Origin of the sequence: Paraburkholderia sp. MM5482-R2 (assembly GCF_050436125.1) — a bacterium.
GTDB lineage: Bacteria > Pseudomonadota > Gammaproteobacteria > Burkholderiales > Burkholderiaceae > Paraburkholderia > Paraburkholderia tuberum.
Window position 1 is genome coordinate 1376340 of sequence record NZ_JBNDLP010000003.1, and the last position, 57671, is coordinate 1434010.

At 65.1% G+C, this 57671-nt stretch carries 41 protein-coding genes and 2 pseudogenes; 30 read left to right on the forward strand and 13 right to left on the reverse strand.

The window, feature by feature from the left end; genetic code table 11:
• Nucleotides 1–721 precede the first annotated feature (721 nt).
• A pseudogene (locus tag OKW37_RS28445) lies at nt 722–1156 on the forward strand (type VI secretion system baseplate subunit TssG); the annotation flags it as partial.
• A gap of 199 nt (nt 1157–1355) precedes the next feature.
• Here the strand turns inward: OKW37_RS28445 and OKW37_RS28450 are convergent.
• The 3 genes from OKW37_RS28450 to OKW37_RS28460 form a co-directional block, all read right to left on the reverse strand.
• Nucleotides 1356–1949: a ParB-like protein gene (locus OKW37_RS28450; protein WP_429402912.1), complete on the reverse strand. Its 594-nt coding sequence runs from the start codon at nt 1947–1949 to the stop codon at nt 1356–1358.
• Between the two features lie 86 nt (nt 1950–2035).
• A complete protein-coding gene (mltA, locus tag OKW37_RS28455; RefSeq protein WP_429402913.1) occupies nt 2036–3688 on the reverse strand; it encodes a murein transglycosylase A in 1653 nt (550 codons plus the stop codon).
• Nucleotides 3689–3725: 37 nt separating this feature from the next.
• Complete coding sequence (locus OKW37_RS28460) at nt 3726–5696, reverse strand: protein kinase domain-containing protein (RefSeq protein WP_429402914.1); 1971 nt, start codon at nt 5694–5696, stop codon at nt 3726–3728.
• A 277-nt stretch (nt 5697–5973) separates the two neighbouring features.
• Between OKW37_RS28460 and OKW37_RS28465 the strand changes: the two genes are divergently transcribed.
• The 3 genes from OKW37_RS28465 to OKW37_RS28475 all read left to right on the forward strand — a co-directional run bounded on the left by OKW37_RS28465 (nt 5974) and on the right by OKW37_RS28475 (nt 14570).
• Nucleotides 5974–8238: a CHAT domain-containing protein gene (locus tag OKW37_RS28465; protein ID WP_429402916.1), complete on the forward strand. Its 2265-nt coding sequence runs from the start codon at nt 5974–5976 to the stop codon at nt 8236–8238.
• A gap of 20 nt (nt 8239–8258) precedes the next feature.
• Entirely contained in the window at nt 8259–9932 is a 1674-nt protein-coding gene (locus OKW37_RS28470) for a ShlB/FhaC/HecB family hemolysin secretion/activation protein (RefSeq protein ID WP_429402918.1), read from the forward strand.
• A gap of 81 nt (nt 9933–10013) precedes the next feature.
• A complete protein-coding gene (locus tag OKW37_RS28475; protein WP_429402919.1) occupies nt 10014–14570 on the forward strand; it encodes a beta strand repeat-containing protein in 4557 nt (1518 codons plus the stop codon).
• On the opposite strand, the gene OKW37_RS28480 is transcribed toward OKW37_RS28475, so the two are convergent.
• From OKW37_RS28480 to OKW37_RS28490, 3 genes are read right to left on the reverse strand one after another with little or no spacing between them, the layout of a single operon-like run.
• The gene (locus tag OKW37_RS28480) at nt 14567–15367 is read right to left on the reverse strand and encodes a glycosyltransferase family 2 protein (protein WP_429402920.1); all 801 of its coding nucleotides are present in this window, start codon (nt 15365–15367) and stop codon (nt 14567–14569) included. The two genes, OKW37_RS28475 and OKW37_RS28480, sit on opposite strands and share 4 nt — an antisense overlap.
• Nucleotides 15368–15401: 34 nt before the next feature.
• The gene (locus OKW37_RS28485; RefSeq protein WP_429402921.1) at nt 15402–16196 is read right to left on the reverse strand and encodes a PP2C family protein-serine/threonine phosphatase; all 795 of its coding nucleotides are present in this window, start codon (nt 16194–16196) and stop codon (nt 15402–15404) included.
• Nucleotides 16197–16230: 34 nt separating this feature from the next.
• A complete protein-coding gene (locus tag OKW37_RS28490) occupies nt 16231–17007 on the reverse strand; it encodes a hypothetical protein (RefSeq protein ID WP_429402922.1) in 777 nt (258 codons plus the stop codon).
• 783 nt (nt 17008–17790) lie between these two features.
• Here OKW37_RS28490 and tssA point away from each other — a divergent pair.
• The 22 genes from tssA (at nt 17791) to OKW37_RS28600 (ending at nt 45758) form a co-directional block, all read left to right on the forward strand.
• The gene (gene tssA / locus OKW37_RS28495) at nt 17791–18822 is read left to right on the forward strand and encodes a type VI secretion system protein TssA (RefSeq protein WP_429402923.1); all 1032 of its coding nucleotides are present in this window, start codon (nt 17791–17793) and stop codon (nt 18820–18822) included.
• Nucleotides 18823–18909: 87 nt separating this feature from the next.
• On the forward strand, nt 18910–19416 hold the full coding sequence (tssB, locus tag OKW37_RS28500; protein ID WP_018422997.1) for a type VI secretion system contractile sheath small subunit: 507 nt from the start codon (nt 18910–18912) through the stop codon (nt 19414–19416).
• A 25-nt stretch (nt 19417–19441) separates the two neighbouring features.
• Nucleotides 19442–20938, forward strand: coding sequence for a type VI secretion system contractile sheath large subunit (tssC, locus tag OKW37_RS28505; protein WP_184062841.1), 1497 nt, complete (start codon nt 19442–19444; stop codon nt 20936–20938).
• Nucleotides 20939–20983: 45 nt separating this feature from the next.
• A complete protein-coding gene (locus OKW37_RS28510; RefSeq protein WP_184066354.1) occupies nt 20984–21472 on the forward strand; it encodes an Hcp family type VI secretion system effector in 489 nt (162 codons plus the stop codon).
• 95 nt (nt 21473–21567) lie between these two features.
• Entirely contained in the window at nt 21568–22404 is an 837-nt protein-coding gene (locus OKW37_RS28515) for a type VI secretion system accessory protein TagJ (RefSeq protein WP_429402924.1), read from the forward strand.
• On the forward strand, nt 22397–22909 hold the full coding sequence (tssE, locus tag OKW37_RS28520) for a type VI secretion system baseplate subunit TssE (RefSeq protein ID WP_018422993.1): 513 nt from the start codon (nt 22397–22399) through the stop codon (nt 22907–22909). The genes OKW37_RS28515 and tssE overlap by 8 nt, the downstream gene beginning before the upstream one ends.
• A 4-nt stretch (nt 22910–22913) precedes the next feature.
• Complete coding sequence (tssF, locus tag OKW37_RS28525) at nt 22914–24809, forward strand: type VI secretion system baseplate subunit TssF (protein WP_429402925.1); 1896 nt, start codon at nt 22914–22916, stop codon at nt 24807–24809.
• Nucleotides 24794–25873: a type VI secretion system baseplate subunit TssG gene (tssG, locus tag OKW37_RS28530; protein WP_184066344.1), complete on the forward strand. Its 1080-nt coding sequence runs from the start codon at nt 24794–24796 to the stop codon at nt 25871–25873. Before tssF ends, tssG begins: the two co-directional genes overlap by 16 nt.
• A gap of 4 nt (nt 25874–25877) precedes the next feature.
• Nucleotides 25878–28664 (forward strand): type VI secretion system ATPase TssH, encoded by a 2787-nt coding sequence (gene tssH / locus OKW37_RS28535; RefSeq protein WP_429402926.1) that lies wholly within the window; start codon nt 25878–25880, stop codon nt 28662–28664.
• 23 nt (nt 28665–28687) lie between these two features.
• Nucleotides 28688–29077, forward strand: coding sequence for a DUF4280 domain-containing protein (locus OKW37_RS28540; protein ID WP_429353336.1), 390 nt, complete (start codon nt 28688–28690; stop codon nt 29075–29077).
• Between the two features lies 1 nt (nt 29078).
• Nucleotides 29079–31070: a type VI secretion system Vgr family protein gene (locus OKW37_RS28545; protein ID WP_429402927.1), complete on the forward strand. Its 1992-nt coding sequence runs from the start codon at nt 29079–29081 to the stop codon at nt 31068–31070.
• Between the two features lie 31 nt (nt 31071–31101).
• The gene (tagH, locus tag OKW37_RS28550) at nt 31102–32847 is read left to right on the forward strand and encodes a type VI secretion system-associated FHA domain protein TagH (protein WP_429402928.1); all 1746 of its coding nucleotides are present in this window, start codon (nt 31102–31104) and stop codon (nt 32845–32847) included.
• Nucleotides 32848–32867: 20 nt separating this feature from the next.
• Nucleotides 32868–34202, forward strand: coding sequence for a type VI secretion system baseplate subunit TssK (tssK, locus tag OKW37_RS28555; protein ID WP_429402929.1), 1335 nt, complete (start codon nt 32868–32870; stop codon nt 34200–34202).
• A gap of 23 nt (nt 34203–34225) precedes the next feature.
• On the forward strand, nt 34226–35515 hold the full coding sequence (locus OKW37_RS28560) for a DotU family type VI secretion system protein (RefSeq protein ID WP_429402930.1): 1290 nt from the start codon (nt 34226–34228) through the stop codon (nt 35513–35515).
• Nucleotides 35516–35561: 46 nt separating this feature from the next.
• On the forward strand, nt 35562–39107 hold the full coding sequence (gene tssM, locus OKW37_RS28565) for a type VI secretion system membrane subunit TssM (RefSeq protein ID WP_429402931.1): 3546 nt from the start codon (nt 35562–35564) through the stop codon (nt 39105–39107).
• Complete coding sequence (tagF, locus tag OKW37_RS28570; protein WP_184066297.1) at nt 39104–39820, forward strand: type VI secretion system-associated protein TagF; 717 nt, start codon at nt 39104–39106, stop codon at nt 39818–39820. The genes tssM and tagF overlap by 4 nt, the downstream gene beginning before the upstream one ends.
• A 160-nt stretch (nt 39821–39980) precedes the next feature.
• Nucleotides 39981–40586: an OmpA family protein gene (locus tag OKW37_RS28575; protein ID WP_184066294.1), complete on the forward strand. Its 606-nt coding sequence runs from the start codon at nt 39981–39983 to the stop codon at nt 40584–40586.
• Between the two features lie 21 nt (nt 40587–40607).
• Nucleotides 40608–41534: a hypothetical protein gene (locus OKW37_RS28580; RefSeq protein WP_429402932.1), complete on the forward strand. Its 927-nt coding sequence runs from the start codon at nt 40608–40610 to the stop codon at nt 41532–41534.
• A gap of 53 nt (nt 41535–41587) precedes the next feature.
• Nucleotides 41588–42139, forward strand: a complete 552-nt coding sequence (locus OKW37_RS28585) for a hypothetical protein (RefSeq protein ID WP_429402933.1) — start codon at nt 41588–41590, stop codon at nt 42137–42139.
• Nucleotides 42140–42308: 169 nt separating this feature from the next.
• The gene (locus OKW37_RS28590; protein ID WP_429509987.1) at nt 42309–43295 is read left to right on the forward strand and encodes a hypothetical protein; all 987 of its coding nucleotides are present in this window, start codon (nt 42309–42311) and stop codon (nt 43293–43295) included.
• 86 nt (nt 43296–43381) lie between these two features.
• Nucleotides 43382–44260 (forward strand): c-type heme family protein, encoded by an 879-nt coding sequence (locus OKW37_RS28595; protein WP_429402936.1) that lies wholly within the window; start codon nt 43382–43384, stop codon nt 44258–44260.
• Nucleotides 44261–44300: 40 nt separating this feature from the next.
• Nucleotides 44301–45758, forward strand: coding sequence for a serine/threonine-protein kinase (locus tag OKW37_RS28600; protein ID WP_429402937.1), 1458 nt, complete (start codon nt 44301–44303; stop codon nt 45756–45758).
• A gap of 33 nt (nt 45759–45791) precedes the next feature.
• On the opposite strand, the gene OKW37_RS28605 is transcribed toward OKW37_RS28600, so the two are convergent.
• Both OKW37_RS28605 and OKW37_RS28610 read right to left on the reverse strand, forming a co-directional pair.
• Nucleotides 45792–47552 (reverse strand): tannase/feruloyl esterase family alpha/beta hydrolase, encoded by a 1761-nt coding sequence (locus tag OKW37_RS28605; RefSeq protein ID WP_429402938.1) that lies wholly within the window; start codon nt 47550–47552, stop codon nt 45792–45794.
• Nucleotides 47553–47611: 59 nt separating this feature from the next.
• Complete coding sequence (locus OKW37_RS28610) at nt 47612–47845, reverse strand: hypothetical protein (protein WP_429402939.1); 234 nt, start codon at nt 47843–47845, stop codon at nt 47612–47614.
• A gap of 50 nt (nt 47846–47895) precedes the next feature.
• On the opposite strand from OKW37_RS28610, the gene OKW37_RS28615 reads away from it, so the two are divergent.
• Nucleotides 47896–48150, forward strand: a complete 255-nt coding sequence (locus OKW37_RS28615) for a DUF4148 domain-containing protein (protein WP_429402940.1) — start codon at nt 47896–47898, stop codon at nt 48148–48150.
• Nucleotides 48151–48252: 102 nt separating this feature from the next.
• Here the strand turns inward: OKW37_RS28615 and OKW37_RS28620 are convergent, their stop codons facing one another.
• From OKW37_RS28620 to OKW37_RS28635, 4 genes are all read right to left on the reverse strand, one after another.
• Entirely contained in the window at nt 48253–50499 is a 2247-nt protein-coding gene (locus OKW37_RS28620) for a sensor domain-containing protein (RefSeq protein ID WP_429402941.1), read from the reverse strand.
• Nucleotides 50500–50799: 300 nt separating this feature from the next.
• A complete protein-coding gene (locus OKW37_RS28625; RefSeq protein ID WP_429402942.1) occupies nt 50800–52161 on the reverse strand; it encodes a metallophosphoesterase family protein in 1362 nt (453 codons plus the stop codon).
• Between the two features lie 212 nt (nt 52162–52373).
• On the reverse strand, nt 52374–53666 hold the full coding sequence (locus OKW37_RS28630; protein ID WP_429402943.1) for an NRAMP family divalent metal transporter: 1293 nt from the start codon (nt 53664–53666) through the stop codon (nt 52374–52376).
• Nucleotides 53667–53975: 309 nt separating this feature from the next.
• Nucleotides 53976–54809 carry a class II glutamine amidotransferase gene (locus OKW37_RS28635; protein ID WP_018422973.1) on the reverse strand — a complete coding sequence of 278 codons (834 nt, stop codon included), beginning with the start codon at nt 54807–54809 and terminating at the stop codon, nt 53976–53978.
• 181 nt (nt 54810–54990) lie between these two features.
• On the opposite strand from OKW37_RS28635, the pseudogene OKW37_RS28640 reads away from it, so the two are divergent.
• The 3 genes and pseudogenes from OKW37_RS28640 to OKW37_RS28650 form a co-directional block, all read left to right on the forward strand.
• Nucleotides 54991–55135, forward strand: a pseudogene (locus OKW37_RS28640) (nitrate reductase); the annotation flags it as partial.
• A 250-nt stretch (nt 55136–55385) separates the two neighbouring features.
• On the forward strand, nt 55386–56057 hold the full coding sequence (locus tag OKW37_RS28645; RefSeq protein WP_429402944.1) for a SagB/ThcOx family dehydrogenase: 672 nt from the start codon (nt 55386–55388) through the stop codon (nt 56055–56057).
• 273 nt (nt 56058–56330) lie between these two features.
• The gene (locus tag OKW37_RS28650; RefSeq protein WP_429402945.1) at nt 56331–57224 is read left to right on the forward strand and encodes a class I SAM-dependent methyltransferase; all 894 of its coding nucleotides are present in this window, start codon (nt 56331–56333) and stop codon (nt 57222–57224) included.
• Nucleotides 57225–57230: 6 nt separating this feature from the next.
• Here OKW37_RS28650 and OKW37_RS28655 read toward each other — a convergent pair whose 3' ends face one another.
• Nucleotides 57231–57542, reverse strand: coding sequence for a hypothetical protein (locus OKW37_RS28655; RefSeq protein ID WP_429353354.1), 312 nt, complete (start codon nt 57540–57542; stop codon nt 57231–57233).
• Nucleotides 57543–57671: the final 129 nt, after the last annotated feature.

Below are 57671 nucleotides of genomic sequence, written 5' to 3' on the forward strand. Positions count from 1 at the left end.
GTTCCACACGGGGCGCTCGGCGCCGTGGTGCCACGCGGCAGCGTGATCGCGCACAGGGGTGCCCAAGCGGTCCCGGCATTTCAAAGCGCTCGCGATCGTTGACCGTCGACTACGGTTGTCGGTCGTGGCGAGCGTCGAAATAACCACGTGTATCCCCGCGGTGCGTGTGGGTCTCAGGCAGGGCGTGCTCGTCTCCTCAGCGTCCTGTTGTTTTAATCCCGCCCCCCTGTGCGGGATTTTTTTTGTCAGTCGACATTGCGGGCGCTCGGTAATGCACTGCCACATCCGCACGAAAAGAGCATGTTTAGCTCGCGATTTATGTCGGCTGTGTCAAATGCGGGTGAAAAAGCAAGCGGAACAAATGATGCTTATTCTAAAATTCTTTCTGTTTGCCGTTATTGTCTCCGTGGCGGGGACGACTCAGACCGATAGTCCCGATCCTCACGAACGGCCCGCGCGCATGAATGCGGCGGACGGCACACTGGCCACGTGATCGCTTGCTAACGGGGCAGCAAGGAAAAAAGCCTCGAACACGAGGCGTGATCGAGGCTGCCGAAGGACAGACTCAATGCCTGTCTGGGAAGGTCGATCGGACCCGTGATCGACCTTGCCTACTATAGCCAGTTATCCGCCGAGCAACTGTGAACAAATGTCGCGGTCGAATCGACCGGCGAATTCGCGAATAAATCTGAATCGTAGCGTCGGATTCGACTAGCATGCGCGCACAGGCTTTCCGGCGGGCGAGATCGCCGGAGTCGAATTCGATGCTGATCTGGATTCTCTGGTCAATGCCGCGGCGCCGACCGTGCGCACGACGTTCATGGGTCTTTACGGCGTCGACGCGGCGATGCCGTCGCACATGATCGACGAGATCGTGATGCGCGAGGAAGGGCACGAAGCGGTCGAGGCCTTTCTCGATCGGTTCAATCATCGTTTCGTCACGCTGCTGTATCGGGCGTGGAAGAAGTACCGCTATCCGGAAAGCTTTCGCGCGGGCGGCAGCGATGCGCATTCGCGCAATCTGCTGTGCCTCGCCGCCTTTGGCTGGGGCGACAAGCCGCAACGCGCCGGCTTGTCCGATTCGCGGATGCTCGCGCTGCTCGGTCTGCTGATCCAGCGAACGCGCACACCTGAAGGGCTCGCGGGTGCGTCGGCAAGCCTGTCGCAGCCGATGCGGGCCGACACGAACTATGTGGCGGTCGTCGCGTTCTATCGCAATCCGGGTAGCGGGGATGGTTGGAAGTATGTGATAGGGAAGAAGAAGCTCGATGCGGACAAGCCGTTGAAGATCTCGTTGATGGATCAGTTTCTAGTGCCGGCGGGCAGTGCGGCCCACGATTAAGTGGGCCGCCGACTCAATCCGTGCGACCGAGATAGCCCGGTAGCCCCAATGCAGAGTCGCTCCTGGCCAGCTTCAAGGCTTCCTTGAGCAAGGCTGTGAACTTCTCGTCGCTATCGGGCCGCGGCAACGTCGCGCGAAAGAAGTCGGCCCAGCGAAATTCTTCCAGCGGGACACTGGTTTTTTCATAGCCGCCGGCATCGCGGACCGCTGCCGCGAGGCTTCGGTATTCATCGTCCTTCATTTCCCACACGTGCTCCGCCAATTCGGCAAACGGCCGGCGCATGCCTTGCGCGTCATACGGAAAGGTCCATCGTTGGTTTTCCATGCTGAGCCAGAACGATGCCCACGTGTACGACGAAAGATCCCGCACCAGCACGACCGGAACCGAGCGCACGCCCACCTGCCACAGCGCCGCCGCCACATGGTGATGATCGATCGCGAACGGTATGCCGTTGGGTCCGCAGACGACCGGTATCGGCTTTTCGGCGATCGCCATCTCCAGGTCATGGTTGCTCAGGGACCGGTATTGGCGGGCTTTTTCGCGGACCTCCCGCGCGCCGTGGGTCATTTGTGTGGGACGGAGCTCTTCGATTTGCCGCGTGTCCATGTCGGTCTCCTTGTCTGGATGCGATGACGCGGCTCCCGCAAATTTCATGCCCCCGGGCGAGCCGTCGCCCACTTTCCGCCAGACGTCTACGGCGCATCGTCCACACACAGCACCGGATCGCTGACCAGACAATCCGCATCAGACGCGGCAGGCCTGCCGCCGCGCGTTTTCAACGACGTCTGCTGCGCGGCGATGCGCAATCCCTTGGGCAGCAGCACCCACATGCGCAGCCGCTCTTTGGTGTGGCTCGCCTGGGTCTGCGCGGTTTGACCGGAGCCGTAGAAGTAGTCGGCTCTGACGGCGCCCTGAATCGCACCGCCCGAATCCTGCGCGAGCATCAGGCGGTTGATCGCGCCGGGTGCCTGAGGGTCGTCACGCGTGGACACGAATACCGGCGCGCCGAGCGGCGTGGTGCGCGGATCGACGGCCACCGAGCGGCCCGCCGACAGCGGCACGCCCAACGCGCCCAGCGGACCGTTCGGTGAATCGGGGATCACACGAAAGAACACATAGCTCGGATCCGAAACCGCATACACGGGATGAGGTTTCGGCGTGGTCGTCGCCAGGGTGAAACCGCGCAGCAACGGCGACGTGGGTTCGCCATCGTCACCGTCGGCGGGCGCCGCCTTGCCTTCGTTGCTCGTAGCGGGCGCGCCGTCGCCGCTGATGTCGACCTCCATCTCCATGCCGCGCACGACGAGCTTGCGCGCGCCGGCCGTCGCGTTGCCGCTGTGCGCGAGCGGCGGCAGGAACGGCCGGCCGTTCTGTTCCGTATAGGCGAAGCGGCGAATCGAGCCGTCGCTCATGCGGACCTTGCCCGCGCCTTGCAACTGCATCGAGTACAACATCACGGGGTCGTCGACATAGGCGAGGATCGGCGCCTTCAGTGCGCCGCGCTCGATCTCGGCGCGGGTGTAGTACGGCACGATGCGCCCGCCATCGAGCCGCAGTCGAATCTTCTTGTCGCGGATATCCGGCACGCTATCGCGCAGATCCAGCGCGTAGACGCCTTTGAGGTCGCCACTCGTCGTATCGCTGAGCGGGATCACGTTACGTCCATCGATGCGAGCCGCGCTCACGTCACCTCGCGCGCGGTCCGGCAGGCGCCGCGCGTCGAGGTAGAGCATGTCGGCCGGCGTGCCATAGACCGGATAAAGATAGGCGCCGCCGTACTGCTGGCTGCCATTGAGCAGCGGCTCGTAGTAGCCGGTCATCGTACCGTCGAGCGAGCGGTCGGGATTGCGGATCTGGTACGCGTGGAAATACGTTTCGAAGAATCGCCGGATCGCCGCGACGTCGCCAACGTCCACCGCTCGCGCGGCATTGCACGGTTCCGACCAGCCGCTGCGCGCGCCGAGCACGGTGCAGCTGCGGCGAAACGCTTCCCATGACGCGGTGACGTCGTCCGTGTCCCACCCGGGCAGGTCGGCGAAAGCGATCGGCTCGTAGTAAGCGTGGCGCGTGGCGAAGCCGCCGCTCAACGCAGCCTTGGGACGCGGGTTATTGGAGCCGGTGGACGTGCCCGAGACCGTCGCGTGTGTCGTTAGGGGAGCCGGCGTCGGCCCAGGCATCCTCGGCGGCGCGGGTGGCGATGCTTGCGCCGTCGGCGCCGCCTGCTCGACCGGCGATGTCGCGGTATGGCTCGTGTCCCCCAGGATGACGCTGGTCGCGGGCGTGTTGCTCGCGCAAGCCGCGAGCGTGGCTGTCAGCGCAAGCAGGAGAAGCCGAGCCCGTTGCATGCGGCCTCCTTGCGGACCATCGCGAACGTCGCGCGTGCTAGCCTGGCGGCTTGACGGCATCGATGGTGAACGTGGCGGCGCCGAACGCGCCGGTGCAATCCGCCGTGCCTGCCGGGCAACGCGGCTTGCCCGCGAACGGCGAGTAGCGCGGGCCGCGACGCGCGGCCGCTTGCTGCTGGGCATCAGCGGGGAATGACTGGAACGGCGCCGCGGACTTCAATCCACCGTCGGAAAAATCGCGCGGTGTCGTCGATACGAGCGTCAGAAAGTGGTTGGGACCGGGCGGGTTGCCCGCCAGCATCGGCCAACTGGCGCGCGGCAACGACAGCGTCTGACCGGCGGCGATCCGGTTGTTGCGATCGAGTCCGTTCGGAAACAGCATCAGGTACTGACCGTCCGGATCGACCATGAACACATACACGTAGCCCGCGCGGTTGCTGTCGAGTTTGAACTGCAGATAATCCTTGCCGATCGTGGCGGACGTGCTGCGCGGTGTGGCGGTGACCTGAATCGATGGATCGGCCAGCGTCACGATTCGCTCGAGTTCGCTCGCGGGGGTGAAGGGCGCGAGGTTGTCGGCCTGCGCGGGTGGTGTGGCGGGCGCGGCAACCGTGGCGGGCGAGGCAGGAGCAACCGGGGCAACCGGGGCAACCGGGGCAACAGCAGCAACGGCTGCCGGGCTTTGAGCGGCATTTCCAGGCGTCGGCGCAGCCGTGTCGCGCGCATCCGTGCTTGCCGTGACAGCCGGGCTCGCGGCCGGTGGCGAACGCATGGCTAACCACGTACCGACCGCCGCGAGCGCCACGACGCAAACGGCACCTGCTGCGATCAAGCCCGTGCGTTTCTTTTGACTACCGCCAGCCGCAGGAATGGCCGCTGTGCCTGGCTCATTGCGCTTCGCCTCGACTGTCGCGGCCGTCGTTGTTCGCGGCGCATTGGTACCCGCTGTCTCGACGGAAGCGCGAGTCGTGGGTTCGATCGCCGCATCGGCGTCATCACGCGTATCGATGGCAATGCCCAGTTCGTTCGCCAGCGCCTGAACGCTTTGCGGGCGCTGTTCGGGGCGGACCGCGAGCGCATGGTCGATCGCGCGCAGGAACCGCTCGCTATAGCGGCCGGCCGCCGCCGTGGCGAGCGGCACATACGTGTCGCTCATCAGTCTGCCGACCGAGGGCGGCGGTGTCTTGCCCTGAATCGCGAAATAGATGACCGCGGCGAGTGCGTACACATCGGTCCACGGCCCCTGTTTCAAGGCGGCCACTTCGGCATATTGCTCGACGGGCGCATAGCCGGGCTTCAGGATCACCGTCAAGGCCTGGGTCATGTCGCCGATCACGCGCCGCGCCGCGCCGAAGTCCAGCAGCACGGGGCGGCCGCTGCCCTTGAGCAGCATGATGTTGTCCGGCGCAATGTCGCGGTGATAGCACTGCGCCGCATGCAATACCGCCAGCGCTTCGAGCAGCGGCGCGAGCAGGGCGCGCAGCCATGCTTCATCGGGTGGGGCGCTCATGCGGCGCAAGCCGTCGCGCAGCGTCACGCCCTCGTAGTACGGCATCACCATGTACGCGGTGCCGTTGGCCTCCCAGAACCGGTACACCTTGACGAGCGAATGATGATCGAAGCGGGCGAGCAGCCGAGCCTCGTTGATGAAGCTTTTCAGGCCGGCGCGAAAGGTGTCTTCATGACGTTCCGAGCGGACCGACACTTCGGCCGCGCCGACGCGCGAGGCCAGCGCAGCGGGAATGTATTCCTTCAGCGCGACGTGACGTCCTAGCTGGGTGTCGTAGGCGAGATAGACGATACCGAAGCCGCCTTCGCCAATCAGATCGACGATCTCGAACTCGCCGAGCCGTGTGCCGGCGGGCAGCGCATGTTGCGCGTTCGAACCCTGCGCGGCGGGGCGCGTGACGACTGTGCGATCGGCGTCCGCCGCTTCGGCGGGGTTCTGCTGGCCGTCCGGTCCGGACGCCCGTTGCACGATCACGGTTTTGTCGTCGGGGCTGCTCATCGGCTTTGGCTCCCTGGAGGGTACGACGGCAGAGCCCGGCACACGCGAGCGCCACCCTCACGCGCAGGCGCGTCCGTCTTTAAGACGAACGAGCGGGTCATTTTTTGAAATCAGGCGGGCGCGCGTGCCTGAGCGATGGTCCGCGTGCGGCCGCCGGTTTCAAAATCGGCCGGCCGGATTCGTCTATACGGTGTTAGTCAACCGCTGCGTGCAGCTTGCGGGTTGTACGCGCATTCCATCCCAGCCGCTTCCTTTTGCCTTCTTGCAGGAAGTTGAAGTGAACGAGCGCCAAGGCTTATCGAGCGGGATGGCACACCGCGTCGTGCGACGCGACTCGCGGCGCGCGGTCGTCGCATGGGCACACCGGATCGACGCCGCGTGGATCACGGGCGCGCTCGTCATGGGCTCGATGCTGCTGGGCGCGGCGGGCAATACGCTGGCCGCTGGCACGTCCGCCGCCGCGGCGCGGCCCGCGAGCGCCGTGGCCCTTGCGCCCGAGTCGTTCGGCTTTCGTCAGGCCGATGAACGCGAACGCGACGCCGAAACGATCAACACGTTGACGTCCGAGGGACGTCTGCTGCTGTCGCGAGACCGCGTCAAACTCCCTGCCTACGACTATTGCAGCATGTCCGTCGCGGCCGCCGAGCGCGGCGACTTCCGCGACAGCGTCGATGCCGCGGCGCGCGCCCTGGTAGTGGCCGGGCAGACCAACAATGCGGATCTGGCGGCCCTGTCCAAACGCGATCTCGCGATCGCCTACAGCTATGCCGGCGACCTCGACAACGCCGAACGCTACGCCCGCGATGCGCTCGCTTCGACGCCGAAGGCGCCCGAGCAGGTCTTTGCTCCGGCCAACAAGGTGCTCGGCGATGTCGCGTTGCGCCGGGGCAAGCCGCAGCAGGCGCTGGCCGCCTACGAAGACGCGCTCACGACCGCCTCGCCGCGTTACAAACCGCTGGTGCTGATGTCGATCATCAACGCGCAGCTCGCCGAGGGCGATACGCCTGGCGCGCGCCAAACCTTCGATGCGCTCGGCGCACCGGCCACTGCGGAACTCGCGCCCGCCTACCGGCGCATCGAAGGCAATCTGCTGCTGGCCGAAGGCAAGCCCCAGGATGCGAAACACGCGTTCGAAGCGCTGTTGAGCCAAAGCGGCAATTCCAGCGACGCCAACTACGACCGCCTGTGGGCCCACGAAGGAATCGGCCGCGCCGACCTCGCGCTCGGCGACAAGCCGCATGCGCGCGAAGCCTACCTGCTGGCCGTCGACGACTCCGAGAAAATCCGCGCGCGGTTTCGCAGCGACGAGTTCAAGACGGCGCTGTTCGGCGACACGCAAACGGTATTCGAAGAGGCCATCGCGCTGACGGTCGAAGCCGGCGACTACGAGAGCGCATGGAGCCTGTCCGAACGCAGCCGGGCGCGTGCGCTGCTCGACGTCGTGCGCAACCGCGTCGACGCCGGCGTCGACGACCGTCAATTGAACGGGCAGGTGCCGAGTCTTGCCGCGACGCGCGGCGCGCTCCGGCCCAACGAGGCGATCGTCGAATTTCACAGTCTGCCCAACGAGCTGATCGTCTGGGTGGTGCGCAACGACGGCCTGACCGGCCACACCTTGCCGATTGCGCGCGCGGACATGGAGGCCGCCGTGACCGACCTGCGCAATGCGATCGTGCGCCGGCGACCGGCCGCGCTGACCTATGGCGACAAGCTCGATGCGTTGCTGATCGCGCCGCTCGGCTTGCGCGCCAACGAGCGGCTCATCATCGTGCCGCACGGCGCGCTGCACTATCTGCCGTTTCAGGCGCTGCACGATGCCGACGGCTTTCTGATCGAACGCCATGCGATCGCGCTCGAACCATCGGCGAGCGTCGCGGTACAACTCGCGCAACGCCAGCAGAAGATCGCGAGCGATCTGGTCGCGTTCGGCAATCCGACCATCACACCTGCCTATGCGCTGCCAGGGGCCGAGGCGGAAGTGCAGGGCATCGCGCCGCTGTTCGCGCGCAACGAGGTGTTTCTGCATAGCGATGCCACGCGCCTGAGCTTTCGCGACAACGCGCCCGCCGGACGCGTGTTGCACGTGGCGACGCACGCCCAGGCCGACACGATCGATCCGTTGCACTCGAGCATCCTGCTCGCGCCCGCGACGCAGCCGGCCGACGGCCCGGACGCGCTGCTGGCGAAAGACATCTACAACCTGAAGCTCAACAACGTCTCGCTCGTCACGCTGTCGGCCTGCGAGACGGGGCTTGGCCGGATCGCGCGCGGCGACGAAATTCTCGGCTTCACGCGGGCGTTCTTTTATGCCGGCGCCACCAGCCTGATCGTGTCGATGTGGCCAGTCGCGGACGAATCGAGCGCGCTGACGATGCGCACTTTCTACGCGCAACTCGCGCAAGGCCATGACGCGATCGACGCGATGCGCACCGCGCAACTGGCGGTTCTGCACACGCCGCGCTTCGCGCATCCGTTCTTCTGGGCGCCATTCGATCTGATGGGTGGCTGGCGTTTGACCATCGCGCGTCAGCAGCAGGGATGAACCAAACAAACCCTAGACCGATGAACAGACTCCGACTGATCGCCGCGGCGGTGTCCTGCAGTAGTGCGCTCGCGTGGGGCCAGACGCTGCCGAACGCGGGCAGCATCCTGAACCAGACGGCGCCGCGCGAGACCCGGCCGGCGCCGCCGGGCGGCACCCAGGCGTTACCCGCCGTGCCGCCGCCGGCGGCGCCCGTGACGGCGCCCGGCCCGACCTTCCTGCTGAAGAGCATCAGGTTGAAGGGCAACGACACGATCGCCAGCGACGCGCTGCTTGCGCCCGTTCAGGACAAGCTCGGCAAGCAAACCAGTTTTGCCGGGCTCGAAGAGATTGCCGCGCGCATTACGCAGATTTATCGCGATCACGGCTATCTGCTCGCCCAGGTGGTGATCCCGCCGCAGGACGTCACATCCGGCAACGTCGAAATGAGCGTGCTCGAAGGGCGCGTCGGACATGTGCGGCTCGACGTCGCGGCTGGCACGCCGATCCGCGAAGATCTGTTGCGCGCGCGGGTCGCGCAGATTCCGTTGGGCAAGCCGCTGCAGCAGCACGAACTCGAACGGACCATGCTGCTGCTGTCCGATCTGCCGGGTATTCAGGTCTCCTCGGCAATCGAAGCGGGCGAGGAGCCGGGCACGGTCGATCTGACCGTCAGCGTCGCGCCGGCCAAACGCTGGACCTTTGCGCTCGATGTCGACAACTTCGGCGCGGAGTCCAGCGGTACCTGGCGGCTCGGTGCGCTCGCGCGCCTGAACTCGCCGTTCACGATCGGCGACAACCTGGACCTGCGGCTGCTCGGCAGCGAACGCGGCGACACCCTTTACGGGCGCGTCGGCTACGAAGCGCCGATCAATGCGCAAGGCACGCGCGTCGGGGTCGCGGTGTCGCGGCTCAACTATGCGCTCGGCCAGGAATTCGCGTCGCTCGATGCGCAGGGCGAGGCGACCGTGGTGGACTTCACGCTCACGCATCCGCTCGTGCGCACACGCAATCAGAGCCTGTTGGGGCGCGTCAATCTGGAGTATCGCGACCTGATCGACAACGTCGGCATCGTCGATCAACACAATCCCAGATCGCTGGTGGAGGGCAGTATCGGCCTGAGCTATGAAAGCCGCGACGCGCTGTTCAGCGGCGGCTTCAATAGCGCGGATGTCGAGCTGTTGATCGGCAGTCTGCATTTCCGCAACGCGCAAGCCGAGGCGCTCGACGCCTCGCCGCTCGGGCGCGACACGCAAGGCACCGAAGTGCGCGCCACTTTCTTCGCCAACCGCCTGAACGCGATCACCGAGCGGCTCAGCGTATTCGCCGGCGTGTCTGGCCAGTGGGCCGGAACCACGCTCGACAGTTCGTCGCGCTTCCTGCTCGGCGGCCCGCACGCGGTGCGCGCTTATTCGCCGTCCGAGGCACTGGTCGACGAGGGGTTCGTCGCCACCCTCGAAGGGCGCTTCGCGATCGATGCGCGGGCGACCGTGTTCACGTTCTTCGACTTCGGTACCGGGTGGTACAACGCCACGCCGCGTCCGGGCCAAGGGTCGAACGTGATCACGCGCAGTGGCGCAGGTCTCGGCGCGTTCTGGGCCGCGCCGGGCGGCATTGCGCTGCAGGGCACGGTCGCATGGCGCACGACCGGGCCCGATACGACCGGCAACGACAGGCTGCCGCGCTTTTATGTGCAATTGACCAAGACGTTCTAGCAGGCAGCCAAACGCAACGACACGCAACGAAACGAGACGAAACACAACGACAAGCAGCAGCAATCTGTGCCGAGGTGTGCGATGAACAAGCGATGCAATGTGCGACCCGGGCATGTGAGCACGATCGCCGGCGCGGTCGCCGTGTTATTCGCGGCGTCGTATATGCCGCTCGCGCTCGCGAATCCGACCGGCGCCCAGGTGGTGGCCGGCACGGTCAGCATCAACTCGCCGGGCGCGGGACAGATGCATATCACGCAGGGCTCGTCCAATGCGATCGTCAACTGGAACACGTTTTCGATCGGTAGCGGCGAAGCGGTCAGGATCTCGCAGCCGTCGGCTTCCGCCGCGCTGCTCAACCGCGTGACGGGCAACGACCCCAGCGTGATCGCCGGACGCCTGCAGGCCAACGGCAAGGTGTTTCTCGTCAATCCGGCGGGGGTGATCTTTGCGCCGGGATCGTCGGTGAACGTGGGGTCGATGATCGCCTCGACACTCAATATCTCCAATGCCGATTTTCTTGCCGGCAACTTCCATTTCGTCGGCGCGTCCGCGGCGGCGCTCAGCAATGCGGGCTCGCTGACGGCGGCTGCGGGCGGCACCATCGCATTGCTCGGCGGCACGGTCAGCAATAGCGGCACGGTCAGCGCAAAGCTGGGCAGCGTCGCGCTGGGCGCGGGCAACGACATCACCGTCGACTTTGCCGGCGACGGTTTGACCACCCTGAAGATCAACCAGGGCGCGGCGCACGCGCTGATCGGCAATACCGGCACGCTGGCCGCCGACGGCGGCACCGTGGTGATGAGCGCACAGACGGCCGACGCGCTGGCGGGCACCGTCATCAACCAGCAAGGCATCGTGCGCGCGCAGAGCCTGAGCGAACACGACGGCCGCATTCTGCTCGACGGCGGCACGAACGGCGTGACACAGGTGAGCGGGACGCTCGACGCCAGCGGCGGCGCGGGGCAAACCGGCGGCAGGATCGACGTGACCGGCTACGACGTGGCGCTGCTGGCCGGAGCGTACGTCGATGCGAGCGGCGCCGCGGGCGGCGGAACCGTCCACTTCGGCGGCGGCCCGGCGGGTGCGGACCCCTCCGTTCGCAATGCCAATGCGATCTGGATGTCGCCGACCGCCAGCCTCCACGCGGATGCGCTCGTCGACGGCAATGGCGGCAACCTCGTGGCCTACAGCGAAACGGCCAGCCGCATTTACGGCACGTTGACCGCGAAGGCCGGGCCGCAGGGCGGCGACGGCGGCTTGATCGAAACGTCCGGCCACACGCTCGACACGACCGGCATGAGCGTCGACGCATCGGCGGCGAAGGGGCAGGGCGGCAGGTGGCTGCTCGATCCGTTCGAGGTCGACATCGTGACGCAGGTGCCGGATGTCACCGCCGCGCCGGTCCCGACGCAGACCGCAACCGATTCGAACACCATGACGTTCGGGCCGATCACGGGCAGCACGTTCATCCTGAACACGGCGCTTACCGGTCCGCTGAGCCTCGGTACGTCGGTGACAGTACTGACAGGGACCGATCCCAACTTCGGCGCGGGCGACATCGTCGTCGACGCGCCGCTCAACCTCACGACCGGCACGCTTCCCGCCACGCTGAAGCTGAGCGCGACGGGATCGGTGCTGGTCAACAACACCATCACGTCGAGCGCGGGGCCGCTCAGCCTCGTATTCGATGCGAACGTGGGCGGCACGAGTCCGCTCAGTCTGGTCTCGTTCCAGGGCGTCACGGTGAAGACCAACGGCGGCAGCGTGACGTTGGGAAGCGGTGGCGCGAGCCCGGTCCTGATCCAGAACTCGAACATCGACACCGCGGGCGGCGATCTGACGGTCACCGGCACGTTCCCGATCAATGGCGTGGCGATTGGCTATCTGGTCACGTCGTCGTCGGGCATTTTCATCGACTCGTCGACCATTTCCACGGAGGGCGGCGTGTTCTCGCTGTCGGGTGTCGCGCTGGGCCCGAACGCCAATGGCGTGGCGATCAATGGCACCAGCTCGCTCTCGACGACGAGCGGCGCGCTTCGCATCACCGGCACGGCTACCGCCGGCGGCGGAGGCAACGACGGCGTGATCGCCCAAGGTGACAATACGATTCAAACCGGCAGCGGCGCGCTCACCATCAGCGGCGCCGGCAGTTCGAATATCGAGGATCAGGGCATCGGCGTGCTTCTATCCGGCACTTCAGCCAGCACGACGAGCGGGGCACTGAGCGTGAACGGCAGTTCTTCTGGCAGCAGCGCGATGGGCGTGTTCTTGACCGGCGGCGCCACAGTGGGCGAGGGTCCCGCGCTGCAGCCCGGGCTCAGCAGTTCGGGCGGCGCGATCGCGGTCAACGGTAGCGTGACGCAAAGCGCGCAAGGGGGCTTCGGCGTCGAGATTCAGAACACCACGATCTCCAACTCGACCGGCTCGATCGGCGTGACGGGCAATGTCACCGACCCAGGCACCGGCGGCACTTTCGCGGACGGCGTCTATTTTTATGGCACCACGTTGAGGACCGGCAGCGGCGACATTTCCGCCACCGGAAGCGTGTCGTCGAACATGAACGTCAGCATCGGCCTCGACATGCATGGGTCGTCGGTCCAGTCGACGAGCGGCAACCTCAAGTTCACCGGACAAAGCGTGGGAGCCGCGGTCAACGGCGACTCGGTGATCGGGCTGATGTTCGAGAACACGCTATGCGTGGACTGCATCCAGACAGCCCCCGTATCGGTGACGACCGGCACGGGCACGGTGAGCCTGTTCGGCAGCGGCACCGGTCCGTTCGTGCAGGGTGTGCTGATCACCGACGGCACGACGATCACGTTGACCAACGGCGGGGCGATCGATATCCGCGGCGCAGTGAGCGGCCCGGCCGGCAGCAGTCCGAACCTGCAGAACGACTATGGCGTGCTGATCGCCAATGGCGCGATCAGCGCGACCGGGACGCGTACCACCACGATCGGCATCGCCGGTTCGACCACGACGTCCGATCCGGGCGTCGCGATCGGCCTTGCGGTGCCCGAGACCGAGCAGAGCGAGTTTGGGCTGATCAATCCGACCTCCATCGCCACCGGCGGCGTGACGAGCGCGGTCGCCAATGCCACCGCCGACAACGTGACGATCTCGACGACGAATCCCGCTTCGATCGTGTTGCGCGCATTCAACGACGGCACGGCGAGCAGCCTCGCCATCACGCAGGCGACGCTGTCGTCGCCGGGCGGCGTGCTGTCGATCATGCCGGCGTCGGTGGACCCGTCGAGCTTCACGATCACCGCTCAGAACGCGACGCCGATCACGCTGCTCGGCACGGGCGGCGGTCTCAGCATCGACGCCCCGACTTTCTCGACCTTCGCGTCGATTCCCAGCATCGTGCTCGGGTCCAGCACGCAAACCGGGCGCATCACCGTCGGCGGGCAGTGCGTATCGGGCGGCTCGACTTGCGTGCCGCCACGTCCAGGCTTCGCGAACAATCTCACGCTGTCCAACCCGGGCGCGGGCAGTCAAGGGATCGCGCTGACCTACGGCATCTCGACTCCGGGCCACACCTTGATGCTGCTGTCGGCCGGTCCCGTCACGGACCCTGGCGGCATCCAGGCCGCCGGGCTGATTCTCGCCGGCCCCGGTACCTTCACGCTGACCGATCCGCAAAACGACGTCGGCGTGCTGGCGATGGCCAAGGCGGGGAGCGTCGACTTCTCGAACTCGCATGGCTTCGTGATCGGCCCGCTGACGAGCCAGACGTTCGACTCCGCCGCGAGCCAGTTGAGCCCGATGAGCGTGACGAACTCCACGCTGACCGGCAGCCTCGTCGCGACCGCTACGACCGGCAATATCGGGCTGGGTGCGAGCACGCCGTCCGCGACGGCTCCGAATACGAATCTGAGCGCGGGCGGCTCGATCGATCTGGTGATGGAGAACGGCGTGTTCGTCGATGCGAACTCCGGCACACTTGGCGCCGGCAACGCATGGCGAGTCTGGGCCAGCACCTGGAACGGCGAGACACGCGGCAGCGTGCAGCCGAACACCGCGCAGCCCAATTTCTACGGCTGCCTGTTTGGCTCGGGCTGTAGTTGGGGCGGCACGGTGCCCACCACCGGCAATCATTTCGTCTATGTCGCACGGCCGACGGTCACGGTCAACGCGGATGGCGCGACGCGCTACGTTGGGGCGCCGAACCCGGCGTTCACCTACACGACGGCCGGTCTGATCAACGGCGATACCGCCGCGGGCACATTGAGCGGCTCGGAGACGACCACGGCCACTCTGACTTCACCGGCGGGCGGCTATCCGATCGACCCCAACTTCACGTCCAGCGTGGGCTATATCGTCAACGAAGTGCCGGGCACGCTGACGGTGATTCCGTTTCAGAGCACGATCTCGAACCCGCAGGGCCCGATCCCCAATCCGGTCGCGCAAAGCGGTCTGCAGACGTTTTTCAGCAGCCAGGAGCAGACGTTCGTCTACGAAAACAATCTGCAGGGCACCAACATCTGCATCGGCTCGAACCAGCCGCTCTTCAGCACGACGCCGCCTGGCGAGAAACAGGACATCCTCGCGGTCGAATGGAAGCGGGTGCGTTCGCAGCCGAACCTGAATAGCTGCCTGCTGACGAACACCCAGCACGGCTGCGGTGACTTCTAGCGGGAGCCAGGCGAAGCGGGCGGGCCGGGTGGCGCGGCGCCTTCGGGCGAATGCAGCGCGCGCAGTTGCGCGATGGCGGCCTCGGCGCTCGCGACGAACCGTTGCGAGCGCCGCCATGCTTCAACGACCTCCTGATGGACGGGCTGCTCCATGCCTAGGTGAATCCGGAAGAATCGTTCAGCGTGGATGGCCGGGTGGTAATGCTGGCGCACCCGCTTCGCGTCGATCAGCCGCCGGTTGCCGAACAGCCTGCTCAATGCCCACGAAAACGCGCCGTCTTCTCCGCCGACGCGACGAAAGAACGCGTCGAGCGGAAACCCGCCCAGCGCGCGATACACCGCCCGCCGGATCACGAGACTGCTCGGCACGGTGTTGCTGAGGATTGCGGCATATTTATCGAAATCGGGATGCTCCACGATCGCGCGCGGAAAGCCCGCATAGTCAACGTCGAGCCGCACCGATGCCTCGCCCGGACAACGCTGCAGATAGCCACTCGCCGCGGCCAGCGCGCCGGGCAGATATTCGTCGTCGGCGTCGATGAATCCGAGCAGATCCTCGGTCGCGTGCATCGCGGCCCAATTGCGCGCGGCGGCGACGCCGCCATTCACGTGCATGCGCAGCACCTGCACGCGCGCGTCGAGGCGGCCGTAATGTTGCGCGAGTTCGATCGAAGCATCGGTCGAGCCATCGTCGACGACGATGATTTGCGCGGCCTCAGGCTGGATCAGGCAGCTTTCCAGTGCGCGGCCAAGCGTTGCCGCCATCTGCAGACAGGGAATGATGATCGAGATCGGCATGATGCGAGCCCCGTTCCGATGCTGATCCGCTGCGTTACGCCTGTGCCGGGCCGGGCATCAATTGCGTCGCCTGGGCGTCGTCGCCGACCCACACTGCGAACGCCGTGAAGTTGTCGTGATTCGTGCTGGCGCTCGCGCGCACCTGTTGCGCGAGCGCGTCGAGCCAGGCGCCGGGTGTCGCCGCATGGGCCAGCGCGTCGGCGATGCCGGCGTCGTCGGCGTACTCCCACAGGCCGTCCGTGCAGATCAGGAAAGCGTCGCCGTCATGCAGCGGGAAAGTACCGTCGACGCCCGCAATGGAGAGTGCGTCGCGCGTGCCCAGCGCCGCATACAGCACGTTGCGGCGCGGATGATGACGCATCTCCGCCTCGGCGAGCAGCCGCGCGTCGACCATCTGCTGAACCATGCTGTGGTCGCGCGTGCGTGCGCAGATCTCGCCGTGGCGGAAACAGTAGAGGCGGGTGTCGCCGCAATGGGCCCACGCGGCCGTCGCGCATTCGCGGTCGATGGCGAGCACCACGGCCGTCGAGCGCATGTCTTTTTCATTGCCTTTGCCGCGCAACTGTTCTTCGACGATGTTCTCATTGGCATGCGTGAGCGCGCTGATCAGCCGGTCGCCCGTCGGCGGCAATTCGGCAACGGTCAGGTAGCGCAAATCCGCCAGCACCGAAGCGACGACGAGGCGCGAGGCGGTGTCGCCGCCGCCGTGTCCGCCGGCGCCGTCGGCGACGACGCAATAGTAGAGCCGTTCGCTCGACCAGTCGCCGAACGAATCTTCGTTGCGCGGGCGGTCGCCCCGATCGGTCAGGCTTGCGGTGGCAAGTTGCACCGTTGACCTCTCATATGCTCGCGGTCTGTCGAGCTCATTCCTGCGCGTGCGACTGCGCGGACAGAATGCCCAGAACCAGCAGGATGACGATGCGATTGCCCGGCGAGATGTCGATGCCGAGGCTGTGCTCGATCCATTGGCCGATTTGCGTGCGGGCGAAGTCGGCGGGTATCGAGCCTTTTTTCAGCGTGACGCCAAGCTTGCGCGCCCGGTAGTGATACGACGCGATGCCGTAACGCGCGGCCACCTGCGACAGACCGCCTTTCTCGTTCGACAGCCAGCCGAGACTGCCGGCGAGCAGCATGCGCTCGGCATCGTCGAGCGAAGCAATGAAATGCGACGCGGAGTCGCGTACCTCGGCTTCGTGCAGACCGTATTGCAACAGGACCGAGCCGATCGGATCGGGATGAAAAGCCGTTTGCCGGTCGATTTCGAGCATCACGTCGCCTTCGTCGAGCGACACGTTGCGCTGATGGCTCGCGCTGCGCAGACAGTCGATCAGATAGCGGCGGAAATAGGCGCACACGGCATGGCTGGTCGAAGGCGCGCTGTGCAGCGGGAAAGTGGGCAATGCCGTCGGCGCGGTATCGAGGCGGAACACCTTGAGATAGAGGAACTGCGAGATCAGTTCTTCCTTGTCCTCGCCCAGCGCCTGCAATTCCGACGGATGGTAGCCGGTCAGCGCGCGGCGCACGATCGTATAGATCGACGCCATTTCGTCGTGGCTGAGGCAGGTGCGGCGTTGCCACAGGTCGGGCAGTGCGCTTTCTCCAGCGTGGTCGGCAATTGCAGCGCTTTGGATATCTGCCACTTTTCACCCCGAGGTGGTGAGCCCCGCTTCTTAAGGGCGGAGCCCGGCTGCTGACACTACCCATTTCGCCGCGTGTGTGGTGCGCCGGTTTTCTGTCCCCAATGAATCCGGCACTCGCTTTGCCGCCATATCGGGCAGATTGCGTATGCCAAACGCTTGCAATACCGGCAATTCCGCCGTGCAACCGGCGCGTGATTGGAAAACAGACTTAGTCTATTGGCACGTTTTATTTATTACAAGGTAAAACTTAATATGTTATTCACCGCTCTGGCGACGGGTTCTATCGCTATCAGGACTAACCCTAAACGCAACGTAAGCGCTTACCGGCAATCCGGCAAGGTCAAATTTTTTAAAAAATCCGGGCACCTGATTCGTTTACCCAGATGTTGGGCGATCCCGCCAATCGACCGTCCTGAAAGGGCGTGCTGGTGAGGTCGTAAGACGACTGTCCGAGCTTGTGATTGTAATGGTGCCGGAACGAAAAGATTAAAACTTCTTAAGTGTTTATGGAGTTGAATGGTATTACATATACTGTTTCGCTTAATTAAACAAAATCCGTTTCTATTGCTATCCGGCTTTGATTTTCCGGGCTGCGTGCTATTCTCATATCGGATTGCCGCCGAGAAAGGACAACGCCCGCTAAAAACATCGCAATAGCTGGCGAAGGCAATCTAATCAGAGTTAACACGTATTTCCGGGAACGCTGATTCCCGGCGGGCAAGGGCAACCCGTACCGGTCACTTACGGTGCGTCGAGACTACTCATCCGAGACCGATACCAGACATGGCCACGCTTCTCGCGGGCGAAATGCTTGCCGACATATCAGCTGCCAGTCCATGCGGGGACGACCTCGAGTACGACCCTGACTTCCTTGCGCTCGAGCAGGTCGTCCACGGCAAGCCGGAGGTGCAGTTCGGCGAGACCATGGTCGCCGCCACGCCGCCTGACTGGAAAGTGGCCGAAGCGCTATCGCTCGATCTGCTCGCAAAAGGCCGCGACTTGCGCGTCGCGGTACACCTGGCGCGCGCGCTACTCAATCGCCGAGGTTTCGCCGGCTTCGCCGAGGGCCTCGCGCTCGTCGAAGGCCTGCTCGAACAGCGCTGGGACCATGTCTATCCACAGCTCGATCCCGACGACGACAACGATCCGACCGCCCGCGTCAACGCGCTCGCCGCCCTCGTCGAACCGTCCGGCATGCTGGTGGACGTGCGCGACGCACCGCTCGCGTCGTCGCGCGCGCACGGTGGCGTCAGCTTGCGCGACATCGAATATGCGACCGGCGAAGTGCCGCTGCCCAAGGGCGTCGAGGCGGCGTCGCTGAGCTCGATCGACGCGGTGATCGCCGACGCCCACCAGGACGCCGCCGAAGCGCACACGGCCTTGCTCGCGGCCACGCATAGCGCGATGCGCATCGAGACGGTATTGACCGAGCGTGTCGGCGCGGCGCGCTCCATCGATCTGTCGCCGCTATCGAGGCTGCTGCGGCGTGCCGCCGACTTTCTCGGCGAGCGTCTCGACGTCCCGGGCGGAGCGCCGCAAGCATCGCCGAACGGCGACGTGACCCCGGGCGAAAGCGCCGGCGCGGCGCCGGCACCCGTGCCGCTGTCTGGCGACATCACGGACCGTCAGGACGTGATCCGCATGATCGACAAGATCTGCGCGTACTACGAGCGTCACGAACCCTCCAGCCCGTTGCCGCTGCTGCTGCGGCGCGCGCGCCGGCTGGTCGATAGGAACTTCATGGAAATTCTGCAGGACCTCGCGCCAGAAGGCGTGCGCCAGGCCAGGCAGGCCGGCGGTATCGAAAACGAGTAAGCAGTCAGGCGGGGATGGGCTTTTTCGCTTCTAGCAACGCCAGTCATGCGGCACGCTGCTCGCGGCCGTGCGGCGTCAACCAGGGGAATGGTCGTGGCCAAGGAAAGCAGCCAGAAATTCATCGCGCGCAATCGAGCGCCGCGAGTTCAGATCGAATATGACGTCGAAGTCTACGGGTCGGAGAAAAAGGTCAATCTGCCCTTCGTCATGGGCGTGCTGGCCGATCTCTCCGGTCAGCCGGCGGACCCGCTCGCGCCGGTGGCGGATCGAAAGTTTCTCGAGATCGACGTCGACAACTTCGACGAGCGTCTGAAGTCGATGAAACCGCGCGTCGCCGTGCAGGTGCCGAACGTGCTGACCGGTCAGGGCAACCTCGCGGTCGACATGACCTTCGAGAGCATGGACGACTTTTCGCCCGCGGCGGTCGCGCGCAAGGTGGACGCGTTGTCGAAGCTGCTGGAGGCGCGCGGCCAGTTGCAAAACCTGCTGACCTATATGGACGGCAAGACCGGCGCCGAGGAGCTGATCGCGAAGCTGCTCAACGATCCTGCGTTGCTGCAGTCGTTGGCGTCCGCACCGAAGCCGCAGCAATGAGCGTGATCTACAGGGGAGTCTGACCATGGCTGAACCTAGCACCCAAGGGCAAGCGCAACCCGGCGAGGCGTCGCTTGAAACGAGCGATTTCGCGAATCTGCTGCAAAAGGAATTCAAGCCGAAGAGCGAGAAGGCGAAGGAGGCCGTCGAGACGGCGGTGCGCACGCTCGCCGAACAGGCGCTGCGCGATACGAACGTGATTTCGGGCGATGTGCTCGCGACGATCGAATCGCTGATCGCGCAGATCGACGAGAAGCTGACCGCCCAGATCAATCAGATCATCCACTCGGAAGAGTTCCAGAAAGTCGAGAGCGCGTGGCGCGGCTTGCACTATCTGGTCAACAACACCGAGACGGACGAGACGTTGAAGATCCGCGTGATGAACGTATCGAAGGGCGATCTGTACAAGACGCTCAAGAAGTACAAGGGCACCGCGTGGGATCAAAGCCCGATCTTCAAGAAGCTCTACGAAGAGGAATACGGCCAGTTCGGCGGCGAGCCGTATGGCGCGCTGGTGGCTGATTATTACTTCGACAACGGCGGGCCCGACGTCGATCTGCTGACGCAGATATCAAAGATCTCGGCCGCCGCGCATGCGCCGTTCATCGCCGGCGCCGATCCCGCGGTGATGCTGATGGATTCATGGCAGGAGCTGGCCAATCCGCGCGACCTGACGAAAATCTTTCAGACGCCTGAGCATGCGGCGTGGCGCTCGCTGCGCGAATCCGAGGATGCGCGCTACGTCGGTCTCGCGATGCCGCGTTTTCTCGCGCGCGCGCCGTACGGCGCCAAGACCAATCCGGTCGAGGAATTCGATTTCGAGGAAGACACGGCCGGCGCGGACAGCGGCAAATACGCATGGGCCAATGCCGCCTATGCGATGGCGACCAATATCAACCGCTCGTTCAAGATGTACGGCTGGTGTTCGCGGATTCGCGGCATCGAGTCGGGGGGCGCCGTCGAGAACCTGCCGGTGCATGCGTTCCCCACCGACGACGGCGGCATCGACATGAAGTGCCCGACCGAAATCGCCATTAGCGATCGCCGCGAAGCCGAACTCGCGAAGAACGGCTTCATGCCGCTCGTGCACAAGAAGAACTCCGATTTCGCTGCCTTCATCGGCGCGCAGTCGCTGCACAAGCCCGCCGAGTTCGAAGACCCCGATGCCACCGCGAACGCGAACCTGGCCGCGCGTCTGCCCTACCTGTTCGCCTGCAGCCGCTTCGCTCACTACCTGAAGTGCATCGTGCGCGACAAGATCGGCAGTTTCAAGGAAAGGGACGACATGCAGCGCTGGCTGCAGAACTGGATCCTTCAGTACGTCGACGGCGATCCGGCGCACTCGACGGAAGAGTCCAAGGCACGACGCCCGCTCGCGGCCGCCGAGGTGGTCGTCGAGGAAGTCGAAGGCAATCCCGGTTATTACACGTCGAAGTTTTTCCTGCGTCCGCACTACCAGTTGGAAGGCCTGACCGTATCGCTACGGTTGGTTTCGAAGCTTCCGTCCGCCAAGGCGGCATGACGGAAATCCCCATTGAGTGACGAATTGCTTTGAGCGGAGAAGAAGATGGCCATCGACATGTTCATGAAGCTGGGCGATATCAAGGGCGAGTCGCAGGACAAGACCCACAAGGAAGAAATCGAAGTGCTCGCGTGGAGCTGGGGCATGAGCCAGAGCGGCACGATGCACATGGGCACGGGCGGCGGCGCCGGCAAGGTGTCGGTGCAGGACCTCTCATTTACCAAATACAGCGACAAGGCGAGTCCGCCGATCATGGCAGCCTGCAGCAAAGGCACGCACATCGACACGGCGTTGCTGACGGTGCGCAAGGCAGGTGGGGACAATCCGCTCGAGTACTACAAGATCACGTTGAACGGCGTGCTGGTCAGCTCCTATTCGACCGGCGGCTCGGGCGGCGAAGAACGCTTTACCGAGAACGTCACGCTCAACTTCGAAAAATTCCATGTCGAGTACCAGCCGCAAAACGCGAAGGGCGAGAAGGAAGGCGGGGTGGTCGAAGTGAAGTGGAACATCCCCGCCAACGCGACTACCTGATCGGCTGACCGCAAAGGGCGACTGCACTGCGGCGGTCCTGCCGTCGCAGTGCGGCGGCGGGTGGGACGACTCGAGCCAGACCGGAGCGAACCGGCATGAACGCAGAAGAATGCTTGCGCGAAGGCGATCTCGACGGATGTCTGCGCGAATTGCAAAAACAGGTTCGCAAGGAACCGTCGAAAGCCGCCTATCGCGTCTTTCTATTCCAGTTGCTCGCGGTGACGGGCGCCTGGGATCGCGCATTGACGCAACTGAACGTCGTCGGCGAACTCGACGCGGCCGCGTTGCCGATGGTGCAAACCTATCGTGAAGCGTTGCAATGCGAGGCGCTGCGCGAAGCGGTATTCAAAGGCGAGCGCGCGCCGCTGATCTTCGGCGAGCCGACCGGCTGGCTTGCGTTGCTCCTCGAGGCATTGCGGCTCGACACCGCGGGCGATAGCGGCGCGGCGGCCGCCGCGCGCGCGCGGGCGCTCGACGAGGCGCCCGCCAGCGCCGGCGCATTGAATGGCGAACCGTTCAGGTGGCTCGCCGACGCCGACAACCGGCTCGGCCCGACTCTCGAAGCCGTGCTGAACGGCCGCTATTACTGGATTCCTTTTTCGCGCATCAAACGGATCGAAATCGAGCCGCCGTCCGACCTGCGCGACCGCGTCTGGATGCCGGCCGTTTTCACGTGGGCCAACGACGGCCAGGCCGCCGGTCTGATTCCCGCCCGCTATCCGGGCACGCTCGCCGAGCCGAATCGAGCGTTGTGGCTCGCGCGCCTGACCGAATGGATCGGTGACGATCCCGTGCTCGCGCGGCCGGTGGGACAGCGTATGTTCGCCTCCGATGCGAACGACTACGCGCTCTTCGACGTGCGCACCATCGAACTGACGAGCGGCGACGCGCCTGCCGAACAGGACGGCGCGGCCGCTCCGGATCATGGCTGAACTGACCGCGCGTGATCGCCTGCAACCGTCGCTGCTCGACCGGCTGACCGATCTCGAACCGGAGGCGAAGCAGGAAGCGCGCGAGCGGCGCGTTCTGTCGATGCGTGCGCTGCGCGAGAGCGTGCAGCGCGACCTCGGTTGGCTGCTGAACGCGAATGGCCTCGCGTCGGTGCAGGATCTGAGCGGCTATCCGTATGTCGCGACATCCGTGATCAATTTCGGCCTGCCGGACATTGCCGGCAAGACCGCCTCAGGCATCGATCCGTCGCGGCTCGAGCGGCTCGTGCGCGATGCGATCTGGGCGTTCGAGCCGCGCATTCTGCGCGACACCGTGCGGGTCAGTTCGATGCAACTCGAAGAGACGACCGGGCGCCACAACACCGTGTCGTTTCTGGTGGAGGGCGATCTGTGGGCGCAGCCGTATCCGGAGCGGCTCTACTTCAGGACCGAACTCGACCTGGAAGTCGGCGAAATCCGCGTGATCGACCAGGGCGGGCCGCGCTGAAGCCATGAATCCAGACCTGATCAAATACTACAGCCAGGAACTGCAGCATCTTCGCGAGATGGGCGGCGAGTTCGCGCGCGAATTTCCGAAGATCGCCGGGCGCCTCGGACTGGAAAACCTCGAATGCGCGGACCCCTACGTGGAGCGTCTGCTCGAAGGCTTCAGTTTCCTCGCGGCGCGCGTGCAACTGAAGATCGACGACGAGTTTCCGCGCTTCACCCAGCATCTCGCGGAGCTGGTGTACCCGCATTACCTCGCGCCCACGCCGTCGATGGCCGTGGTGCAGATCCAGCCGGACCTGACCAGCTCCAATCTCGCGGACGGCGTGCGGGTTCCACGCGGCAGTACGCTGCGCAGCGTGCTCGACAAGAACGGCTCGACGCGCTGCGAATACCGCAGCGCGCACGAACTGACGCTTTGGCCGCTCGACATCACGGAAGCGCGGTTTTTTACGCACGCGGGCTCGCTCGGTGGCATCGACAGCGCGCTGCCGGCGAGCATGGCGGCGGGCGCCGCTGTCAAGGCCGGCCTCAGGCTGCGCCTACGCGCCACCGCTGGTCTGAGAATCAACCAGCTGAAACTCGACCGGCTGACGCTGTATCTGCGCGGCGCGGACGGGATGGCCACGCGTATCCACGAGCGTCTGCTCGGGTCGGTGAGCGGCGTCGTCGTGATGCCGGCCAAACGTCCGGCGTCCTGGCATGTGCAGTTGCCGGCGAGCGCGCTGCGGCCGCTCGGGTTTGCCGACGATCAAGCATTGCTGCCGGTCAGCCGGCAGTCGTTCCAGGGCTACCGGCTGTTGCAGGAGTATTTCGCGTTTCCGCAGCGCTTCATGTTTCTCGCCATCGACGGTTTGCACGCGGCGTTGCGGCGTTGCGCGGACACCGAAATCGAAGTCATCGTGTTGCTCAAACGCGGTGATCCGCTGCTCGAACAATCGCTCGATGCCAATAATTTCGCGCTGCATTGCACGCCCGCGATCAATCTCTTTTCGCGGCGTACCGATCGCATCGCGCTGTCGGACGAACAGTTCGAATATCACGTGGTGGCCGATCGCACCCGGCCGATGGACTTCGAGATCTATCAGATCGAGAGTGCGACCGGCTATAGCGCGGGCGCCGGCGGCGAGCAGCGCTTCGAGCCGTTCTATCACGCGCGCGATCTCGGCGCCACCTATCGCGCCGGCGCGTACTACCAGGTGCGCCGCGAAAAACGTCTGCCGTCGGCGCGTCAGCATGAGCGCGGCCCGCGTACGAGCTACCTCGGCAGCGAGATGTTCATCGCGCTGGTGGACGCGAGCAACGCGCCGTTTCGCGCTGACCTGCGGCAACTCGGCTTGCAGGTGCTGTGCACGAATCGCGACCTGCCACTGACGATGCCGGTCGGCGTCGGCCCCGCCGATTTCACGCTCGATGTCGAAGCGCCGGTGCAGAGCGTGCGCTGCGTGAGCGGCCCGAGCCGGCCGCTGCCGTCGTATGCGCACGGGGCCGTGGCGTGGCGGCTGTTGAGTCACCTGTCGTTGAACTACTCGTCGCTGCTCGATAACGATGCACAGGAGGGCGCCCGCGCGCTGCGCGATCTGCTGAGTCTCTACTGTCCCGCCGACGAGATCGCGAGTCAGCGGCTGATCGAGGGCGTGCGCTCGATCGATTCGCGCTCGGTGACGCGACGCTTGCCGGGCGCGGGACCGATCGTATTCGGCCGCGGTCTCGAAGTGACGCTGACGCTCGACGAAGCCGCGTTCGAAGGCGCCGGCGCGTTTCTGCTCGGTGCCGTGCTCGCGCATTATTTCGCGCAATACGTATCGATCAACTCGTTCACCGAGACCGTCGTGAAGACGCTGTCGCGCGGCGAGATCATGCGCTGGCCAGCGAGGGTCGGACAATGCCGGACGCTCTGACACTGTTGCGCCGGCTCGAAGACGATGCGCGCCGCTTCGACTTCTTCCAGGTCGTGCGGCTGCTGGAGAATGCGTATGCGGACAAGCCGCGCGTCGGCGAGTCGATGCAGCCGCGCGACGATGCGATCCGTTTCGTGCAGGAGCCCGAACTGGTTTTCCATCCGACGACGCTCGGTGACTTCACCCCGGCCGGCGAGCATCACGCCGCGCGCCTCGCGGTCAAGTTCTTCGGCCTGCTCGGGCCGCACGGTCCGTTGCCCACCCATCTGACCGAGTACGCTCGCGACCGCGCCCGCAACGCGAACGATCCGACCTTCGCGCGCTTTCTCGATGTCTTCCACCACCGGATGGTGTCGCTGTTCTATCGCGCGTGGGCCAATGCGCAACCGGCCGTGAGTCTCGACCGTCCGGGGCGCGATCGCTTTTCCTTTTATGTCGGCAGCGTGTTCGGGCTGGGCGAGCCGACGCTGCGCGAGCGCGACGCGGTGCCCGATTTCGCCAAACTGCACTTCGCCGGATTGCTGGGCGGCCCGACCCGTCCGGCCGCCGGTCTGAAACTCGTGCTGGCGCGTTTTTTCAACCTGCCGGTCGACATCGAACAGTGGGTCGGCCATTGGATGACGCTGCCCGCGAATTCGTTGTTGCGCCTGGGCGCACCGGACGGTTCGGCCGCGCTCGGCGTGTCGACGCTGCTCGGCGCGCGCGTCTGGGATTGCCAGCATAAATTCCGCATCGTCATCGGACCGTTGAGCCGCGCTGATTACGAGCGCTTCCTGCCGGGCGGCGAGAGTCTGAAGCGCCTTGTCGACTGGGTGCGCAATTACGCGCGCGACGGGCTCGATTGGGATCTCCGACTGGTGCTGAAACAGGAGGACGTGCCACGCCTGAAGCTCGGGCGCCACACGCGCCTCGGTTACACCACCTGGACGCTCGGCCGCCCGGCGCGCGGCGATCAGCGTCAACTGGTGTTGCGGCCGACCGGTCCGGACGGCCGTTCACGGATTGCCGCGGCGGCCCGCGAGGCGTCCGCGGGGGCGCCGCCATCGACATCATCGAGGGAATAGAAAAATGGCCGAGATCAAACGGACAGCGTTGTTCGGCAAGCTGAACAAGCTCGGATTCCGCGCAATCGAGAGCGCGAACGTGTTTTGCAAGTTGCGCGGCAATCCTTATATCGAACTGTCGCACTGGTTCCACCAGATCCTGCAACTGCAGGACTCCGACCTGCACCGCATCATCAAACACTACGGGCTCGAGCCTTCCGCGTTGGCGCGCGATCTGACCGAAGCGCTCGACCGTCTGCCGCGCGGTTCGGCTTCGGTGACCGACATCTCGTCGCAAGTCGAGGAGGCGGTCGAACGTGGCTGGGTGTTCGGCTCGCTGATGTTCGGCGAGTCGCAGGTGCGCACCGGCCATCTGGTGGTCGGCCTCCTGAAGACGCCGTCGCTGCGCAACGGGCTCTACGGCATCTCGCGTCAGTTCGAGCGCATCAAGCTCGATTCGCTCGTTGACGAATTTCACGGCCTGCTGCGCGAGTCGCCGGAAGCGGCGCTGAGCGCGAGCGATGGTTTTCGGGCGGGCGGCGCGCAGCGCGAAGGCGGCGACGCGGACACCACGGGCGGCCCGGTGCCGGCCGCCGCGCTGGGCAAGCAGGAAGCGCTGCGGCGCTTCACCACCGATCTGACCGAACAGGCGCGCAATGGCAAGCTCGACCCGATCGTCGGGCGCGACGAGGAAATTCGCCAGGTGATCGACATCCTGATGCGCCGCCGCCAGAACAACCCGATCCTGACGGGCGAAGCGGGCGTCGGCAAAACCGCGGTGGTCGAAGGCTTCGCGCAGCGCATCGCGGCGGGCGACGTGCCGCCGTCGCTGCACGACGTGCAGTTGCGCACGCTCGACGTCGGTCTGTTGCAGGCGGGCGCGAGCATGAAGGGCGAGTTCGAGAACCGCTTGCGGCAGGTGATCGAGGAAGTGCAGGCCTCGGAAAAGCCGATCATCCTGTTCATCGACGAAGCGCACACGCTGGTCGGCGCGGGCGGGGCGGCCGGCACCGGCGACGCGGCGAATCTGCTGAAGCCGGCGCTCGCGCGCGGCACGCTGCGCACGGTGGCCGCGACCACGTGGGCCGAATACAAGAAGCACATCGAGAAGGACCCCGCACTGACGCGGCGCTTCCAGGTCGTGCAGGTCAGCGAGCCGGACGAGACCCGCGCGATCCTGATGATGCGGGGCGTCACCTCGACGATGGAGCAGCACCACAAGGTGCAGGTGCTCGACGAAGCGCTCGAAGCCGCGGTACGTCTTTCGCATCGCTATATTCCGGCGCGGCAGTTGCCCGACAAGGCGGTCAGCCTGCTCGACACCGCCTGCGCGCGCGTGGCGGTCAGCCAGCATGCGACGCCCGCAGCGGTCGACGATTCGCGCAAGCGGATCGTCGCGCTCGAAACCGAACTGGCGATCATCGGCCGGGAAAACGCGGTGGGCGTCGACACGCGGGAGCGTGAAGCCGCCGCGGCGGAAAAGCTCGCCGCCGAACAGGCGCGTCTCGCCACGCTCGACACCCGCTGGCAGGCAGAAAAACAACTGGTGACGCGGATTCTCGCGCTGCGCGCGCAACTGCGCGGCGAGACCGGCAAGGTGGAAGGCGCGGCGCAAGCCAGCCGCACGAACGAAGCGAACGAAGCGAACGAAGCTGCGAACGGAACGGTAGACGAAACAGCGGCCACCGGCGCGACTGACAACCCCGCCAGCGACACCGCGACGCGCGAAGCGCGGCTCGCCGAACTGCGCGAGTTGCAGGCGCAGCTCGCGCAGCATCAAGGCGAAGATCCGCTGATCCTGCCGACCGTCGACCAGCAGGCGGTCGCCTCCGTCGTGCAGGACTGGACCGGCATACCGGTGGGCCGGATGGTCCGCAACGAAATCGAAAACGTCCTGAAGCTCGCGGAGAACCTGAACCGGCGCATCATCGGCCAGGCTCATGCGACGGAGATGATCGCGCGGCGCATCCAGACTTCGCGCGCGGGTCTCGACAATCCGAACAAGCCGATCGGCGTGTTCATGCTCGCCGGCACCTCCGGAGTCGGCAAGACCGAGACCGCGCTGGCGCTCGCCGAGGTGCTGTATGGCGGCGAGCAGAACGTCATCACGATCAACATGAGCGAGTATCAGGAAGCGCATACGGTGTCGTCGCTGAAGGGTGCGCCGCCCGGCTACGTCGGCTACGGCGAAGGCGGCGTGCTGACCGAGGCGGTGCGCCGCCGTCCATACAGCGTGGTGCTGCTCGACGAGGTCGAGAAGGCGCATCCCGACGTCCACGAGCTGTTCTTCCAGGTGTTCGACAAGGGCTGGATGGAAGACGGCGAGGGCCGCGTGATCGACTTCAAGAACACGCTGATCCTGTTGACCACCAATGTCGGCACGGATCTGATCACGAGCCTGTGCAAGGACCCGGAGCTGATGCCGGAGCCGGAGGGTATTGCGAAAGCGCTGCGCGAGCCGTTGCTGAAGGTGTTTCCGCCGGCCTTGCTCGGGCGCGTCGTGGTCATTCCGTACTTTCCGCTGTCCGACGAGATGCTCGGCGCGATCATCCGGCTGCAGCTCGGCCGGATCGAGAAGCGCATCCGCGTGTCGCACAAGATTCCGTTCAGTTACGACGACGACGTCGTGAAGCTGATCGGCAGCCGCTGTACCGAACTCGAAAGCGGCGGACGCATGATCGACGCAATCCTGACCAACACGCTGTTGCCGCGTATCAGCACCGAGTTTCTGACGCGCATGATGAACGGCAGCCCGGTCACGAAAGTGCAGATCGGCGCGCGCGACGGTGAATTTCTCTATACGTTCGATTGATCGAAAGCGGAGGATGCCTTCTTATGCCGCAACAAGTCAGCATGGGCGCGACGCTGCAATGTTCGTTCGGCGCGGCGCCTTCGACGCTCGTGGTGTTGCCGGTCAACCGGGTGATGGGCGAAGGGCCGCCCGCGGCCAACATCATGGATCACATTCCGCTCGTCAACATCATGCCGTTCGGCGTGTGCAGCTCGCCCGCCAATCCGACCGTCGCCGCCGCGACGGCGGCGGCGTTGGGCGTGCTGACGCCGATGCCGTGCATTCCGGCCACCATGACGCCGTGGACGCCGGGCGCGCCGACCGTGCTGCTCGGCAACCAGCCGTCGCTCGACGACGTGTCGACCTGCATGTGCAACTGGGGCGGCGTGGTCACGATCGTCAATCCGGCGACAGTCAAGACGATGATTCCGTGACATGACCACGCAAAACCCGAACCGACACGTCACCGTCAGTTGCGCGCCTGCCGGCGAGGATCTGCTGTTTCTGCATCTGAGCGGCACCGAGGAGTTGGGGCGCCTGAGCGAATGGCGGCTCGATCTGCTTGGCAAGCGCAACGATCTGCAGGCCGGCGATCTGCTCGGGCATGACATCTCGATTGCGCTGTCGTTGCCGGACGACGGCGAGCGGCAATTCAACGGGATCGTCACGGCGTTCCGGATCGTCGCACCGGGCGACAACACCCGCAACCGCATGGCGCGCTATGAAGCGGTGGTGCGTCCGCGGCTGTGGCTGCTCACGCGCGCGTCGCACAGCCGCTTTTTCCATGAAAAGAGCGTGCTCGATATCGTGACCGGCGTGCTGCAGGACTACAACATCGACGTCAGCAATAAATGCCAGGCGACCTATCCGCCGCTGCAGCACTGCGCGCAATACCGGGAGACCGATTTCGCCTTCGTGAGCCGCCTGATGGAGCACGAGGGCATGTACTACTACTTCGAGCACAAAGGGGGCAAGCACACGCTGGTGTTGACCGATTCGAGCGACGTTCACGGACCGATCGAACACTATGCGTCGATTTCGTACGATGCGTGGTACGAGCCTTCGAACGAGAAGGAATGCGTGTATGCGTGGAGTTCGGGCGCGGAATTGCAGACCGGCAAGTACGAAGTCAACGACTACGATTTCGAAAAGCCCACGTTGAGCAACCAGCAAGGCCTGCTGTCGCGCGCGACGCGGCCGAAAGTATACGATCCGCCGGTGTACGCGATGCAGGAACATTTGAGCGGCCACGCGCAGTCCAGCGATGGCGACCGCTATGCGAAGGTCGGTATCGAGATCCGTCAGGCGCGCAACGACAGCATTTCGGGCCGATCGAGCGCGCGCGGCATCTCGCCGGGCGGTCAGTTCAAGCTCGAGAATCACGCCTGCGATGGGCAGAACCACGAGTATCTGGTGGTCAGCGCCGCGTACGAGATCAATTCGGATGTCTATGTGTCGACGGTGCGCCACGATCCTTCGCTGCCGCTCTTCGACTGCGCGTTTACCGCGTTGCGCAAGGAAAACCACTTCCGCTCCGAGCGGCTGACGCCGCAGCCGGTCGTGGCGGGCCCGCAGACCGCCATGGTGGTCGGCCCGGACGGCGAAGAAATCCTCACCGATAAATATGGCCGCATCAAGGTGCAGTTTCATTGGGAGCAGTTCGCTCCGCCGGCCGATGCCGACGCGCGCATGAAGCGGTGCTGGGTGCGAGTGTCGCAGAGCTGGGCCGGCAAACGCTGGGGCACGTTCTTCTTGCCGCGGATCGGTCAGGAGGTGGTCGTCGAGTTCATCGAGGGCGATCCGAACCGGCCGCTCGTGACCGGTTGCGTCTACAACGCGAACACGATGCCGCCGTACGAACTGCCGGCCAATCAGATGTTCTCGACGCTGAAGAGCAATTCGACCAAGGGCGGCAGCGGTTTCAACGAAATGCGTTTCGACGACGACAAGGGCAGCGAGCAACTGTTCTTCCACGCCGAGAAGGACCACGAGACCTGGGTCAAGAACGACATGCTGAGTAACGTCGGCAACGACCGGCATCTGAAAGTGACCGGCAACGAGTTCGTGGCGATCACCGGCGCGCGCCACGACGCCGTGACGGGCGACCAGAACGCCCAGGTCGATGGCAACGCGTCGCTGAAGGTCGGGCAGAAGTTGCAGGAAAAGGTCGGCATGGACTATGCGATCGACGCCGGCATGAATATCCACATCAAGGCGGGCATGAACATCGTGATCGAAGCGGGCGCGAGCATTACGCTGAAGGCGGGCGGCGCCTTCGTGGTGGTCGGGCCGGTCAGCGTGGCGGTGTCGGGCACACCGATCCTGCTCAATTCGGGCGGCTCGGCGGGCTCCGGCAGCGGCTCGTCACCGACCGCGCCGAGCGCGCCCAAAGACGCCGACGACGGAACCAAAAAAATCAAATCGTGAGTGATGCACCTGACCGCTCGTGGGGAGCCAAGTGAACTATCCGATTCTTTCGCTGCGGGTTGCGCGATTCAACGACGAGACGCTGGCCGAGCCGATCGCGATCGCGTTCGGCCCCGCCGGCGGCACGATTGGCCGGGCCAACGACTGCACGCTGGTGCTGCCCGATCAACAACGCGCGATCTCGCGCGTTCACGCGCGCGTCGAGTTTCGCGGCGGCGATTATCTGCTGTGCGATCTGGGCAGCAATCCGAGCGTGCTGAATCAGCGCGCGTTGGGCGGCACGCGCGAGGCGCGGCTCGCGGACGGCGACCGTCTGCTGATCGGTCCGTATCTGCTCGAGGTGTCGATCGGCGAGCAGGCGGCCGGCGTGCGCGGTCTGACGGGCGGGCGTGATCCGCTGAGTGCCGCGCAGGTGCTCAGTGGACCGTTGCCGGCCGATTCGCAAGGCGACGCGTTGCAGATGGGCGCGCTCGATCCACTCGGGCAGCCGGGCTTCGGTGAACCGCAGCGGGTCTCGTCGGGTCCGGGCTTTGCGGGCTCGGAAAGCGATCATGTGTCGCCGGAGTTGCAGGCGTTTTCGGCGCCGCAAGCGTCCCGGCCCGATCCCGGCCGGCCTGCCACACCCACGGGGGGCATTCCGGCGGACTACGACCCGCTCGCGGATGCGTTGGCGCAATGGGAAACCCCCGGGCAGCCGGGCAGCGGCTCGTCGGCCGCGCCGCATCCTGCGCACGAGTTGCCGGGATGGCCCACTGCGCCCGCGCCGGCGGCCGCGCCTTTGGGCGGCCCGACCGGCTTGCCGCCGGGATTGCTCGATCCCGGCGCGGCAGGGTCGGCCGCGACACCGTTCGATGATCTGTTCGGGATACCGACAACGCCGTCGACGCAGTTTGCGCCACCGACCCCTTTGGCTCCCGTGGTGCCGGTGGTCGTGCCGGTGGTCGCGCCGCAGGCCGCCACCGCGCGGGTGCCTGTACCTGGCGCGGCGCCGGGGCCGTCGTCCGCTGCGCAGCCCGCTTTGGAGCCTGTGGCGCAGCAGCTTCAGCAGCCGGCTCCGTCCGCGGGCCCGATCACGTCAGCGCCTGCCGCGCCGGCGCCGATCGCCCAGCCGGCCCCGGTTCGCCACCCGGCCGCCGCCACTTTCGCGAGCCAGAACCCAGCCACCTTGCAGGCGCTGCTCGAAGGCCTCGGCCTCGATCCGTCGCGCGCGCCGAACCTGCCCGAAGCGGAGTTCGCGCGTCTGATCGGCACGATGCTGCGCGACGCGCTGCGCGGCACGATGGGCGTGCTGCGCGCGCGCTCGATGACCAAACGCGAAGCCCGTCTCGACACGACGATGATCGTCGCGCGCGACAACAATCCGCTCAAGTTTTTCCCGGACGTCGACAGCGCGCTGGCGCAGATGCTGACTGGCCGCTCGGCCGGCTATCTGCCGCCCGACGAGGCGCTCAGGCGCGCCTTCGACGATATCGCGGCGCACGAGCTCGCGGTGCTCGCCGGCATGCGCGCGGCGCTCGCCCACGTGCTCGGACGCTTCGATCCCGCTTCGATCGAAGCGCAGCTGAAAGACTCCGGTGCGCTCGAAAAAGTGCTGTCCAACCGCAAGGCGAAACTGTGGGATCTGTTCGTCGTATTGCAGGGCGCCGTCGCGCGCGAAGCCGACGATGATTTCCAGAAGCTCTTCGGTCAGGCGTTCAATGACGCATACGAGGCCCAGATCGACGAACTGCGCGCGGCCCGCGAGCGTCAGCCGAAGCATCCCGCCGATCCCACCTAGAAACGTTTGAACGAGACAACATGTCCTGGAACAGCAAAGTCATCTGGTCGGAGGGGATGTTTCTGCAGCCCCAGCATTTGCAGCAGCACGACCGCTATCTGCAGCGGCAACTGGAGACGCGCGCCGCCGGCCTGCGTCCGTACAGTTGGGGCTTTACCGCGCTGGAGATCGACGAGTCGCTGCTCAAGCTCGGCAAGCTCGCGCTGCTGTCGTGCTCCGGCGTGATGCCGGACGGCACACCGTTCGATCTGCCCGCCGACGATGACTTGCCCGAGCCGCTCGAGATTCCCGAAGGCACCCGCAACATGCTGGTCCAACTGGCATTGCCGGTGCGCAGGCCGGGTGTCGCCGAAACCGGCAACGACGCCAGCGAGGAGAACTTCGCGCGACACCGTGTCACCGAATTCGACGTCAGCGACAGCAACGATCCGAATGCCGGCGCGGCGTTGCTGCAGATCGGCAAACTGCGCGTGCGTCTCGCGCTCGCCCCCGAAGTGGCGAATGCCTACACCGCGCTCGGCGTCGCGCGCGTGCTCGAGCGTCTGCCCGACAACCGCGTCGTGCTCGAAAACGACTACAGCCCGCCGTGTCTCGACTATCGGGTGGCGCGCCGTCTCGCGGCGTTCGTCGACGACCTCGTGGGCCTTCTGCATCAACGCGGTGAAGCGCTGGCCGGACGCCTTGCACAGCCCGGCGTGACGGGTGTCGCGGAAGTGGCAGATTTCCTGTTGCTGCAGTTGATCAATCGCCACGAGCCGCTGGCCGCGCATCTCTCGACGATGACCGGTCTGCATCCCGAGGCGCTGTACCAGGCGGCGGTGCAGTTGGCCGGCGAGCTGGCGACCTTCAGCCAGGCGTCGAAGCGGCCGCCGGCGTATCCGGTGTATCGCCATGAGTGGTTGCGCGAAACCTTCGCACCGGTGATCGACGACATTCGCGCGTCGCTGAGCATGGTGATGGACCCGCACGCGGTGGCGATCCCGCTCGAAGAGCGCAAGTTCGGCTTGCGCGTGGCGATCGTGCCGGACAAGACGCTGTTTGCCGGCGCCACCTTCGTGCTCGCGGTGCGCGCGCAAATGCCGGCCGAGCACATCCTGACCGGCTTCGCGCCACAGGTGAAGATCGGCCCGATCGAACGCATTCGCGATCTCGTCAATCTGCAATTGCCGGGCGTCGGCCTGCGCGCGTTGCCCGTGGCGCCCCGGCAACTGCCGTTCCATGCGGGCTTTACCTACTTCGAACTCGATCGCGGCAACGAACTGTGGAAACAGTTCGCGAATTCCGCGGGCATGGCGTTGCACGTCGCCGGCGACTTTCCCGGACTGACGATGGAGTTCTGGGCAATTCGCCGCTGATGCATTGATTGAGGAAGTTCATCGTGAGTCCAGACGAACCGCGTGGCCCCGCCGACGATCCCGGCGCGACGATTCTGATTCCGACACCGGGCGGCGCGCGGGCGGCGTTCATGGCGGCCGCGGCAACGCCCGCGCCGATGCTGCCCGGCGGCGGCGGTCTGAATCCGCTGTTGCGCGCGGCCAACCCGCTGATCGAACTGGCGCTGCCGTTGCGGCAGTTGCCGACCCATCCGAATGTGGAAGACCTGCGCAACCAGCTGATGCAAATGGTGCGCAGCTTCGAGACGCAAGGCCGCGCCAACGGCATCGATGACGAGAAGCTCGGCGCCTCGCGCTATTGCCTGTGCACGTTCCTCGACGAAGCGATCGCCAGCACGCCATGGGGGGCGGGCTTGTGGGGCAGCCGCAGCTTGCTGGTGACATTCCACAACGAGGCCTCGGGTGGCGAGCGCTTTTTCCTGATCCTGCAGCGTCTCGCGCAGAACCCCGCGGGCAATATCGATGTGCTCGAATTGATCTACGTGATTCTCGGCCTCGGTTTCGAAGGACGTTACCGTCTGATCGACGGTGGCCGCACGCAGCTCGACACGATCCGCGAACGCCTCGAACAGATGATTCGCGGCCAGCGCGGCGCGGCCGAACGCGATCTGTCGCCGCACTGGCTGCCGGTCAAGGTCGAACGCAAGCCGTTGCTGCAACTCGTGCCGTTGTGGGTGGCGGCGGCAATCGCCTGCCTCGTGCTGGTGATCGTCAATCTGGTGTTGAGCTTCAGGCTCAACGACATGTCCGACCGCGTGTTCGAAGCGCTGCACGCAATCCGCGTCGCGCCGGCTCCGGTGCTCGCGTCGAAACTGGCGGCCGCGCCCAAACCTGCGCCGAAGCTATCGCAGTTCCTCGCGCCTGAAATCGCCCAAGGCCTCGTGCGTGTCTCGGAGTTGCCCGATCGGACCGTCGTCACGATCAATGGCGACGGCCTGTTCGGCTCGGGCAGCGCCGATCTCGCCGCGGGTTTCGTCCCGCTCATCCAGCGTATCGGCGACGCGTTGAAGGAAGTGCCGGGCAACGTGGTGGTCGCGGGTCACACGGACAGCCAGCGAGTCTTGTCCGCGCGCTTCCCGTCGAACTGGCATCTGTCGCAGGCGCGCGCCGAAGCGGTGCGCGACATGCTCGCGTCGCGGGCCGGCAACCCAGCCCGCTTCAGCGCCGAGGGGCGCGGCGACGCCGAGCCGATCGCACCGAACGACACGGCCGCGAATCGTGCGCGCAACCGCCGCGTCGATATCACGGTGCTGGCGCCGGGAGCGGCGTCGTGAAGGCCTTCGGGATGAGTCCGTCGCGGGTGGCACAGGGGAGCCGGGTATGAAAATCTTTGGCTGGCTCAGACGAGCCATCGTGCTGTCGTTGCTAGGGGTGCTCGCACTGTCGCTGATCGTGTGGGTCGAGGGGCCGCTCGTCGCGTACGCGGGTCATGAGCCGCTCGAAAGCAACAGCAGCCGCTGGGCCGTGATCATCGTGTTGCTGCTGGTGTGGGCGGTGTACTGGAGCGTGCGCTGGATCGCCGTGCGTCTCGCCAACATCCAGTTCACTCGCGTGGTGGCAGAGGGACCGGCCGAGCCCGCGCCCGGCAAGAAAGAATCCGAGGCCGACATCGCCGCGTTGAAGCAGCGTTTCGAAGCCGCCATGGCGACCTTGCGCAAGGCGCGGGTCAAGGGGCGCTTCGGTAGTCAGTACGTGTACCAGTTGCCGTGGTACATGTTCGTCGGCGCGCCCGGCACGGGCAAAACCACCGCGCTGTTGAACTCCGGACTCAAGTTTCCGCTCGCCGAGCGGCTCGGCAAGCAGTCGATCGGCGGCGTGGGCGGCACGCGCAATTGCGACTGGTGGTTCACCGACGATGCGGTGCTGCTCGATACCGCGGGCCGCTTCACCACCCAGGATAGTTTCGCCGAAGCCGATCAGGCCGCGTGGGCCGGCTTCCTGCAACTGCTGCGCAAGTATCGGCCACGCCGGCCGCTGAATGGCGTCATCGTGGCCTTGTCGACGCGCGACCTGCTGCAACTGTCCGACCCGCAACGCGCGCAGCAGGCGCAAGCCGTGCGCGAGCGTCTCAGGGAACTGTACGGCAAGCTCGGCATGCGTTTTCCGGTCTACGTGATCGTGACCAAATGCGATCTGCTCGCGGGTTTCGCGGAATTCTTCGACGACCTCGGCCGCGACGAGCGCGAACAGGTCTGGGGCATGACGTTCCCGTTCACCGAGCGAGGCTCGCCGGACGACGCACTGGCCGCATTTCCCGCCGAATTCCACGTGCTGGAAAAGCAACTGCAAGCCCGCGTGTTGAACCGTATGCAGCGCGAGACCGATGTGCGCCGGCGTGCGCTCGTCTATGGATTTCCGCAGCAGTTCGCGGGTCTGCAAGCCGTACTGAAAAGCTTTCTCGACGAAACCTTCAGTACCTCGCGCTTCGAGGAGTCCGCGTTGCTGCGCGGCGTGTATTTCACGAGCGGCACCCAGGAAGGCCGGCCGATCGATCGCGTGATGAGCGCGGTCGCCTCGGCGCTCGGCTTCCAGCAACAGGTCGTGTTGCCCGACCCGGCGAGCGGGCGCGCTTACTTCATCACGCGGCTGCTGCGCGGCGTGATCTTCGAGGAAGCCGGACTCGCGGGCGTGAACCAGAAGCTGGAGCGGCGCCGCGCCTGGTTTCAGCGCGCCGCGCTGGCGGCGATCGGCATCGTCACGGTGCTGGCGCTGGTTCTGTTCTTCGTCAGCTATCAACGCAATCGCGCTTACGTCGCCGATGTTCGACAGCACGTTGCCGGGTTGCAGAAGCTCGCGCAGACCACCCAGCCGGGCGACAACCCGCTTGCGCTGCTGCCGCTGCTCAATGCCGCGCGCGACCTTCCCGGCGGTTACGCGGACCGCGACAGGAGCGTGCCGTGGCTGTCGCGCCTCGGCCTTTATCAGGGCGACAAGCTCGGCCTCGAAGCGCAGACCAGTTATCGGCGGCTGTTGCGTCAGACGCTGTTGCCTCTGGTCGTGAGCCGCATGGAAGAAGAACTGCGCCGCGGTGACGCGAACAATCCCGACTTCCAGTATGAAGTCTTGCGCGCCTATCTGATGCTGGGCGATTCACTGCACTTCGACGCCGACTCGGTGCGCTTGTGGGCCGATGTCGATTGGCGCCGCGGGCCGTTGCGCGATGCCAGCGACGATCAGCGCAACGATCTCGACGGCCATCTCGCCGCGCTGTTCCAGCCGGCGCGCTTCGATGCGTCGCTGCCGCTCGACAAGGATCTGATCGCGCAGGCGCGCGCGACGCTCGCCAAAATGCCGCTGACGCAGCGTCTGTTCAACCGCGTCAAACGCGATCTCGAACAGAGCAGACTGCCGGAGTTCAGCGTCGCCAACGCGGCGGGGCGCAATGCCGCGCTGGTGCTCGTGCGCAAGAGCGGCGCGCCGTTGACGCGCGGTGTTTCAGGCGCGTACACGCGGGCCGGCTATCAGAAGTTCGGCCAGTTGCGCGACGCGGCGGTGATCGATATCGCGAAGGACGATTGGGTGCTCGGCCGTCAGGAATCGGTATTGACGCCGAACGGTATCGAGGATCTGAAGGCGGGCATCACCCGGCTTTATTACGACGAGTACATCCGCCAGTGGGACGCGTTGCTCAACGATATCGACGTGGTGCCGTTCGACGGCGTGCAGCAGGGGGCACGCGTGGCGAATGTGCTCGCGGCGCCCGACTCGCCGCTGCGCTCGCTGATGCTGGCCGCGGCGCAGGAAACCACGCTGGGCAGCACCAGAACGGGCGGTTCGCTGACGGAGCAGGGCGTTGCCGCGTTGACCAACAAGCTCGATGCGGCCAAAAAGCGCCTCGAGAGCGCGCTCGGCAACCAGCCGGAAGACGCGGCACCGCCCGCGCCGGCCGAACTCAATCCGGTCGACGCGCATTTCCAGGCGCTGCACGAACTGGCCGGCAAACCCGGCGCACCGGGCCCGGCTCCGCTGGACGCGCAACTCGCCGCGCTGAAGGACGCCGCGACCTATCTGGAGGCCGCGGACTCGGCGCGCCGTCAGGGCTTGCCGCCGCCGCCCGGCGATGCGTTGAACAAGCTCAAGCTGGTGGCCCAGGGGGCGCCGCCGCCGCTCGCGACGGTGGCCACCAGCGTCGCGAGCGGGGCGGGGTCGCTGATGGTGGGCGGCGAGCGGGCGCGCCTGAACGCGTTGTGGCAGGCGAACGTGGCGCAACTGTGCCGGCAGGCGCTCGACGGTCGCTATCCTCTCGTGCGCGGCTCGACGCGCGACGTCGCGCCCGACGATTTCGGCAGGCTGCTGAGCCCAGGCGGCCTGATCGACGATTTCTTCCAGAAGAATCTGGCAACGATGGTCGACATGTCGGGACCGCAGTGGAAATGGCGCAGCGGCGTCGATACGCTCGGCATCCCGGTCGACGTGCTCGGCCAGTTCCAGCGCGCCGCGCAGATCCGCGACGCGTTCTTCCGGGCCGGCGGCCGAGACGTGTCGGTGCGCTTCACGGTGAAGCCGCTCAGCATCGATCCATCGATTACCCAGTTCACGCTCGACATCGATGGGCAGCAAATGGTCGTCAAACCCGACACGCCGCAATCGATGGTGTTCCAGTGGCCGAGCGGCAAGGGCACCGGCCAGGCGCACGTCGAGTTCACGCCGCCGGGCAGCACACCGGCGGCGCGTGCCGACGGACCGTGGGCACTGCTGCATCTGATGGACGATGCGCGTCTGCAACCCACCGCGCAACCCGACCGCTTTCGCCTGAGCTTCGACTCGGATGGCCGGCGCGCGGAGTTCGAACTGGCAGCCAGCAGCATCGTGAATCCGTTTCGCCGTGCCATGCTCGAGCAGTTCCGCTGTCCGGATCGGCTATGAGCGGCGAGCTTGCGCAGGAGCCGACATCCGGGCCCGGCTTCTTCGGCAAGGTGCGCACGCATGGCGACTTCGTGGGACGGCGCTTGCCAGTCGAGTTCGTCACGCGTTGGGATGAGCGCTTGCAGGAAGGTATGTTGCTCTCTCGGCAGCGCTTTGGCGCGCAGTGGCTGGAACTGTATCTGAATGCCCCGGTGTGGTGTTTCGCGCTGGGCGCGGGTCTGTATGGCCCGAGCGCGTGGGCGGGCGTTCTGACGCCGGGCGTGGACCGTGTGGGACGCTATTTTCCGTTCACGATCGCTGAGGCGATCGAAGGCGCCGAACTCGCACGGCGACTGGCCGATGCGCAAGGATGGTATGACCGCTTGGTGGCGCTCGCATTGTCGACACTGACGCAGGAATTCGCCCTCGATGCTTTCGACGCGGCATTGCGAGCCGAGAGCCTGTTCAATCGGGATCGCGCATCGATGCCGTGGCGGCTCGCCATCCCTGATGCAGCCGACGGCGGATTCGCCGCCTTGCTCGAACAGACCGTCGCCATGGGACACGCGCTCTGGTGGAGCGACGGATCACCGGCCGTGCCGGCTTCGGCGAGAGTTTCCGCGGGCACGACGACCGGCTTGCAGTTCGCGAGTCTGCTCGACGTCGGCACGCAAGAGTGGGATTCGGTGATCGACGTGATTTCGAACCCGGGCGCACAGCAACGGCATCACTGAGGTCGCCGCCGCGGGTAAGGGTAAGCGTTTCAAATTGACTTCCCATCATTCGTCTTTAAAGGATGAGGCTGTCATACGCCGGTTCCCGCCGGTGTTCGCCGACGGTCCGTAAAGGGGCGCTGGCGGCCTCACCGCAACTCCATTCTGCGGAGATCGCCGTATGTCACGCCTGACCCATCCGTCTTCCGCACGACGCATTCCGGGCGGCGTTCTGTCCGCCACGCTGTGCTTGCTCGCATTGCTGTGCACGGCCTCGCGCGCAGCCGAACCGGTCCTGAACGAGCAGGACATCAACGAGCAGTCGGTGACGCGCGCGCTCGAGCCCGACCAGTCGAGCGAGTCGGGCGAGAACGTCGTGACGCGCGGCTTCGTGCTGTCGAACAAGCCGCCGTCCGCCGCGCCGCGCCCCGCGCCCGCGAGAAAACCCGCCGCGCAAATCCTGATCACGTTCGCCACCAATTCGGCCACGCTCACCGACAGCGCGAAGGCCGCGCTCGACAAGGTCGCCGGTGCATTGCAGTCGGAGAAACTCGCGGCGTACCGGTTTCGCGTCGAAGGGCATGCCGATCCTCGCGGGTCGCCCGATGCCAACATGAAGCTCTCCGAAGACCGTGCGGCCGCGGTGGTCGAATATCTGACGCAGAAAGACGGTATCTCGGCGGAGCGGCTATCGTCGCTCGGCAAAGGTTCTTCCGATCCGTTGAACAAGCGCAATCCGACGGCGCCCGAGAACCGTCGGGTGACGATCGTCACGGTCACGGATTAGGCGCTTTCGAGGTTGCCGCCGATGACACGTTATCGCGTGTATTGCAACGTGGCGACGGGCGCGGCGCTGCTGTTCGCGTGCGTCACCACGATCGCGCTGGCCGCGGGTCCGCAGGACTCGAACAACGCCGCCGACAGACCCGCGGCCGTCGGCGACGATACCGGAGCGGTGCGCTTGCCGCTTGCCCGGCTCGCCGCCGCGTTGGCCCCCGATGCGCGCCTGCAACTGTTCACCGTGACGGACCAACCCGGCCTCCATGTGATGCAGGCGGCCAGCCTCGAGCAACAGGGTGCGATGTTCGCGCGCGTGGTGGCATTGCTCGAACGCCGCGATATGCCGCGCGACCGCGTGGTGTCGGCGGCGGCCATCGCGGCTCACGCGCGGCGCTTTGGCACCGACCCCGCCGGGCTGACGGCGGGCAACAACTTCAGCACGGAGGAGTTGGCGCATTTTTTCGAACTCGCGCGCGAGCAGGGCGTGGTGCTGAACCAGGGCGAGCGCACGTTGCAGACGATTCTCGTGCGATGGCGTTTGATTCGCGAGGAGCAGGGGATCTCGAAAGCGACGAACGCACACGATTTTCTGATCACCATTCCCGGGCTGGGTCGCGCGCCAGGCGGCGAGATGATCGACGCCACCGTCAGGGCCGCGATCCTCAGTCACGAATTAGGCCATTGGCGGTACTTTTCGGACGGCGCATACGCACATGCGTGCCGCGCGTTCTGGTGGCAGGTATTGAGCTTCGAGGAACGCGCGGAGTTGACCCGGCAACTGGAGAATCTCGGCTACGACCCGAGCGACCGGATCGTGATCGATGAGATGCAGGCCTATTTGCTGCATACGCCTGCGCGCTATATGCCGATCAGCGACACGCCGGGACCTGGCGGCGTCGATGTCGGCAAGGTGCGGCGGCGCTTGCAGGAGGCGGTCGCGAGAGCGAGCGGATAGCAAGGACGAAGCGAGCCGCGCGAATCGCGCGACACACGCTGTCGAGGTGACGCATGACGGATTACGCAGAACTCAACCGCATTTTGCCGCGCCTGTCGCACGCGCATGCGACCGCTGCGTTTAGCGACGAGGTGGCCCCGCTGCTGGTCGCCCTGTGGGCTGATGATTATGTTCGGCGCGTGGCATCGTGCGAATTGCTCGAAAGTTCCGTCGGCCAGTTTTCATATCTGTTTGATATGACGACCGAGCGCCTCATTGCAGCGTGGGGAATCAGTCAGGGAAAGAGTACGGTGGCGCGCAAGGAAATCGCGACGCGGATGCGCGGACATCCGCTCGCCAACGGCGGGACCTATCACCGGGGGCACGCCATTCCGCACACGCTCGGCGGTTCGACCGATATCAACCTCGTGCCGCAGCTGGGCAAGATCAATTCGGGGCCGTTCCAGGCGTTGGAACGACTGGCGGTCAGCCATGCGGGAGCGCTTTACTTCACCTACTGGCTGTACGGGCCAGGCAATAGTCAGGTGCCCGTTGGCGTGGAGCAGGGGCTTCTGATGCCGGGGGCGACTGCATGCACGTTCAAGCTGGCGACGTTTGCGAATTGAGGCAAGCGCGGCGGTCCGCAAAAAAACAACGCGATGCGCGTCTTTTTGAAAGCCGCGCGCCGCGATTGGGGAAATGCGCCGTGTGTCGGCCTTCGTCGGTTAACCCCTCGACGAATCGGACCGTCTACGATAAACAGTACCGCAGACACCGACGTAACGGACCCCGATGATGCCATCCGCTCACCGTTTCCTCGTCATGCTGGCGTCAGCCTTCCTGCGCGCACGCGCGGGCGGCGCGCTGGCGCTGTTTGCGTCGGCGGTGCCGCTCGTCCACGCGGACGTCGTCGTCTCGTTCGCCGAGAGTCCCGTGTCGGTGATTCGCGGCGCCTCGCTGTATCGGACGGGCGAGGGCGCCAGGCTGCGCGACGACGACATCATCGAAACCGACGCCGGCAAATCCGCGCAACTCGAAGACGGCGCGGGGACGCTGATCGCGCTCGGGCCGCAAACGCAAATACTGCTCAAAACGCCGTCGACGTCGCAAAACGCCGCGGCGAGACCGCTGCGAATCACGATGCTGAGCGGCTGGCTCAAGGTTGGCTGCAAGGTGAGCGCAGGCGCGCAACCGCCGCTGTCGATCGAACTTCACGGCCTCGACATCAAACCTTCAGGCAATGGTCCGTGGTCGGTCGTCGCGATGACCACCGGCGAGCGCGCCGCAATCTTCGCGGAGTCCGGGGATGACGCGATCGTCGTCGTTCGCGCCCCTGCCCAGGCGCCCAGGCAAATCCTGCACGCGGGCCAGTACCTCGAGCGACTTGCCGACGGGCCCCTGCGCGCGCAAGCCCGGCCATCCGCGGAGTTCATCGGCACGATGCCGCCAGGCTTTCGGGACGCGCTGGTCGGGATGGCGGGACGGCTCGCGAGCAGGCACGAACTTGCCGCGCCACTGCGCGCCGTCGATTACGCCGACGTCTCCGACTGGCTCACGAGCAGCGTCAGCGAGCGCGGCACCTTCGTCAAACGCTTCGTGCCGCGCCTGAAAACAGCGGCCTTTCGCGCGCAGGTCGACGCCCATCTGGACGTTTTGCCGGAATGGCGGCCGATTTTGCATCCGCCGCCGCCACGCCCGGCGAGCGAGCCACACAAAAGGCCCGCGCAAGCGCCGCCGGCGGTGCGTCCCGAATCCGTCCCCAGTTGGCTATACCGGAACTAACCTACGCCGGACGACGCCGACGCGCATTGACGTACCATGCACCACCAGGCGTTGACGCCCTTGCACACCATTCGCGTGGAGCAGCCATGAACCTGTCGTTGACTCTGAAATTCAATCTCGCCTTCCTCGTCGTGTTCGCCGCCGGATTCGCCGCGGCGGGTTTCGTGGCCGACCGGGTGTTGCAGGAAAACGCGGTGCAGACGACCGTGCGCGACGCGAGCCTGATGATCGAAGCCGCTACCGCAGCGCAGAACTACACGTCCGAACAGGTGACGCCGCTGCTTGCCACGCAGATCAAATACGCGTTCGTCCCGCAGTCGATTCCCGCGTATTCCGCCGTCGAGAGCCTGCTCGCGATCCAGAAGAAGTTTCCGGGCTTCTCGTACAAGAGCGCGATGCTCGATCCGACCAACCCGCGCGACCGCGCCACGGACTGGGAGACCGATGTGATCCGGCGCCTGCATGACCACCCCGAATTGCCCGAACTGATTGGCGAACGCGCGACGCCGTCGGGCCCCAGCCTGTACATCGCGCGGCCCACCCGCATCGACTCGGCCGCGTGCCTCGAATGCCACAGCACGCCCAGCGCGGCGCCGCGCACGATGATCGACAAATACGGGCCGGCGAACGGCTTCAACTGGCCTCTGCATGAAACGATCGGCGCGCAGGTCGTGTCCGTGCCGATGTCGCTGCCGCTGGGACAGGCGCACAGCGTTTGGCGCACGTTCATGCTGTCGTTCGCCGCGGTGTTCGGATGCGTGCTGATCGCGCTGAACCTGATGGTGCATTTCCTCGTGACGAAGCGGCTCAAGGCTTTGTCGCGCGCGGCCGACGAAGTCAGCCTCGGCAAGCTCGACACCGCATCGTTTTCGACGCGCGGCGGCGACGAAATCGCCTCGCTCGCGGTCTCGTTCAACCGCATGAAAACGAGTCTCGTCGAAGCGCTGCGGATGCTGGGGGCGTAAGCTGGCGTGATCGGCCAGGCGCCCCTCGACCGGAACCCGAATGAGCAACGAAGCAACGCCTACGCGCATTGGCAAGTACCGCATCGACCGCGTGCTGGGGACGGGCGCCATGGGCGTCGTCTATCTCGCGTTCGACCCGCACCTCGAAAGACCGGTGGCGCTGAAAACCGTGCGTCGCGAACTGCTCGCCGGCGAGGACACGAGTGGCGACATGCTGCTGCGTTTTCGCAACGAGGCACGCGCGGCCGGTCGGCTCGCGCATCCGAACATCGTCACGGTCCACGATTTCGGCGAAGACGGCGATAGGGCTTATATCGTGATGGAATACGTCGCCGGGCATGGCTTCGATACATTGCTGGTGCCGGGCCACGCGTTGCCGCTGTCGGACGCTTTCCACTGGCTGGCGCAACTGCTCGCCGCGCTCGCGTATGCGCATGAGGCCGGCGTCGTGCACCGCGATATCAAGCCCGCGAATCTGCTCGTCACGGCGCCGGGGCTTCTGAAGGTCGCCGATTTTGGCGTCGCGCGCATCGGCTCGTCCGCAACCTCGTCCGGGTGGATGATCGGCACGCCGAGCTACATGTCGCCCGAGCAGTTCGAGGGCGAATCGGTCGATGCCCGCGCGGACCTGTTCTCGGCCGGCGTCGTGCTGTACCGGATGCTGACCGGCCGCCAGCCGTTCGTCGGCTCGCCGGCCACGATCAGGCAGAAGATCATCAAAGATGCGCCGGCCCGGCCATCGGAAATCGTCTCCGCGTTGCCGCCGGCGCTCGACGCGATGGTGGCGAAAGCACTCGCGAGGCGGCCGGACGACCGCTTCGGTTCGGCCGCGCAATGGCTCGCGAGCTTGAGGTCGTTGGCCGTCTCACTGGCGGCGGCCGACGATGACCGGACTATCGTGACGCCGTCCGCGTATTGGTCAGCGTCCGCCTCCTTGCCAGCGCATGCGACGGGCGTCGGCCCCGCACCTGTGCCCGTGCCTTCGGCGCCGCCGAGTTGGCCGGCCGAGATGCTCGCGCGCATCGAACGCCAACTCGCGACCCAGATGGGCCCGCTCGCGAGCCTGCTGGTGCGACGCGCGGCCACCCAGACGAACGACCTGCCGACGCTCGGCGCGCAGCTGGCGGCGGCGTTGCCGGACACGGCGCGGCTCGAATTCGAGCAGGCCTTCGCGCGGCTGACGGCTGGCTTGCCCGATATGTCGATGATGACCTCGTCATCGCCGGGCTCACGCGTCGCGACGGCTGCCGCAAAGGTATCGGCTGTATCGCCCGCGAGCGCCGCAGGCACGACACCAGACAGTGCGATCGATCAGGCCGGCATCGATGCCGTCGCCGTTAAACTGGCCGTCTATCTGGGCCCGATCGCGAAGATGATCGCCAGTCGCGAGGCGCGGCACGCCGCGAATTTCGACGAGTTCGTCCAGCGGCTCGAGGACTGCATCACCGACCCCGCGCAACGCCGTCGCTTCCGGCACGATGTCGATTCATCCGGTTAGCGCCTCGACCGGCAAGCCTCTCCCTGACCGACTTCACTGCACGCAGGTAAACGAGCTCGCGCTGTTCACGTCGCCCGCGCCGTTATAGCTGGGCCACGCCGGATACTGGCATAGCGGCCGCGTGCGTCCCGGCACACCCTCCGTATCGGTGACCACCTGGTGCGCCGGCGGTGTGCCGTGCTCGACCCAGTTCTCCAGCGTCGTCAGCGAGTCCCACGACGCATTGAACTCGGTGCCGACCGCGTGCTGCAGCCCCGGAATCTCATAGAAGCGCGCGAACGAGCCGACCGCGCCAAAGCCCATCGTCACCAGCATGCGCTGATAGTAGATCTCGGTTGCCCGCGTGCTGACGGTCTGATCGACGGTGCCGTGCGCCATCAGCAACTTGCCGCCGTGCCGCATGAAGGGCGTCAGGTTCGCATCGGTCGCGTCAAGCCCCGACAGCATGCTGACGCGGCCGGACCATCGACCGGCAATCGCGGGGTTGTACTGCAGCGAGTCTGCGTCCGGGTTGTCCATCACCGTGTAGCGGACGAAGTCGTCGGCGATCTGGCCGTCGAACATCGCGGTGCTTTGCAGCGGATACGACGGCTGCGTCGTGCCGAGCGCGAGCGTCGTGACGGTGCCTTCGAGCGGTGAACTGCTGCCCACCCCGAGATCGGCGCCATACACGTTATAGCCGGGATACAGCGTTTCGCCGCTTTCGAGCGGGTACGCAAACACGAGCGGCGTGTTCATCGTGTTCAGCGCCGCGATCTGCCGGTCCGACAGGCACGTGTCGCCGCGCGCGATACCGCCGGCGCAACGCAAAGGCTTGCCGTCGACGCTGGCCGTCGCCGGGTTGAACGTCGCATTGCACGCCTGCACGTTGCTGATGAGACCGTCGACCACGCCGTCGAGTCCGTCGCAACCCTGCATGACCGCGTTGAGCAGCAGCGCGCGCTGCGCTGTGTCGAGATACGCGCCGGGCGCTGCGAAGCCTTCGGTCACGCGCAATTGCTGCAGGCTCAGCGTCGTAAAGTCGTACGCGGGATAGAACGCGATGATGCCGTCCCAGTCGCGCGGCCAGCGCTGCGCGACGGTCAGCGCCTCGCGCCCGCCAGTTGAGCCGCCCGCGAAATACGCCCTGGACGCATGTGTGCCGTAATGCGCGTCGATGATCACGAGCGAGGCGTCATGCGTTTTCTTCAGCGCTTCGCCCATGAAGTTGTCGTAGGCCTCGGCGTTGACGGAGAACGCGCCGTTCACCGAACCGTTGCTCGCCTCGTGCCCGGAATCGCTCGCGAACACCGCGTAGCCGCGCGACAACGGTCCCGGCAGAGCCGCCGGCGCGCTCGGCACATTACCTGTGATGGCGGGAATCGAGCCGTCGAAACCCCCGCCGCCGAGCATCAGGATCTTGCCGTTCCACTGGTCCGGCAACGCGACGTTGAACAGAATGTCAGGCGCGGACGGATCGACCGGATGAATCGCGCCGGCCACGAGGCAGTACGATCCGGTAGCCGTCGCGCCGCTGCCGCTCGCCGCCACCTGGGTCGTCGAGGTGACGACGGCGCCTGTCGTCGGCAGACCGATCTCACGGGCGCGGATGGTCAATCCATTCAGATTCGGACAGCTGAGTTTCGATCGGGGTGGTGGCTCGTGCCTTTTGCATGCCTCGCCCTGGCATTGTCCTGCTGACGAACCCGCGTACGCGCCGTGGCTCCACATGGCGCACAGCGCCAGCACACAGCACGCCCCCACCCACGACGGCACGCGCCCACGCGCGCGCCACGACTCTCTGCTCAAGTTCATCGCCGTGTCTCCTTCCAATGAGGCCTGGAGACGGCACCGGACGTCGCGGCATCAGCCCCCTATGCCATGACGTACCCATGACCTTTGACCTTTGTTGTTTTTGCCAACGGCGCGGCCACCGCGTGCTCAACGCCACGTCGCGTCTTGCGCGCAATACCGCCCGACACCGCATATCCGCACTTGCATTCGATTTGGTAGAAGTCTTTCATCGGCCTGTCGATGTGGTTCCGGTCGGCCAAACTCAACCAATCAATCATAGTCGCTAACTCACGCAACGCGCGCCGAATCGTCATCGCGCGCACGCCAGAGTGTCGTACTCGCTCGACACTGCGAAGCCGGTGCGATGTTGATGGCCAATTCGGCGAGCCTGTATGCGCAAACTGCGTCGGAGCCCGAACCTCATCAAGTCACCCGCGCGGAAGTCATGCACGAACTCGAGGAGCTGGAAGCGGCCGGATATAACCCGTCGGTCGGCGACGATGGTTCGTATCCCGCCGACATTCAAGCTGCCGAAGCGAAGGTAGCGGCCATGCATCGAGCGGAAAGAGGCGCGGCGATGAGTGCGGGACAGAGCGGGCAACCGGTGCGCACGCATTGAGGGCAAAGGCGAGAACCGGAACGGAACCGGGTTGGCTGCGTCATCGTATGTAGGTCGAGGCCGGCAATCGCTAATTGCGCCCGGTCGTCGCGGAGCTGTTCGTCAGTGGGAGCAGTAGCTCGTTGCTCCCGCTGCGGACAAAGGCACGAAGCTTTCGCACTGAACCAGATTCTCCGCATTCATCGGCTTCGTCAAAAAGAACCCTTGCACGTAGTCGCAACCTGCGTCGCGCAGCGTATGCAACTGTTGATTCGTTTCGACACCTTCGGCCGTCACTTTGATGCCGAGTTCGTGCGACATCTGAATGATGCCCCGAACGATCGAGGCGGCCGCCGCGTCGCAGCCCAGCCGGGCCGTAAACGAGCGGTCGATCTTGACGATGTCCGGCGAAAAATCGGCCAGATAACGCAGGCTCGAGTATCCCGTTCCGAAGTCGTCGATGGCGATGCGCACGCCAAGCCGCTTGAGCGCCATCAGCGTTGCCTGCGCGAGCGAGGGGTTTTCCATCAACGCGCTTTCGGTCAATTCGATCTGGAGGCAGCGCGGCGGCACCCGGTGTTTTCGCAGCGCCTGGTCGACTATGGCGACAAGCGAGTCATCCCTGAGCTGACGCGCGGACACGTTCACCGACATGGACAGCTCTTTCCTTCCGGCGGCCTGCCAGACGGCCAGTTGAGCGAGGGCCGCGTCCACGACCCATGCCCCGACTTCGACGATGAACCCGCTTTCTTCGAGGATCGGAATGAAGCTGCCCGGACCCACCAGGCCTCGTGCTGGATGATTCCATCGAACCAGTGCTTCGACGCCTTTCACCGCCAGAGAGGCTGGCTCATGAATACCCTGGAAATGCAGCACGAATTGGTTCGACGCCAGCGCCGTGGGCAGATTGCACTCGAGTTCGAAATCGCCGAGCACATCGCTGGATGCTTCGTCGGCGAACCGGAAGCCGTTGCGACCGCCTTTTTTCGCCGCATACATCGCGATATCCGCGCTCGTCAGCAGCGCCTCGTGATCGCGGCCGTGCTCGGGAAAGATCGATATGCCGATCGACGCCGTGACGAATGGCGCGGCGTGGTCTTTTCGAACGTCGCTTGAAAACAGGTTCAGCAGAGACTGCGCCAGGCTCGCCAACGTGGCCTTGTCGCTCTCGCCCCTGACGATCACCGCGAACTCGTCTCCGCCGAGGCGCGCTACACAGGCATCCGGCGCAAGCGCTCCCTGAATGACTTTGGCGATGTCCTGCAACAGACGGTCAGCGGCCGTATGGCCCAGCGTATCGTTCAGGACCTTGAATCGGTCGAGATCGACGAACATCAGACTGAAGGCGACGTTCTGCCTGCAAAGCGTCTTCATCTGGCGGATCAGCGCGCCCCGGTTAGCCAAACCTGTCAGGCCATCGGTGTAGGCCAGATGGTCGAGCGCCGCGAGGCGTTCCTGTTCCAGCGTGATGTCTTCGCTGACACCGACGATGCGCACCACGTTCGCGGAGCCGTCGCACACGGGATAGGCCGTGCTTCTGATCCAGCGCAGGCAACCATCCGGACGGCGGATGCGGTATTCGACGCGACCTTCCGCCACCTCGGACGCGACGCGGTTCATCTCGGCGAGCAATGGCTCCAGATCCTCCGGCACCACGAGATCGAGCCACGCGGAAGGCCTGTTGCCAAGCTCTTGAGGCGTAATGCCGAACACGCTTTCGACACCTGCGCTGACATGATGACAGTGTTCAAAATGCGAGCTACACGAATAGAACACGAGCCGGACATGCAACTCCATCTCATGCATCAATTCATCGCGTTCGCGCAGTGTCTTCAACAGCTCGGATTGCTGGGTGACGTCCTCGGAAGCACAAAGCAGCGCGCTCACCGCACCGTCGTCGCCCGTCACTGGCGTGAGCGTGGAGTTCCACCACCTGGTACGCCCCCTCGTCGTCGCGCAGCTTCCAGTGAACGATGTGCTCTTGCCGGAAACGGCGCCCGCCAAAGCCTTCTCGGCCGCCGTGCGGTCCTCGCCGGTCCAGAATGCGAGCCAGTCCGCGCCGGACAGTTGCTCCGGTGACTCCGCTTCCATCAACATCGCGCCATGCTCCGACACCCGCAGCATTTTTCCGTCGGTAGCCAGCACCTTCAGGCAGTCGCGATTCGCGTGCAGAAGCCCGCTCGCCAGTGCGGTGGCGGCGCTTTGCCGCGCGTAATCCAGGCCGAGTTTGCGACGAACGATCGCGAGACCGGCGACGCCCGACACCATCGACAATGCGACACGTAGGGTAATCGCCGCTTCACCGGCCGCCTGATGCACAAGAGCACCGATGCCAACGCCGGCAACGACGGCAATGCAGAGACTCGACAACGGTATGGTCCTGCGTTGACCGTACCGCGACAGGAAATAGGAAAGAAACTGCTGGTTGCGGGCTGACCAGCCATTGGCATGTGCGTCGCTATCGACCCGGGACTCAATCGGTTTGGTTTCTTTAGGGCACGAAGTCGCTTTGAATCTCACGCTGTTCTCCGACTACCGGGTTGAGCGACGGCTCGAACGCTGCGAGCCGGCCTCACTTTTATTATTACGGTAGGAAGTCACAAATCTTTAATGCGGGGAAACGCGCGGGAACCGCGGTTCGCATGAGATCGGGGGCGGATTGCGCGCCCATCAGCCTTGGTGGGGCTTGACCTGCGCGAACTGACGAATGCGCTCCGCAAGAGCGGGTATTCCCGAGTCGCGAGCCACGTAGTGAGCGACCTGCCGGGTGGCCAGATCGATGGTCACCTGATCGTCGGGGGTCTTCGTGTTGGGTCCGTCAACGGCGGGATGGTATTCGATACGCAGTTGCCTCGCGTTGGCGACGAGCCGTAAATAGCCGAAGTTGCGGTCGTCGTAGCTTTCGAGGACCACGGCATCCGTGTCTTTCGACGCAGCCTGGATCAGCTGCGGCGCGCGAAGGGGCGGCTGTCCGTTGGTGGTGAGTCGCTGTACGGCGTGACCGCCGTTCCCGCAAACGATGTAAGGGATGTGGGTGCCATCGGAGCGGGTTCGCGTAAAGCGCTGATAGTTGTGCGCGTGTCCCGCGAGGTCGGCATGCGGCCAGATACCGACCTCATTGCAAACCGTATCGATCTGCTGTTGCATTGCGACGCTCCAGCCATGACGGCCGCGCGCCACATAGGGCGGATGGTGATGCGCGAAAAGCAGGGCGCCTCGATAGTTCTCTTTCTTCACCCGCAATAACGCCGCTTTCAGGAACTTCAGCTGGCTGTTGCCGATGTGACGGTCCGCGATCACGCCTGGGTCCTCGAGCGTATTGCTGTACAACGCAATGATGCGCACGAACGGCGCCTCGAACGTGAAGAAAACGCCTGGCTGAATTTGCGCCGTCCGTGAAAGATTGCCCGCATCGGGAGAGACCTGGAAGCAGTCGGAGCAGAAGTTCCTCAGAAACGCCTGCAGGCTCTTCTCGTGCTGCAACGGCGAAACCATTCCGTCGTGATTGCCGGCAGCGGCGAGAATCGGCGCATGATAGTTGCGGTACGGCTCATAGAACTGATCGTAGTAGTACTGCGCTTCGCCAAAGCTGTAGACGATGTCGCCCAGCAGGAAGTTGAATTGCGGCACCTCGGCGGGATCGGCTTCGTCGAAGTCGCTGACCATCTTGTCCGAAACTTCATTCTGGGTGACCGGACCTTTCGTACTGCCGCAATCGCCGGTGGCGTGAAAGACGATCTGTCCGTTCGCGCTGATCGTATCGAGGAGCTTCTGGTTGTTGTCCACCACCTCCGCAAACGTCAGCCGGGGCTCGGTGCCGCCGCGCGGTGGCGGAAACGGCAGCGCCTTCAGCTTGTGCTCGCGGTTCAGTTCGTCGATGACCTTGTAGGCTGCGGCATCGGATGCGTGCCTGACCACGAAAGTTTGCGGGTCCGGCGTGGGTTGTGGCTGCGAGAAAACGGGCGCGGCGAGAATCCTGTCGCTGCGGTTGCCGCGTGCGGCTGACGATTCATCTGAACGCTTTTTCGGCATTTGCAATCCTCCTTGATCGGCGAACGGGAGCGGCCACGCTGTTGTCGGCAAACCGTCAGCATGTGACGGCGCTGGCGCCGGCCGGATGCACCGTTCAGACGAACCCGAAACGGGGAAGTTCAGATCCGCTTGCCGTTGCGCAACCCGTGCGGCCCGAATTGCGGCGCGCCGCTGTTCCGTGCGAAAGCCGGGTTTGCGGTGGCACGCGTCTGTTACGACGGCACGAACACGCCCACAGCCGCCAGCGCCATCGCGAGCGTTGCGAGCCATCCTCCCCAGGCCAGCACGCCCTTGACGGCGAACTGTCCCATGACCCGCCGGCTTCGCGCCATCAGCATCATGATGACCATGATCGGCACCGCGGTAACGCCATTGATCACCGCGCTCCAGTACAGCGCGCGGATCGGGTCGAAATGCATGAAGGTGATGGCCACACCGCCCATGATGGCCAGTGCGATCACCGCATAGAACTCACGCGCGAGCGTCAGATGCAACGCGAGACTGCTGCGCCAGCGAAAGCTGCCCGCGGCGGCGTAGGCGGCCGAGCCGGCGAGGACCGGCAGCGCGAGCAGGCCGGTTCCGATGATGCCGAGCGCAAACAGGACGTAAGCGAAGCGCCCGGCAATCGGCTCGAGCGCGCGCGCGGCATCGGCCGAGGTTTTCACGTCGATGTGATGCAGATGCAGCGTAGCCGCCGCCGTCAATATGATGAAGAATGCAATGAAGTTGGACACCCCCATGCCAACCCACGTATCGAAACGTATCCTTCGCAACTGCGCGGGCGCCTGGTGCGGTACGCGGCGCAACGGCGCCTGTTCCGGTGCCGAGCGCATTTCTTCGACTTCCTGCGACGCCTGCCAGAAGAACAGGTACGGACTGATCGTCGTGCCCAGCACCGCGACGACCATGGTCAGATAGTCCGACGTCAGCGAGATGCGCGGCAACACAACGGCGCGCGCGACTTCACCCCAGGGGATCGGAACGATGAATGCGACCGCGACGTACGCGAGAAGGGAGAGGGCGGTCCACTTCAGAACGCGCGCATAACTGTCGTAGGGGACAAAAATCTGCAGAACGACGCAGAGCGTCCCGAGGCCGACGACATAAAGGTGCTGCGGACCTGGCAGCAGCAATCCGGCCGCGGCGCCCATCGCCGACAGATCGGCGGCGATGTTGATCACGTTCGCCATGACGAGCAGGGCGACCGCGCCGTACAGCAGCCATGCCGGATAATGCGCGCGTATGTTGGATGCGAGGCCCTTGCCGGTGACCCGGCCAATCTGCGCGCTCACCAGTTGTATTGCGGTCATCAATGGATACGTGATCAGGATCACCCACAGAAGGTTGAATCCGAACTGCGCGCCGGCCTGCGAATAGGTGCCGATTCCTGACGGATCGTCGTCCGCGGCGCCCGTGATCAGGCCAGGGCCCAGGCGTCTGATCCAGGATCGCTCCACGGAATCGCGTACGGCGGATTCCGGCTCGATCAATTTTTCGTCGTTCATATATGTGTCACCTCGCGGCAACGTTTAGCAAGTCGCGGGCCCGGGCGTTCGTGCCAGCGTCGCGCGGCTTCGGGAGGCGGGCATAGGAATCGGCTGCACATCACGGACGCGCTCGACGAGCGCACCGGCGAAGATGCGCAAGGCGCCTCCGCTGACAGTGCGCGGAAATGCGGGTTTCTAAACGGGAGTAACGAACTTTGGGCCGTGCCGGCGGACACCGTCACGCATGATGCGCAAGAGGCTTCGTCCGCAACTGGATCTCGTCGATCGCGTCAGGCAAGTCTTCGAGCACGATTGGCTTGGCGCGACTCAGTCCAGGCGCGGCTTGAACGCATACTGCCCAATCTCGCCGCCGCGCGCGACCACCGCCGTGCTCTCGGGAATTTCCTCCCAAAAGCCCGGCAAGTCCGCGAGCGGTTCGGACAACACGAGGAACGCATTCTCGCCGGCCGTCTTGATGCGCTCGTCGTCGGGATACAACTCGCGCAGATGACGGAACGACGTGCTGTGAAACAGCGAGCGCGACTGTCCTTCGCTCGAATAGCGGACCGCGATGATCTGCTCGCCGTCGGTCGCGCAGACGGTCATGTTCAGCGGTTCATCCACGCCATGCCGGCGGCCGGTGGCTTCGACGAATCCGACCATCCGTTCGAGCGCGGTGACGGGCGCGAGCTCCAGCCCGAAGGTCAGCGCGAGAAAAAACAGCACCTCGGAATCGGTCGAGCCTTCGATGGACGGGAACAGATCGGGGTCGATCTTCACCATCAGGTCGCGGCGCACCGCCGGATAGTTGCGCACCAGGCCGTTGTGCGCGAACAGCCAGCGGCCGTGGCGGAACGGATGACAGTTGGTTTCCTGCGACGGCGTGTCGGTCGCCGCGCGCACGTGCGCGACGAACAGCGGCGAGTGGATTGCCCGCGCGGCCTCGCGTAGATTGCGGTCGCTCCACGCGGGCTGGATGCAGCGGTAGCGAAACGGAATGTCAGTGGGATGTCCATACCAGCCGATCCCGAAACCGTCGCCATTGGTGGTGGTGGCGCCGAGCCGGGAATGCATGCTCTGATCGATCAGCGAATGCCGGGCGTTGAACAGCACGGTTTCGAGCTGAAGCGGATTGCCGGTATAAGCGAGCCAGCGGCACATGATTGCTCTCCTGTCGGTTACGCGTGACAACCCTACACCACCCGCGGGCGGCGATTGTAGGACCAAAGTCCGATTGAGGCAGACACCTTACCTGTCACTATGCCAGATGGCGTTTAGGTGCTTGCGTGCCGGGCATCGCTTTGAGCTTGCACCGGCCTGATCTGATAGAGGCAGGACGCGCATGAGCCACTTTCTGGACAGGTTACGTTACTTTACGGCCCCCCCGTCCCCAGATCTCGGATGGTCATGGTGCTGTCACAGATGAAGACCGGCAATGGGAGGATGCTTACCGCCAGCGCTGGCAGCACGACAAGATAGTTCGCTCCATGGGCGTCGTCACCGAGATCGTCTGGGTTTCGCTGATCCTGATCTACCTGTCGGAAGTGCGGCGCACAGTGGTCGTGGGTTCCGTCGCTTAGCCGTGTTCGTGTTTGCTCCGCGCGAGTGGTCGACTGCGCCGTTGCCGCTCGACGGACCTCCCCCCGCAAAAGACGAGGCGGCAAATGTGCAGCACTGAGATTCGCGCAGGCTGCAGGCTCTGCCAGCCAGCCTGCTTTCTTGCTGATGGAGGTGCCGATGAAACGCCGTGAACTGTTGGTTGCGCTGGCCGCAGGCGCGCTCGCCGAGGGTTCTACCGGCCTCGCGCAGGCAAGCCAGGCGAAATTCACCGGTCAGATCGATCTGCCCAAGCCCAACCTCAAAGGCACGATGTCCCTCGAAGAAGCCATCGAGAAGCGCAGGTCCGTGCGCAGATTCGCGCCAAAGCCGCTGCCGGTCGAGGCCATTGGCCAACTGCTGTGGGCCGGGCAGGGCATCACCAGCTCGGACGGCAAGCGCGCGGCTCCGGCGGCCGGCGCTTTGTACGCGCTCGAACTTTACGTGGTGACCGCCACGGAGGTGATGCACTATCTGCCTGATGGCCACCGGGCCGAGACGCGGGCGACCCACGACCTGCGCCCCGAGCTGAGAGCACTGGCGGTCAACCAGGCGTCCGTCGAGGCGGCCCCGGCCTTGCTCGTGGTGGCCGCCGACCCCAGTCGGCTGAGCGCGAGGTATGGCGGGAGAGCGAATCTGTATGCCGATCTCGAGGTCGGGCACGCGACCCAGAACATGCTGCTTCAGGTCGTCACGCTTGGGCTCGTCGCGGTGACCGTGGGCGCCGTCGACGGAGCTCCGGCGGCGCGCAAGCTCGGCCTGCCTCACGCCCAGACCGTCGTCTATCTGATCCCGGTAGGTTTTCCGGTCTAAGTCATTGCGTGAGAATGAAATGAACGCGCCCCACCCGCGAACGAAAGGTGCTCGATACTTTCAAACAGGACCTGGACCTCGCGTTCGATACGCTGACGGCAATAGAAGACACCTACAAGGCATCGCCCGCTCCCTGACACGCGGGCTCGAGGACTGGGGTCCTTCCCGGCGCGACGGGATGCGCGGACATCGATGCACCGGTCAGCAGTGCGGCAAACACGAACTTCGAAGGAGCGGGTATCGTGTGTGCCATGTCAACTCCGCGCGGTGCCTATGAAGCCGATTCTCGTGCGCTCGACCCTGGTGGAATATTCGAAGCGTCGTGCTGTCCGTTTCGCGATGACGGTGATCGCGACGATCATGGCCGGATGCGTTTCCTCCTCACAGCTGAGCGGTCATGTCACACCTTCGCAAGTTTCCGAGGCGAAGGCGCTCGACCTGGCGGTCGCCAATCCGCAACGCAGTCAGACCGCCCGGGCGCGCGACGTCTATCGTCACCCGGCGCAGACGTTGCGCTTCTTCGATCTGAGTCCGACGCAAACCGTGCTGGAGATCGCGCCGGGCGGCGGGTGGTACACGGACATTCTGGCGCCCTATCTGCACGACGCGGGTCATCTGTACGAAGCCCAATATCTGAGCACGTCCGCGGACCTGGCCTCGGAAGACCGGTCAATCGATGCAGAGTATTTGCGTAAGCTCGCGGGCGCCCCCGCAATCTACGGGAACGTCGTGGTCGGCACATTGCACGCGGGCCAGTTTTTCGGCTTCGATGCACACGAGCGGTTCGATCGCGTGCTTACTTTTCGCAACATTCACAACTGGATCAAGGATGGGCAGCTCGATGCCAATCTGCGTGCGTTCCATGACGCGCTGAAGCACGGGGGCGAACTTGGTGTGGAAGAACATCGCGCCCGGCCCGGCTCGACGGTACAGCAGATGATCGAAACCGGATATGTGACTGAAGCTTTCGTGATTGACCGGGCACAGGCGGCCGGCTTCGTGCTCGCGCAACGCAGCGAAATCAACGCGAACGCGCGAGATACGAAAGATTATCCGCATGGCGTATGGTCGCTGCCGCCGGGCTACGCGGGCGGTGACGTCGACCGCTCGCGCTACGCCGCAATCGGTGAATCGGATCGCATGACGCTGAGATTCGTCAAGCCTTAGCGTGTTCTACGGGCGCCAGCCGCGGGCGGTAATCGGCCGACGCGTTGGGCTGCGCTCAGTTTGTTGCACGACCCGCAGTAGCGTATCGACACAGTCCAGCGCATCCGACAGTCGCCCGAGCACGATCAGCGAGCGGGCCGCATCGAGACGACCGTGAAACATCGCGTCGCGCGGTCCGGCCCGTTCCACCATGTCGATGAGTTGCCTGATCTCGGCCTTGACCCGCGCGCAGTCGGCGGGGCAGTAGCGGTCAACCCAGTTGCGCAGTGCGCGGATCAGCACCACGCAATCGCCGTACTCGCACTGCACGCTATCCATTGTCACCCTCATTCGTATCCCGCTCGGTGCCGCAAGCGGGATGCCGACTTTTCCCAGCTCAGTCTCATTGCCTGTTCGCGATCTTGCAGATCGCACGACTCCGAAGCTCGACCGTCCATCTGCGGCCCC

Bases quoted from the DNA above. Each gene is read 5' to 3' on its own strand.
- mltA (WP_429402913.1), bottom strand. From the start codon at position 3,688: ATGCAACGGGCTCGGCTTCTCCTGCTTGCGCTGACAGCCACGCTCGCG.
- tssH (WP_429402926.1), top strand. From the start codon at position 25,878: ATGGCCGAGATCAAACGGACAGCGTTGTTCGGCAAGCTGAACAAGCTC.
- OKW37_RS28605 (WP_429402938.1), bottom strand. From the start codon at position 47,552: ATGAACTTGAGCAGAGAGTCGTGGCGCGCGCGTGGGCGCGTGCCGTCG.
- OKW37_RS28585 (WP_429402933.1), top strand. From the start codon at position 41,588: ATGACGGATTACGCAGAACTCAACCGCATTTTGCCGCGCCTGTCGCAC.
- OKW37_RS28645 (WP_429402944.1), top strand. From the start codon at position 55,386: ATGAAACGCCGTGAACTGTTGGTTGCGCTGGCCGCAGGCGCGCTCGCC.
- OKW37_RS28650 (WP_429402945.1), top strand. From the start codon at position 56,331: ATGAAGCCGATTCTCGTGCGCTCGACCCTGGTGGAATATTCGAAGCGT.
- tagF (WP_184066297.1), top strand. From the start codon at position 39,104: ATGAGCGGCGAGCTTGCGCAGGAGCCGACATCCGGGCCCGGCTTCTTC.
- tssF (WP_429402925.1), top strand. From the start codon at position 22,914: ATGAATCCAGACCTGATCAAATACTACAGCCAGGAACTGCAGCATCTT.
- OKW37_RS28610 (WP_429402939.1), bottom strand. From the start codon at position 47,845: ATGACGATTCGGCGCGCGTTGCGTGAGTTAGCGACTATGATTGATTGG.
- OKW37_RS28630 (WP_429402943.1), bottom strand. From the start codon at position 53,666: ATGAACGACGAAAAATTGATCGAGCCGGAATCCGCCGTACGCGATTCC.
- tssM (WP_429402931.1), top strand. From the start codon at position 35,562: ATGAAAATCTTTGGCTGGCTCAGACGAGCCATCGTGCTGTCGTTGCTA.
- tssA (WP_429402923.1), top strand. From the start codon at position 17,791: ATGGCCACGCTTCTCGCGGGCGAAATGCTTGCCGACATATCAGCTGCC.
- OKW37_RS28460 (WP_429402914.1), bottom strand. From the start codon at position 5,696: ATGAGCAGCCCCGACGACAAAACCGTGATCGTGCAACGGGCGTCCGGA.
- OKW37_RS28590 (WP_429509987.1), top strand. From the start codon at position 42,309: ATGCCATCCGCTCACCGTTTCCTCGTCATGCTGGCGTCAGCCTTCCTG.
- OKW37_RS28595 (WP_429402936.1), top strand. From the start codon at position 43,382: ATGAACCTGTCGTTGACTCTGAAATTCAATCTCGCCTTCCTCGTCGTG.
- OKW37_RS28540 (WP_429353336.1), top strand. From the start codon at position 28,688: ATGCCGCAACAAGTCAGCATGGGCGCGACGCTGCAATGTTCGTTCGGC.
- OKW37_RS28615 (WP_429402940.1), top strand. From the start codon at position 47,896: ATGTTGATGGCCAATTCGGCGAGCCTGTATGCGCAAACTGCGTCGGAG.
- OKW37_RS28515 (WP_429402924.1), top strand. From the start codon at position 21,568: ATGAACGCAGAAGAATGCTTGCGCGAAGGCGATCTCGACGGATGTCTG.
- OKW37_RS28510 (WP_184066354.1), top strand. From the start codon at position 20,984: ATGGCCATCGACATGTTCATGAAGCTGGGCGATATCAAGGGCGAGTCG.
- OKW37_RS28635 (WP_018422973.1), bottom strand. From the start codon at position 54,809: ATGTGCCGCTGGCTCGCTTATACCGGCAATCCGCTTCAGCTCGAAACC.
- OKW37_RS28545 (WP_429402927.1), top strand. From the start codon at position 29,079: ATGACCACGCAAAACCCGAACCGACACGTCACCGTCAGTTGCGCGCCT.
- tssC (WP_184062841.1), top strand. From the start codon at position 19,442: ATGGCTGAACCTAGCACCCAAGGGCAAGCGCAACCCGGCGAGGCGTCG.
- OKW37_RS28450 (WP_429402912.1), bottom strand. From the start codon at position 1,949: ATGGACACGCGGCAAATCGAAGAGCTCCGTCCCACACAAATGACCCAC.
- OKW37_RS28575 (WP_184066294.1), top strand. From the start codon at position 39,981: ATGTCACGCCTGACCCATCCGTCTTCCGCACGACGCATTCCGGGCGGC.
- OKW37_RS28475 (WP_429402919.1), top strand. From the start codon at position 10,014: ATGAACAAGCGATGCAATGTGCGACCCGGGCATGTGAGCACGATCGCC.
- tssE (WP_018422993.1), top strand. From the start codon at position 22,397: ATGGCTGAACTGACCGCGCGTGATCGCCTGCAACCGTCGCTGCTCGAC.
- OKW37_RS28625 (WP_429402942.1), bottom strand. From the start codon at position 52,161: ATGCCGAAAAAGCGTTCAGATGAATCGTCAGCCGCACGCGGCAACCGC.
- tssG (WP_184066344.1), top strand. From the start codon at position 24,794: ATGCCGGACGCTCTGACACTGTTGCGCCGGCTCGAAGACGATGCGCGC.
- OKW37_RS28655 (WP_429353354.1), bottom strand. From the start codon at position 57,542: ATGGATAGCGTGCAGTGCGAGTACGGCGATTGCGTGGTGCTGATCCGC.
- OKW37_RS28580 (WP_429402932.1), top strand. From the start codon at position 40,608: ATGACACGTTATCGCGTGTATTGCAACGTGGCGACGGGCGCGGCGCTG.
- tssB (WP_018422997.1), top strand. From the start codon at position 18,910: ATGGTCGTGGCCAAGGAAAGCAGCCAGAAATTCATCGCGCGCAATCGA.
- OKW37_RS28600 (WP_429402937.1), top strand. From the start codon at position 44,301: ATGAGCAACGAAGCAACGCCTACGCGCATTGGCAAGTACCGCATCGAC.
- tssK (WP_429402929.1), top strand. From the start codon at position 32,868: ATGTCCTGGAACAGCAAAGTCATCTGGTCGGAGGGGATGTTTCTGCAG.
- OKW37_RS28470 (WP_429402918.1), top strand. From the start codon at position 8,259: ATGAACAGACTCCGACTGATCGCCGCGGCGGTGTCCTGCAGTAGTGCG.
- OKW37_RS28480 (WP_429402920.1), bottom strand. From the start codon at position 15,367: ATGCCGATCTCGATCATCATTCCCTGTCTGCAGATGGCGGCAACGCTT.